Genomic DNA, 47,170 nt, shown 5'->3' with positions numbered 1-47,170 from the left:
CACGGGCGCGTCGACCAGGACGGTCGCGGCGGCCGCGGGGACCTCGTCGGGCCGGATCCGGCACCCGGCGGGCACGCGGACGCCGAACGGGCCCGTGCTGCTCGGCGGGACAGCGCAGCTCGGCGGGGCAGCGCAGCTCGGCGGGGCAGCGCAGCTCGGCGGGGCAGCGCAGCTCGGCGCGCCCGCGCCGGGGGCGGACGGCGCGCCGGACGTCGCCGGGTTCGCCCGCGGGCGCCGCCTGCTGGTGGAGGTGGTCGACCCGGACGAGGCCGCCGCCGCGATCGCCGCCGCCCGGGAGATCACCGACGACGTGGGGCTGGTCGCGCGGGGCGGCGAGGCGGGCGGGCGCGTCGGCGAGCCGACCGCGTTCGTGCTCCTGCAGCACCTCCTCGCGGGCGCCGGTTCCACGGCGGACGCGGACGTCCCCGTGTACGCGGCCGGCGGGATCGGGCCGCACTCCGCCGCGGCGGCGGTGGCCGGGGGCGCGGCCGGGGTCGTCCTGGACGTCCAGCTCGCGCTGGTCCGGGAGGCGGAGCCGTCCGCCGACATCGTCGCCAGGCTGTCGGCGATGGACGGCACCGGGACGGCGGTCGTCGACGGGCACCGCGTCCACCCGGCGCCCGGCGCGCCCGGGTCCGGGCAGCGTCCGCTGCCCGTCGGGCAGGACGCGCCGCTCGCCGCCTCGCTGGCCGGGCGGCACAGGACCGCCGGGGGAGTGGTGCGGGCCGTCCGGGAGCAGATCGACCTGCACCTGCGGGCCGCCGTGCGCTCCGAGCCCCTCGCGCCGCGCGCCGAACCGGCCGTCATGCAGGGCCCCATGACGCAGGTCAGCGACACCTCCGCGTTCGCCGGCGCCGTCGCGCAGGACGGCGGCCTGCCGTTCCTCGCGCTCGGCCTGACGGACCCCGACCGGGTGCGGGAGCTGCTGCGCGAGACCGCCGACCGGCTCGGCGGGCGTCCCTGGGGCGTCGGCGTTCTCGGGACCGCGCCGCCGGAGCTGCGGGAGGCCCACCTCACCGCGATCCGCGAGGCCGCGCCGCCCTACGCGATCATCGGGCCCGGCGGCCCGGCGGAGGCCGCGTCACTGGAGGCCGCGTCACTGGAGGCCGCGTCACTGGAGGCAGAGGGGATCCGCACCTACCTGCACGCCCGGTCGCCGGAGCAGCTGGAGCGGTTCCTGGCCGAGGGCGCGCGCAGATTCGTGTTCGAGGGCGCCGAATGCGGAGGGCACGTCGGACCGCTTGCGAGCTTCCCGCTGTGGGACGCGCAGGTCGAGCGGCTGGAGGCGTTCGGCGGCGACCCGCGCGAGCTGTCGGTCATGTTCGCGGGCGGCGTGCACGACGCGCGGTCCGCCGCGATGGTCGCCGCGCTCGCCGGGCCGCTGGCCGAGCGCGGCGCCGACGTCCGCGTGCTGATGGGCACCGCGTACCTGTTCACCGCCGAGGCGGTCGCGGCCGGCGCGATCCTGCCGGGCTTCCAGGACGTCGCGCTCGGCTGCGGCGGGACGGCCCTGCTGGAAACCGCGCCCGGCCTCGTGACCCGCTGCGCCCGCACCCCCTACGTCCGGACGTTCGAGGAGACCCGCCGCGAGCTGGAGCAGGTCGGCACGCCGCGGCGGGAGGTGTGGCGCCGCCTGGAGAAGCTGAACCTCGGCCGCCTGCGCGTCGCGAGCAAGGGCCTGCGCCGCGGCACCCCGGTGGACGACGGCGTCCAGCGCGCCGACGGCCTCTACATGATCGGGCAGGTCGCCGCGCTGCGGTCGGCCCCGACTCGGATCGCCGACCTCCACGAGCAGGTCACCTCGGGCGCGACCGCCTTCCTGGCCGCCCGCGCGGCCGAGCTGGGCGTCGCCGGACCCGCGGCGAGCGCCGGCGCGGCCCGCCCGGCCGACGTCGCGGTCATCGGCATGGGCTGCGTCTTCCCGGGGGCCCGCGACACCGGGAGCTACTGGGCGAACATCGTCGGCGGCGCCGACGCGGTCACCGAGGTCACCCGCTGGGACCCGCGGATCCACTACTCGCCGTCCGGGGAGGGCGCGACGCCGTCGAAGTGGGGCGGCTTCATCCCCGACGTCCCGTTCGACGCGCTCGCCCACGGCATCCCGCCCGGCGCGCTCGGCGGCGTCGACCCGGTCCAGCTCCTGTCGCTGGAGGTGGCGTCCCGCGCGCTGGCGGACGCCGGGTACGCCGACCGCCCGTTCGACCGGGCCCGGACGTCGGTGGTCTTCGGCGCGGCCGGGGGCGGCGATCTCGGCACCGCGTACGCGATGCGCGCGACGCTCCCGTCCTACTACGGCGGGGTGCCCCCGGGCCTGGACGAGCGGCTGCCGCGCCCGACCGCGGACTCCTTCCCCGGCGTCCTCACCGGCGTCATCGCCGGCCGGATCGCGGACCGGCTCGACCTCGGCGGCACGGCCCACACGGTGGACGCCGCGGGAGCCTCGTCGCTGGCCGCCCTCGACGCCGCCTGCAAGGAGCTCGCCGCCGGGACCAGCGACATGGTGCTGTGCGGCGGCGCCGACCTGCGCGCCGGCGTCCAGGACTACCTGCTGCCGGCCTCGGCGGGCGCGCTTTCCCCGTCCGGGCGCTGTGCCGCGTTCGACTCGTCCGCCGACGGCGTCGCGCTCGGCGAGGGCGTCGGGTGCGTGGTCCTCAAGCGCCTCGCCGACGCCGAACGCGACGGCGACCGGATCTACGCCGTGGTCAAGTCGGTCGCCGGGGCCGCAGGCGGACGCGCCCCCGACCTCGCCACACCGGGGTCCGAAGGGCAGCGCCGCGCCCTCGAACGCGCCTACGAGCGCGCGGGCGTGGAACCCGCCTCCGTGGGGCTCGTCGAGGCGCACGGAGCCGGAGCCGAGGCGGACGACAGGACGGAGCTGGCGGCCCTCGCCGCGGTGTTCGCCGGGGCCGCGCCGGGCAGCGTCACGCTCGGCTCGGTGAAGTCGCAGATCGGGCACACCGGGTGCGCCGCGGGCGTCGCCGGGCTCATCAAGACCGCGTACGCGCTGCACACGGGCGTGCTGCCGGGGACGCTGCACCTCGCCCGGCCGAATCCGGAGTGGGCGCCGGACGGCCCGCTCGCGTTCGGCGGCGCCGCCCGCCCGTGGGCCGCCGAACCGGGCGGGCGGTTCGCGGGGCTCAGCGGCTTCGGCGTCGGCGGCGCGCACTTCCACGCCGTCCTGTCCGGCTACGACGGCGCCCCCGAGCCGGTGTCCGGGCTGGACGAGTGGTCGGCGGAGCTGTTCCTGATCCGCGGCGCCGACCGCTCCGCCGCCCGCGCCGGGATCGACCGGCTCTCGGCGCTGCTGCCCGCCGGGCCCCGGCTGCGCGACCTCGCCAGGACCGCCGTCTCGCTCGAAGGCCCGGTGCAGGCGGCGCTGGTGGCCTCAAGCCTGGAGGACCTCCGGGACAAGCTCGCTCTCGCGGCCGCGTTCCGACCGGCGCCGGGCGTCTTCCTGCCCTCCGGGGAGCCGGGGCAGGTCGCGTTCCTGTTCCCCGGCCAGGGCCAGCGGCCCGGGATGCTCGCGGACCTCTTCGTCGCGTTCCCCCGCCTCCAGCGCCTGCTGCGGCACGCCGGCGGACGGTACGCGGCCGCGATGTTCCCGCCCGCGGCGTTCACCCGGTCGGAGTCCCGCCGCCGCCGGGCGGAGATCGCCGACACGCGGGTCGCGCAGCCCGCGCTCGGCATCGCCGGGCTGGCCGTCCACCGGCTGCTGACCGCGGTCGGCGTGCACCCCGACCTCGCCGCCGGGCACGGCTGCGGCGAACTCGTCGCGCTCTGCGCGGCCGGCGTGTTCGACGACGCCGACATGATCGGCCTGAGCGCCGCCCGGGCGGAGGCGGTCCTCGCGGCGGCAGGGCCCGGCGGGGGCGCGGCGGCGACCGTGGGAGCGACGCCGGAGCAGGTGCTTGACGCGTTGGGGGAGACGTTGGGGGAGAGCGGCGACGTCGCCGTGACCCACCACAACGCGCCCCGCCAGGTCGTGATCGCCGGGACCTCCGCGGGGCTGGACCGCGCGCTGCGCGTCCTGGCGGAGGCGGGCCTGCGCGCCGAGCGGATCCCGGCCGCGTGCGCGGCCCACGGCCCGCTCGCCGCCGCCGCGCCGGAGGGCCTGCGCGCGGAGCTGCTCGGCCGCGACCTGCGCTCGCCCGCTTTCCCGGTCTGGTCGAACGCGACGGCGGCGCCCTACGACACCGACCCGTCCGAGCTCGCCGCCGTCCTCGCGGGGCAGCTCGCCGCGCCGGTCCGCTTCGTCGAGCAGATCGAGGCGATGTACGCGGCGGGCGCCCGCACCTTCGTCGAGGCGGGCCCCGGACGGTTCCTCACCGGCCTGGTCGCCGCGATCCTCGGGGACCGGCCGCACACCGCCGTGAGCTGCGACGCGCCCGGCGGCGGCGCCCTGACGGGGCTGCTGCGCGCGCTCGCCGAGCTGGCCGCCGCGGGCGTCCCGGTCGACCCGCTGCCCCTGTTCGCCGGGCGCGACGCCCGCCCGCTGCCCGCCGAGCCCGCCCCGGCGCCCGGCTGGATCGTCAACGGCCATCTCGTCCGCACCGCCGACGGCGCGTACCCGGCGGGCGCGCTCCGGCCCGCCGAGCGCGTCGAGGGCCCCGGCCCGGGCGGCTCGGAGGCCGCCGTCCTGGAGTACCTGCGCGCGAGCCGCGAGGTGATCGCAGCGCAGCGCGAGGTGGTCCTTCGGCACCTCGCGGCCCCGGCGGGACGGGACGCGGCGGCGCGGTCCGTCCCCGCGCCCCGCCCCGTCCTGCCGGGCGAGACGCTGCCCGCCCCGAACGCGGCACAGGACACGGCGCGGGACGCGGTACAGGACACGGCGCGGGACACGGCACAGGACGCGGCGCGGGAAGGAGCGCAGGACGCTTCGGACGACGCGCCGGAGGAGCGGCCGCCCGCCGATGGCAGGCGGGACGTGCACGCCGCCGCCGGCGCCGTGATCCGCGCCCGCACCGGCGACGACCGGGAGAACGCGCCCGCTGAGCCGCGCCCCACCGTCCCGGAGCCCGCCGCGCCGGAACCCGCGGCGCCCGAGATGACCGTGCTGCCCGAGATGACCGTGCTGCCCGAAGTGACCGTGCCGCCCGAGATGAGCGTGCCGCCTCCGGCGCGGCCGTCCGCCCATGTGGGGGCCGCGGACCTGTCCGGTCGCCGCCCCGCGCCGCGGGTGTCGCGGCAGATCCCGCGGATCGTCGAACTGGAGGCGCTGCCGGCGCCGCCGGAGTCCGGGACGGGGTTCGCGGGCCGGCGCTTCCTGATCGTGGACGACGCCTGCGGCGTCGCGCTCGAACTGGCCGACCTGCTGGAGCGGCACGGCGCGCAGGTGCGCGTGCCCTCGGACGTGGACGGGCCCTGCGACGGGCTCGTCCATCTGGCGGCGCTCCGGCCGGGGGCCGCGCCCGTGCTGCCCCAGGCGTTCGCGGGCGTCCGGCAGGCGCTGGCGGGCGGGCTGCGGTGGCTCGTCTTCGCCAGTGGCGCCGGCGGGACGTTCGGGCACCGGTTCGGCGGCGGCGCCGTCGGGGACCCCGGGCCGGGCGCGGGCCTGGCGGGCCTGGCCCGGACCATCGCCCGGGAGTACCCGGAGATGCTCGTCCGCGCGCTGGACGTCGACACCAAGGACACCCCGCGCGCGATCGCGCAGCGGATCCTGGCCGAGCTGCTGACCGCCGACGCGCCGGTCGTGGTCGGGCACGAGGGCGGCCGCCGCAACGCCCTGGACCTGATCCCCGCCGGGCCGCCCGGCGGGGGAGCGGCGGCCGCGCCGGACCTCGGGCCGGACGGCGTCGTCCTGCTGACCGGGGGCGCGCGGGGCGCCACCGCCCGGGTCGCGCTGGAGTTCGCCCGGACGAGCGGCTGCCACGTCGAGCTGGTGGGCCGCACCCCGGAGCCCGAGGGGGAGCCGGAGTTCCCCGGCGCCGAGGACGAGGCCGGGCTGCGCCGGGCCCTCGTGGCGCACGGCGAGGAGCAGCCCGCCGAGATCGAGGCGACGGTCCGCAGGCTCCTGGCCGAGCGCGAGATACGCCGGACCCTCACCGCCCTGAGCGGCCACGCCGCCTCCGTGCGATACCACGCGGCGGACGTGCGGAAGCCGGCCGCCGTGCGGGCCGTGCTGGACGACGTCTACCGGCGCCACCGGCGGCTGGACGGCGTCGTCCACGGCGCCGGCCTCGCCGGGGACCGCCTCGTCCGCGACACCTCGCCCGAGTCGTTCGCGCGGGTGTACCGGACGAAGGTGGACGGCGCCGCCGCGCTCGTCCAGGCGGTCCGTCCCGGCCTCGGGTTCTTCGTCGTCCTCGGCGGCCTCGCCGGCGAGCACGGCGACCGCGGGCAGGCCGGCTGCGCGGCGGCCGGGGACGCGTGCGGCACGCTCGCGCACGTGTGGCGGAGGCGGCTGCGCGGGCGGGTGCTCGTGGCCGAATGGGGCCCGTGGGCCGACGGCGCGATGCCGCCCGAGCGGGCGCGCGAGCACGCGCGGCACGGCGTCGGCCCGATCGATCCGGACGCCGGGGCGGCGGCCCTGCTCAGGGAGATCGCGCACGGCGACGAGACGCGGGTCGTGCTGACGGGGACGCTCCGGTGAGCGAGGCGGGGGAGCCGATCGCGATCGTCGGCGCCGGGGCGCTGTTCCCCGGCGCGGGCTCGGCGGCCGAGCTGTGGCGCAACGTCCTCGACGGCGTCGACGCGATCGGCGACGTGCCGCCCGGCCGCTGGGACCCCGCGCTCTACTACGACCCGGGCGCGTACGGGCGGGAGCCGGAGAGCGACCGGTTCTACTGCCGGCGCGGCGGGTTCGTGGACGAGCTGGCCACCGTCGACCCGGCCAGGTTCGGGATCGTCCCGGCGGCGGTGCGGGGCATGGAGCCCGACCACCTGCTGGCGCTGCGCGCGGCCGGGGACGCGATCGCGGACGCGGGCGGCGCCGAGCGGCTGCCCGACCGGTCCCGGATCGGCGTCGTCCTCGGGCGCGGCGGCTTCATCACCCCGGGCGCGGCGCGGGTCGACCAGCGGGTCAGGACCTCCCACCAGGTCGCCGCGATCCTCGGCGAGCTGGTGCCCGAACTCGGGCCGCGGCGCCTGGCGGAGATCCGCCGGGCGTTCTGCGAGCGGCTCGGCCCCGACGATCCCGACGCCTCGGCCGGGCTGCTGCCGAACTTCGCCGCGGCCCGCGTCGCGGACCGGTTCGATCTGCGCGGCCCCGCCTACACGCTCGACGCGGCGTGCGCGTCGTCGCTGCTCGCGGTCGAGCACGCCGTCCGGGCGCTGCGCGGCGGGCAGGCCGACGCGATGCTCGCGGGCGGCGTCCACCACGCGCACCACGCCACGGTGTGGAGCGTCTTCAGCCGGCTCCGCGCGCTGAGCCCGAGCGAGACGATCCGGCCGTTCGACCGCGCCGCCGACGGGACGCTCCTCTCGGAGGGGACGGGCGTCGTCCTGCTCAAGCGGCTGTCGGACGCGCGGCGGGCCGGGGACCGCGTCCACGCGGTGATCCTGGGCGTGGGATCGTCCAGCGACGGGCGCGCCGCGAGCGTCCTGAGCCCGATGGTGGACGGGCAGGTCCTCGCGGTCGAGCGGGCGTGGCGGGACGCGGGCCTGGACCCGGCCGCACCCGGCGCGGTGGGGCTGATCGAAGCGCACGGCACCGGCGCTCCCGCGGGCGACGAGGCGGAGCTGGCGACGCTGCGCCGGGTCTTCGGCGCCGCCGGCCCGCCGATCGGCCTCGGCACGGTCAAGTCGATGATCGGGCACGCGATGCCGGCCGCCGGGATCGCCGGGCTGCTCAAGGCCGCGTTCGCGCTGCGCGACGGCGTCCTGCCGCCGACGCTGCACGTCGACGACCCGCATCCGGCGCTGGACGGCGGGCGGCTGCGGCTCGTCCGGGAGGCCGCGGAGTGGGCCCGGGAGGGCGGCCCCCGCAGGGCGGCGGTCAACGCGTTCGGGTTCGGCGGCGCCAACGCGCACGTGGTCCTGGAGGAGCCGCCCGCCGCCCGCAGGCCGCGGCGGCGCAGGCTCGACGCGCCGCCGTCGGACGAGGGCGTCCTGCGCCTGGCCGCCCGCACGCCCGAGGAACTGTCCGAGGCCCTGGCCGCCCCCGACGAGGAGCTCCTCGCCAGGGCCCGCGACGACGTCCCCGACCTTCCGTGCCGTCTCGCCATCGTCGGCCCGACGCCGCGCAGGCTCGACCTGGCGCGCGCCCTCGTCCAGCGCGGGACGGCCTGGCGGGGACGCAGCGACGTGTGGTTCGCGCCCCGCCCCCTCCTCGCGGGCGGCGGGCGGCTGGCGTTCCTGTACCCCGGGTTCGAGGCCGCCTTCGACCCGCGCGTGGACGACGTCGCCGCGCATTTCGGCATGCCGGCGCCCGCGCTGACCGGCCGCACGGATTTGGCCGGGCACGCCGCCGACGTGCTGCGCGCCGGCCGCCTGCTGACCGCGGCGCTCGGCCGGCTCGGTGTCGAGCCCGACGTCGTCGCGGGCCACAGCCTCGGCGAGTGGACGGCGATGACCGCCGCCGGCGTGTGCGACGCGGACGAGGTCGAGGCGCTCCTCGCCGCGCTCGACGGCGAGGCCCTGGACGTCCCCGACGCCGTCTACGCGGCGCTCGGCTGCGGCGCGGCCCGGGTGCGGGAGGCCGTGGGCGCGCGGTCCGGCGTCGTCGTCAGCCACGACAACTGCCCGCACCAGTCGGTGGTGTGCGGCCCGGCCCGGGAGGTCCGCGAGGTCCTGGGGCGGCTCGCCTCCGAAGGGGTGCTCGGCCGGGAGCTGCCGTTCCGGTGGGGTTTCCACACCCCGCTCGCCGAGGCGTACGAGAAGCCGCTGCGGCGCTCGTTCGAGGCGCTGGACATCCGCGAGCCCCGCGTCCCGCTGTGGTCGGCGACCGCGGTCGCGCCGTTCCCGCGCCGCCCCGCCGAGGTCCGCGAGCTGGTCGCGCGCCACCTGCTCGAACCCGTCCGGTTCGGGGACCTGGTCGAGGAGCTGTACGGCGCGGCGCACGTGCGGGCGTTCGTCCAGGTCGGGCCGGGCGGCCTCACCGAGTTCGTCGCCGACCGCCTCGGCGGCCGCGAGCACCTCGCCCTGGCCGTGAACGTGCCGAAGCGCGACGGGATGGCCCAGCTCCGCCGCGTCGTCGCCGCGCTGTGGACCGAGGGCTACGGCGCGTCCTCGCCGTCCCCGCCCTCGACGACGGGCATGCGCCTGGACCTCGGGACGCCGCTGGTCAGCCTGGACGGGGCCGTGGAGCCCGTCCGGCTCGGCCGCGGGGTCCCGCCGCTGCCCGCGGACGACCCCGTGCTGGCCGAGCTGGAGGCCCTGCTCGACGACGCCGCGAGCGGGGCGCAGTCGGTCCTGGAGGCGCTCGGGGGCGGGCCCCCGCCCCCGCCCGTCCCGGGCGAGGACGTCTCGCCGGTGGCCGCCGAACTGAACGTCTCCCGCGTCTTCTCGGTCGAGTCGATGCCGTGGCTGCGCGATCACTGCCTCGTCCCGCAGCCCCCCGACTGGCCGGACATGGCCGACCGGTTCCCGGTCGTCCCGCTGGCGGGGCTCCTGGAGGTCATGGCCGACACGGCGCGCGAGCTCCTGCCCGACCTGGTGGTCGTCGGGTACGAGAACGTCCGCGCGGTCCGCTGGCTCGTCGCGGCCCCGCCGACGGCCGCCGACATCCGCGCCTACCTCATCGAGTCGGCGGGGCGGCCCCGCAAGGTGAAGGTCGTCGTCAACGGCCACGCCGACGGGACGGTCCTGCTCGCCGAGCGCTACCCGGCGCCGCCCCTGCCGGACCGCACGCCGCTGAGCATCGAGGGGCCGCCCATCGTCACCGCCGAGCGGCTCTACGAGGAGCGCTGGATGCACCACGGCCCCCTCTTCCGCGGCGTCACCGAGATCACGGCGCTCGCGGAGGACGGTGTCCGAGCCGTCCTGACCTCGCTGCCCACGCCGGGCGCGCTCATGGACGGCGCAGGGCAGCTCTGCGCCCACTGGATCCAGGTGTACGGCGACACCAACCAGACCGTCTTCCCGGTGGGGATCGAGCGGGTCGCCCTCTACGGGCCCACCCCGTCCCCGGGGGAGAACCTGGACACGACCATCTGGAACCAGTCCCTCACCGACACCACCATGCGCTGCTCGGCGGAGATGGTCACGGAGAGCGGGAGGGTGTGGGGGCGCGTCGACGGATGGACGACCCACCGCTTCTACACCGACGAGGCGCTCTGGCGGATGAAGTTCACCCCCGAGGTGTCCGGAACGGGGGAGCCGCAACCCGGCCGCTGGTGCCTGGCCCGCAAGCGGTGGGACGGCACCGCGTCCCGCGACCTGCTGATGCGCCAGTACCTCTGCGCCTCCGAGCGCGCCGAGTACGAGGCCCTTCCTCCGTTCGCGCAGGGGCCGTGGCTGCTCGGACGGATCGCCGCCAAGGACGCCGTCCGCCACCACCTGTGGCGCGAGGGCCACGGGCCGCTGTTCCCCGCCGAGCTCACCGTCCGGGACGGCCCGGACGTGACGGGGCCGTTCGAGGAGCCGCTCACGCTCGCGATCGCCGCGGACGCCGACCTGGGCGTGGCCCTGGTCAGGCCCGGCCGCGAACCGGCCGGCATCGGGCTCGCCCCGAACGGGGAGGGCGCGCGGATCCGCGCGGCCAAGCAGGCGGTGCTCCAGGCGGTGCTGCGGGGCACGGGCACCGGAACCGACCGCCCCGAACTGGTCGTGACCGTCGCCGACGCCGAACGGCTCCTGATCGCGGCGGGCGGCACGGTCACCACGGTGGAGACCCGCGAAGTCGAAGGACACGTCGTGGCCTGGACGGCCGCGTCCGGCGCGACGGACATGGAGGAGAGCCGAGTATGAACGACGTCGACCAGCCCCGGACACCGGCGGGAGCCGCCCGGTGAGCGCCCGCCGTGTCCGGGTGCCGTCCCTGCTGGGCGATCCCGGGGTCGCGCGGGCGTGCACCTCGCCGCGCCGCTTCCTGTTCGCGGTCCCGCCGCTCGCGGGGCACGTCGCCGCGGTCGCCGCGGTCGCCGCCGAGCTCGCCCGCCGCGGCCACAAGATCGCCTGGACGGGCCACCGCCCGTCCCTCGAACCCCGGCTGCGCCCCCGCTCGCGGATCTTCAGCGCCCTCGACGACGGCGACGCGGCGCGCCTGTGCGACGACCGGATCCGGGGGCGCGGTCCCGCCGACCCGCGCTTCTGGGAGGAGTTCCTCGTCCCCCTCGGCCACGCGATGCTGCCCGGCGTCGAGACGGCGGTCGACCGGTTCCGCCCGCACGCGGTGGTCGGCGACCAGCTCGTCCTCGCCGCGCCCGTCGCGGCCCGCCGCCGCGAGATCCCCTGGGCCACGGCCGCGGCGACGCCCGCCGAGTTCACCCGCCCGCTCGCCGACCGGCCGGAGGACGAGCGGCGGGTGCGCGAGCGGATCGGCGGGTTCCAGCTCGACCACGGCATCGACGACCTGCTCGACCTGCGCTTCTCCGACCACCTCGTGCTGGTCTTCGCCACCGGCGCGCTGCTCGGCGACATCTCCTTCTTCCCCGACCACTTCGCCTTCGTGGGGCCCGTCCTCGGCCGTCCGGCGCCGAGCGCGTTCCCGTGGGACCGGCTGGACGGCCGGCCCGCCGTGCTCGTCTCGCTCGACACCGCCGACGACCTGTCACGCGAGCGGTTCTTCCAGGCCGCCGCCGAGGCCGTCCGCGAGCTGGACGTCCAGGCGGTCTTCGCGGCGCCGGCCGCCCTGGTGGGGGACGTGCCGCCGAACGTCATCGTCCGCGACCAGGTTCCCCGGCCCAAGCTCCTCGAACGGATGTCGGCGGTCGTCTGCGACGGCGGCTACGGCGCCGTGTGCGAGTCGCTGGCCCACGGCCTCCCGCTCGTGGCCGCGCCGGTCCGCGACGACCAGCCGATCATCGCGGGGCTGCTGGAGAAGGCGGGCGCGGGGACGGCGGTCCCGTTCGACGCCGTCCGTCCGGACGGGCTGCGGGCCGCCCTCGCGACCGTCCTGGCCGACGGGCCGCACCGCGCCGCCGCCGGGCGCGTCCGCGACTCCTTCGCCGCGGCGGGAGGCGCCGCCGAGGCCGCCGACCGCCTGGAGAAACTGGCCTGACCCCGCGGGCGGCCGGGATCCCGGAGCGCTCCATACTTGCGGCCATGACGGAACGACGCGCGATCCTCAGCGGTTCGACCTTCGAGGAACGGATCGGGTACGCCCGCGCAGTGGTGGACGGCGACCGGGTCCACGTCTCGGGCACGACCGGGTTCGACTACGCCACCATGACCATCTCCGACGACGTGGTCGAGCAGGCCGAGCAGTGCCTGCGCAACATCGAGGCCGCGCTCGCGGAGGCGGACTGCACGTTCGCCGACGTGGTGCGCGTCCGGTACCTGCTGCCCGAGCGCGCCGACTTCGAGCCCTGCTGGCCCGTCCTGCGGCGCCGCTTCGGCGAGGTGCGGCCGGCCGCGACCATGCAGGTGTGCGGGCTCGCCGACCCCCGCATGAAGATCGAGATCGAGGTCGACGCGCGGAGGGCGGGCAGGTAGGGCGGGGGCGGCCTAGCCGGCGGCGACGAAGGAGTCGAGGAGGCCGCCGAGGTTGCCGAGGGGGGACGCCGCCTCGCGGAGGCGGTCGGGCCAGTCGGGGTCGGTGCGCTGAGCGCCCACCGCGGTCTCCAGCCCGTGAGAGGAGCCCCACAGCGCGAGATCGCGGGCGGCGACGTCGCGCTGGTCGCGGTCCCACCAGGCGCTGACGGCGCGGAACTGCGCGGCGAGCGTGTCACCGGGGATCGCACGCCCGTAGCGGCTCTCCCACTCCCCGCTCCGCGGATGGCGCCCGCCGTCGGGAGCCGCTCGCCGCGCCTCCCCGAGCTCCTCCAGCAGGAGGCACCAGCGGTACGGGGCGGCGAAGAACTCCACCTCGTCGGCGGCGCACGCGCTTCCTCGCAGGAGCGCGGCCAGATGGCCGGCCACACCGGCGGGGGCGGCGCGGGACGCGACGGCCGCGTCCACCGCGTGCGAGACGGCGCAGTCGCGGGCACGGGGCGGCAGCCCGTCCAGGACGGAGGGGGAGGGGCGGGGGGAGCCCCAGCCGGTCAGGTGGGCGGCGGCGGCGAGCTCCGCCCACACCACCAGCTCGGGACGGTCGGACAGGACCCGCTGGGCCGTGCGCATGTCCCGCAGCGTGCAGGGGGAGTCGTGGCAGTCCGGCCCGCACGTCCCGCTGCGGGGGGTCACGAGCGCGCGGGGCGAGGCCGTGGGCGGCGCGGCCTCCTCCAGGCGCGAGCCGTCCGGCATCCGGACCAGGTGCGGGTAGTCCATGCCGTCGGTGAACACCGCGCCCTCGCCCGGCGTGAGCGTGACGAGGAACTGCGACTGCCCCTCGGTGATGTTCATCGTGGCGCCGACCGCGTCCCGGTCGTCCTTCGCGGGCAGCCGGTGAACGATCTTGACGGCGGTGTTCTTGATGACGTCCGGGACGAGCTTGGACGGGATCTGCTCCGCCACGATCAGCCCCTCCCCGTACGCGCGGATCTCCGCCAGCAGGCTCGCGAACGTCTCCACCGCGTGGGACGCGGGACCGGCCTGCTCGCTGCGGCGCAGCAGCCGGTGCGCCTCCTCGAACACGCTGAGGTGCCGCAGCCCGGGCGGCGCGCCCTGCCGCTGCCGCAGCCGCAGGTGCTCGACCAGCCGGACCAGGACGGTGCCCATCAGGAACGCCTTGTCGCGGTCGTCCCCGACGTCCTCGATCTCCAGGACGACGTTGCGGGCGAGCAGCGCGTCGAAGTCGATGGGGTGGCCGCCCTCGAAGAACCGCCCGGTGGTGCCGAGCCGCAGGCTGGACAGCCGGACCCGGATGAAGCCGCGCACGTTGTCGGTGATCTCCTGGCCGTAGCCGATCTCGTCGACGACCTGCTCGGCCGTGGCCTGGAGGTCGGCCAGCGTCGGGTAGCGCGGCGCGGTGCCCGGCACGGTCGGCTCGCCGAGCGCGAGGTCCCAGCCGAGCCGCTCGTAGCAGCGGGTCAGCGCCGCCGCGAGCACCTGCGGGAACGGCTCGTCGGCCTCGAACGCCGCGAGGAACAGGGCCCGGACGAGGTCGGCGTGGGTCTGCAGCGGGAACGGCCGCCCGTCCGGTCCGGTCGCCGGTTCGAGCGGGTTGATCCCGGCCGCGATCGCCTCGGCGTCCCCCGGGCGGACCGTGACGACCTCCGCGTCCGGGAGCCGCGCCGCCATCAGCCGGTACTCCGCCTTCGCGGGCTCCACCACCAGCCACGGCAGCCCCGCGCCCGACGCGGCCGCGAGCAGCGACCGGACGGTCTGCGACTTCCCGGCGCCGGTCGCGCCGCACACGAACGTGTGCCGGTTCAGGCTGGACAGCGGCAGCGAGATCGGGCCCACGTCGCGGCGGTTGCGGTCGAGGACCCGTCCCAGCGCGACCCCGCCGCCGGGCGATTCGGGCGTGACGTCGAACTCCGGCCGCATCACGAACCGCACCCCGGCGACCTCGCGGACGGGCGGACGGGCCAGCGCCGCGACGAGCTGCGTGCTCGCCTCGAACGGCCCCGCCGCGCCGGGGACCAGCGCGTACGGCAGGCGGCCGAGGTCCGCCGACGCGCACACGAGCGCCGCGACCCGCGCGGCGGCCCGGGGCGTCGCCGCCCCGGCCGCCAGGTGCACCCGCCAGAGACCCGACGTGGCGGCCTGGCGCAGCTCGCGGTGCCGCTTCTCCATCCGGAGGGCCGCGACCGAGTCCTCCGGCGACAGCTCCGCCATCGACCGGGCCCGCTGCTGCCGGTCGGCCAGGTCGTCGGCGAGGCGCCGCGCCTCGTCCGGGTCGACGGGCTCGGCGACGAGCATCCAGGCGAACGCCTGGGTCCACACCGCGAGCAGGCCGTCCTCCAGGGACGGCCGCGCGGGCTCCTCCGGCGGGGGATCCTCCACGAGCAGGCCGTCGGAGATGCCGCCGATGCTCACCCAGTGCGGCATCGAGTCCTCGCCGACGCCCTCGGGCAGCAGCGTCCCGCGCCCGCCCGCGGGAAGGCTCAGGGTCGCCGCGCGCCCGTCGAGGTCGGCGACGAGGCCGTCCCCGCCGACGAAGACCTCCGTGGGGCCGAACGCCTCCGCGCGCCGCCAGCCGACGAGCACCGGCTCCTTGCCCGCGTGGTACGCCGAGACCAGCGCCGCGAGCCGCTGGTCGCGCCACTCGTCCCGGCCGTCGGACTCGTCGGGGCGGGGGACCTCCGTCAGCCGGCACACCGCGAGCCCGCGCACGACGTCCCACATGGTCAGCCGCGCCGGCGGGCCGGGCCGGACATTTTCGCGATCTCGCCTCGGTCCAAGGTCATGAGCAGTCAGGCTATTGAGCAAGGACCCCGTTGGGAAGGCCGATTCCCGATCAGGGGCCTGACAAGTCACATGTCAATCTGCTTGGGTTATTTGCGGCATATCGAGCGGGGCGGGACGGGGGTTCGGATCGTGAGGGCGGTCGACCATGGGGGATTGCTGTCGCGCCGCGAACGGCTCTTCACCCCCGATCCCCGTCTCGGCTGGGTGTTCCGCGACCGCTGGTGGTTCCTGCGCCCCTTCCCGGAAGCGCCGCCCCAGCAGCAGGCGCTGCCGGACTACCTGGCGCGCCGGGTCCTCCAGACCGAGCAGCTCGCGCAGCGCAGGCTGAGCCGGACGCTCCCCGTGAGCGCGACGATCGCGATGGTCCTCGTGCTCTTCGCCGCCTGCTCGGCGGGCGGCTCCGGGTCCGTCTCGATCGGCTCGCTCCTGCTGGCCGCCGTCGTCCTCGCCCCCGGCGCGGCGCTGACCTGGTGGGCCGTGCGGCAGCGGCAGAGCGCCCGGAAGGCCCACGACCTGGCCCAGCAGCAGATCATCGGCGGCTACCAGGACCAGGCGCGGCAGTGGCACGCGCGCAAGCAGGCACACGACGCCGCGGAGCGCGCGCGGCTGCACGACCTGCCCGAATGGGGCGCGGCCCGGCGGCCCGGCCGCCGCCTGGACGTCTTCGGCGGGACGCTCTGGGCGTGGGAGGCGCTGCTCACCACCTACGGGACGTCCACCCTCGCCGTCCAGCCGCTGCTCGTGCTCGACCTGTCCCGCGAGGTCGTCAGCCGCGAACTGGTCGAGCTCGCGCAGGCCGCGTGGATGGGCGTGGACGCGCAGCTGCTGCCCAGCCGCCAGGCCTCCTCCGGCCTGCTCGCCGACATGACGCCCCGCGACCTGGTGGACGCGATCGTCGAGTCCATGCACGGCGGCACGCCCGACGCCGCGCGCGCCGACCGCAGCATGGACGACCGCATCCTGACCAAGGTCTGCGGCGCGCTCGGCGACGACGTCACGCTCGGCCGGATCGCGGCGGCCCTGCGCGCCCTGATGGGCGAGCCCGACGACGGCGACGCGCTGACCCGCGACGAGCGGCGCCACATCGCGAACGAGCTGTTCACCGTGGAGTACCGGCGGCAGGCCCACGCGAACCTGTCGCGGATCGAGTCCTACATCCATCCGCTGGAAGACCTCGGGACGGCGCCCGCCGACAGGGAGGGCGCCGGCTACCTGACCTGCGTCGCGCTCGACAGCCAGGCCCGCAACGTCCGCTCCGAGCTGCTGACCGACCTCATCGTCCAGTGGGTGACGCACCGCATCACCGCGTCGCAGGCCTCCACGCCCGCCCTCGTCGTCGCCGGCGCGGACGAGCTGGCCCGCCGCCACCTCGAACGCCTCTCGGACGCCTGCGAGCGGCGCGGCGTCCCGCTGACCCTGTTGTTCCGGCGCCTGCGGGAGACCTCCGCGGAGATGATCGGCGGCGGCGCCGTCGCGTTCATGCGGCTCGGCAACCACGAGGACGCGGCCCGCGCCGCCGACTTCATCGGTCGCGACCACCGCTTCGTCCTGTCGCAGATCACCAAGAACGTCGGCGGGAACGAGTCCCACACCACCACCGAGACCGAGGGCACGGGCGACTCCGAGACCTACAGCACCAGCCGCACCACCGGGACGTCCCGCAACTGGGGGACGTCCCGCTCGTCCGGCACCACCTACTCGGGCGGCGAGATGTTCGGGCTCTTCCCCGATCGCTCGACGTCGCACCAGCGCGGCAGCAACCGGGGCGGCTCCACCAGCACCAGCGACACCGAGGGCACCTCCACGTCCACGTCGCGGAACTGGTCGGCCGCCTACTCCTACGCGGAGGGCACCAACTGGAGCGACGCCGACACCACGCAGCGCGTGTACGAGTACGTGGTCGAACCCGTCACCCTCCAGCACCTGCCCGACCACGCGCTGCTGCTGGTCGAGTCGGCGCCCGGCGGCGGCCGTACGATCACGCCCGTCGAGTGCGACCCGGCCATCATCACGCTGGACCGCGTCACCACCGGCCCCCTCCCGGACCCGCCGCCCCCGCAGCAGGCGCTCCCCGCCCCCGGCCCGGCGCTGGCCTCGCCCGGCCCGTCGCCCCAGCCCCAGCCCCAGCCCCAGCCCCAGCAGTGGGGCGCGCCGTCCGCCCCGCAATGGGCCGCCCCGACAGCGCCGCCCCCGCCGCGGGCGCCCCTGTCGACCCGGCCGGGCCCGCCGCCCGGCCAGCAGACCGGCCCGCGGCCGCCCGACGACCCCCGCCAGGGCCCGCCGCCGCTGTTCGGCGGGCGGACCTGACCGGCTCAGCCGAGCCGGCGGCGCAGCGCCTGCGCCCGCCGGACGAGGGGCAGTGGCAGCCCGTCGGGCTGGTGCTCGATGCGATGCTCCACGGCCGCGACCAGGTCCGCGCCGAACCCCATGCCCACCGCCGCCGCGTCCGCCCGCGCCTCGCCCCCGGCGCCCAGCAGCCGCGCGCCCAGCGAGGCGGCGTAGGCGAGCGCGGCCGGCACCGCCACCAGCGCCGTCACCGCCAGGGCGACGGCGGCGAGCAGGAACACCCCGAGGAACCCGATCGGCCGGTGCCACTCGACGGCCCGCTTCCACATCGGGCCGATCGGCGACCACGCCGTCCGCAGCGCCCACTGCAGCGTCCGGTTCGGCAGCGTCACCTGCGCGTGGACGAACGCCGGCACCGCCCGCCACCCCTGGAGGTGCCCCAGCTCATGGGCGAGGACGGCGGCGAGGTGCCCGGGCGCCAGCGATCGGGCCGACTGCGACGTGACCGCCACCGTGCGCGCTGACGGCCTGCACGCGTTCAACCCGTCCGACTCCACGACCACGAGCCGGTAGCCGCTGACACCGGCGTGCTGCTGCACGTAGCGCCACGCGTGCTCCAGCCGCGCGCGCTCCTCGCCGTCCGGCTCCCGGTAGCCGTACGAGCGCGGGGCGCTGAGGGGCGCCAGCAGCAGGAGCGCCCACACGGCGAACACCGAGACGGCGCCCCAGAAGGGCCAGACGGACGCCGCCCCGAACGCGACGGCGGCGACCACGCCCCCTTCGACCAGCACGACGAGGCCGATCGCGACCCTGGCCCGCCCGGACGGCGTGCCCTGCGGTTGCCCTGGCGGAAGATAACGCGGCCCAGGCTCCTCCGCCTGCCGCGGCGCCTCCGCCGCCCGCCGACGCACCGGCCCGGCGGCCCGCGGCGCCGGAGGCCGCGGAGCATGAGGCTTCCGCAGCCCCGGCGCCGGCGGCGCCGACGACTCCATCCGAGCCTCCTGCAAGGGCGGCGGCTGCGCAGGCCGCGCCGAAGGAGCCCCTCCAAGCCGCGGGGGAGGCGCAGACGATTCGAACCGCGCCTGCGGAGGCACGGGCCACGAGCCCGCCCCCCGCCCTGACTCCGCACCCGAGGACGCCCCATGCGGCCGCGCTGCCCGAGCCCCCGCCGAGGGCGGCACCCGCGGAGAAGGCGCCGCACGGCCCTCACCGAGACCCGGCGGCGGAGTTTCCGCCGGGGGCGGCGGGACGGGTGCGTGCGGGCGTGTAAGCGTCGTGGGGCGCGGTGGTGTCGTGGGGCGCGGTGGTGTCGTGGGGCGCGGTGGTGTCGGGCCGGGCGGTGAGGTGCGCGGCGGGGGTGGAGCGGAGGGCGCGGGGGGCTCGCCGAGGCTCGGTGGCGGAGTCGTCGATGTTCTCGGCGGAGCTTCCGCCGAGGGAGGCTGCGCGTTTGCGGACGGGCGCGAAGGCGTCGTAAGGCGCGGCGGCGGGTCCTGCGGCCCGGCCGGGGCGGACGGCGTGCGAGCCTCTGTCTCCGGTGAAGCTTCCGGCGAGGGCGGCGAGGGCGGCGAGGGCGGCGGAGGCGCGGCGGGCCGGGGCGGGGGTGAAGGAGCGGCTGCGGGCCGCTGCTGGGGCGGCGAAGGGGGGCGCTGCGGTGTGGGGGACGCGCCGAGGCTCGGCGGGGGAGGCGTGAGGGGGTTGGGCCGAGCCTCTTGGAAGGGCGACTGTGAAGCAGGCGGCGTCTCGGCAACAGGGGGCGTCTCGACAACAGGGGGCGGGGCCGCGTGCTGCGGCACTCCAGGGCCTGAAAGCGGCGTGTGCGGTGCTTGTGGTGACCCGGGCGGTGGCGCGGGTGCCGGGGTGGCGTCGGACGGGGGGCGGAGTGGAGGCGCGCCCGTGGAGTGTTGCGGTTCGGACCCTGAAAGCGGCGGTGGCGCGGGGTGCGGGGACGGTGCTTCAGGCTCGGTGGCCGCAGGGGAAGGCGGCTCAGGCGCCGGCCGGGGTGCGGGGGTGGGGCGTTGCGGGCGCGGGGCGGGGGCGGGCGGGGGTTCGGCGCTCAGGTTGGCGCGGCGGCGTGCGCGGGAGTCGTAGCGGCGCGATTCGCCGGTCCAGGTCTGACCGTCCCAGTAGCGTTCGCGACCCATCAACTCCGGATCTGGGTACCACCCAGGTGGTGCGCTCACCGGAACCCCGCCTCCCGTAAGGAACAGATCAAGGCTTGCGCACGGCGCGACACAGCGTCAACACGGCGGTCACAGCTTGGGGGTGAAGGGGCGGCGATGGGCGGGATCGTCCGGCTCGGCGAGGCCGCGCAGGGCCGTCTCGACGAGCTCGATCCCCTGGAGGAGGGAGACGAGGCGGGCGCCCTCGCGGCGGTAGGCGTCCAGGACGGACTCGACGCCGTGCGGGGGGACGACGTCGCCGAGGTCGACGCGAGCGGTGCGGAAGCCCTCCCGGGCCGCCTCCACGGACGCGTGGACGTGGTGGCGGGCCATGCGGGCGAGGGCGATGGGGTAGCGGCGCAGGACGCCGTAGCGCCGGTACTCGGGCGGGACGAGTTCCAGCAGCCAGGCGAGCGCCGTGTCCACGAAGCGGTCGGTGCCCGGCGGATGCACCTGCGAGGGCCAGCCGGGCGGAACGTAGGTGCTCACGAGGGCAGGATAACCCCGATTCGAACCTATGTTCGAGAGCGGTTCAATGTGATCATGCGGGGGGCGGGGTGCGCCGGATCCGGATCTTGCCGGACTCCAGGTCGTCGCGGACGTTGCCGGATCCGGTCTGCTCGTGGTCGTCCTGGCGGAGCACCTTCTCCCGCTCCAGCTCCTCCTGCTTGACCTTCTTGGAGCCCTCGAAGGCGGAGGCGAGGTCCTCGAACATGCCCCCGCCGAAGCCGGCGCCGGTCTCGCCGTCGCCCCTGATGGCCCCCATCAGGGACGACTTGCCCGTCCCCTCGCGGGGCCATTCGATGGTCTCCGGCTCGGCCGCCTCCGGGCGGTTGCCCATCGGACGGCCCTTGACGCGCTTGCGGCGGCGAAAGGGTGGCTTCACACACTCTCCAACGCGATGAGTCTCCAGAATGATCCCAGCGGACATTCAGGTTACAAACGACCACCGGGTGGGAGAACCGGTGAAATCTCCCTGGCGGAGCCCGAACACCGACTGTGGCCGCACCGCGACGGTGGCGTTCACCTCCGGGTCCAGGAAGTCGACACGATAGCGCGTGGCGTACTTGGAGTTGACCAGGTCGATGAACCGCTGTAGATCCCGCAGTTCGGTGACGATCTCGGCGCGCCCCTCGATGACCACGGGGTTCTCGGCCTCCTCGGTGGTGACCACCACCTGGGGGTTCGCCCGCAGGTTCACCATCTTGCGGGACGGCACCGCGCTGCTGAACAGCAGCGCCTCTCCCGACCAGGCGCCCCAGACCGGCATGGAGTGCGGACGTCCGTCCGGCCGCACCGTGCATACCCAGAAGTTCCGGGCGGCCCGCAGCCGCTCCACGGCCCAGGACCACGGCAGCAGGCCGCTTCCCTCGTGCGGTCCCTGGATGCCGTAACCCGGCATGTACGGACGTTCCGCCTTCGGTTCGACGGGTCGGATGGGCTGGATGGGCTCCGGTTCCGCGGCGGCGCCGGCGGCCGACATGGCGTTCCTCCCTCGGTCGTGCACTGTCCGTCCCATATCGTTACAGACCTTGGCGTCTCGGGGTGACGCTCGGTGGCTCGTTGGGAGCGCCCGGGCGCGGTAGCCTGCGGGACGTGCGCCTATCCCATGTCATCTCCGCTTTGGAGGAGCTCTACCCACCCGCATGGGCGGAGTCCTGGGACGCCGTCGGCCTCGTCTGCGGCGACCCCGGCCAGGAGGTGGGACGGGTGCTGTTCGCCGTCGACCCCGTCGCCGCCGTGATCGACGAGGCGCTGGCATGGGGGGCCGACCTCGTGGTCACGCACCACCCGCTGCTGCTGCGCGGGGTGCACTCGGTCGCCGCCACCACGCCCAAGGGCCGGCTCCTCCACCGCATGATCACTAACGGGATCGCGCTGCACACCGCGCACACCAACGCCGACCGGGCCGTCCCGGGCGTGTCGGACGCGCTGGCGCGGGCCGTCGGACTCACCGGCGAGCTGCGCCCGATGGTCCCCGCCGACGACGACCCGCGCCGCGGCCTCGGCCGGATCGGGGAGCTGGACGAGCCGGTCGCGCTCCGGGAGTTCACCCGGCGCGCCGCGGCCGGGCTGCCGTCCACCGCCTGGGGCGTCCGGGCGGCCGGCGACCCGGACCGCCCCGTCCGCACCGTCGCCGTCTGCGGCGGCGCCGGCGACTCCCTGCTCGGCACCGCCCGGGCGGCCGGCGTCGACGTCTACCTCACCGCCGACCTGCGGCATCACCCCGCGTCGGAGTTCGCCGAGGAGGGCGGTCCGGCCCTGGTGGACGCCGCGCACTGGGCGACCGAGTGGCCCTGGCTCGCCGACGCCCAGCGGCGCCTGGCCGGGTCGTCCCCAGAAGCGGGCAAGTTGGAGACCCGGGTGTCCACGCTCATCACCGACGCGTGGACCCTTCACGACGAAGGAGCAAAGTGAAAGCCGCACCGCAAGCCCAGCTTCGCCTGATCGACCTGCAGGACCTCGACAGCTCTCTCGACCGGCTGGCGCACCGCCGCCGCACGCTGCCGGAGCTGGCGGAGATCGAGCGGCTGGAGGGCCGGCTGACCGAGCTGCGCGACGCGATCGTGGCGGCCGAGACGGAGGTCGGCGACCTGAGGCGGGAGCAGAAGAAGGCCGAGCAGGACGTCGACCAGGTCCGCACCCGCGCCGACCGCGACCAGAAGCGGCTCGACTCGGGGCAGGTGACCTCGGCCAAGGACCTCAGCAGCCTGCAGACCGAGATCGAGTCGCTGCACCGCCGCCAGTCCGACCTGGAGGAGGTCGTGCTGGAGATCATGGAGCGGACCGAGGAGGCCGAGGGCCGGGTCGCCGCGCTGAACGCCGAGCGCTCCGGCGCGCAGGAGGAGCTGGCCGGGCTCACCGAGCGCCGCGACGCCGCCCAGCGCGAGATCGACGACGAGGCCGGGGCGTCGAGCGCCGCGCGCACCGCCGTCGCCAAGGACGTCCCGGACGACCTGCTCGGCCTCTACGAGAAGCTGCGCGGCCAGTTCGGCGGCGTCGGCGCGGCCAAGCTGTACCGCGGCGCCTGCCAGGGCTGCCACCTCGCGCTGAACACGGTCGACCTGAACCGCATCCGGGCCGCCGCCGAGGACGAGGTCATCCGCTGCGAGGAGTGCCGCCGCATCCTCGTCCGGACGCCCGAGTCGGGTCTGTGAGCGCCGGCCGGAAGCTGGTCGTCGAGGCGGACGGCGGGTCGCGCGGCAACCCCGGGCCCGCCGGGTACGGGGCGCTCGTCCGCGACGCGCTGACCGGCGAGGTGCTCGCGGAGGTCGCCGAGTCGATCGGGCACGCCACCAACAACGTCGCCGAGTACCGGGGCCTGATCGCCGGGCTCGCGGCGGCCGCCGGGATCGACCCGTCCGCCCGCGTCGAGGTCCGGATGGACTCCAAGCTCGTCGTGGAGCAGATGTCGGGCCGCTGGAAGATCAAGCACCCGGACATGGTGCCGCTGGCGCTGGAGGCCCGCGAGCTCGCCGCCTCGCTGGGGGCGGTGTCCTACACCTGGATCCCGCGCAACCGCAACGCGCACGCCGACCGGCTCGCCAACGAGGCCATGGACGCCGCCGCCCGCGGCGAGCACTGGACGCGCAAGGTCGAGGAGGCGCCGGAGGACTCCGAGCCGCTTCCCCGGCCCGCCTCGTCCATCCCGACGACCACGCTGCTGCTGCGGCACGGCGAGACGCCCCTGTCGGTCGAGAAGCGCTTCGCCGGGATCGGCGACGTCCCCCTCACCCCGCACGGCCTCGCCCAGGCCCGCGCGGCCGCCCTCGCCCTCAAGGACCGGGGGATCGACGCGATCGTCACCTCGCCGCTGTCCCGCTGCCGCGACACCGCCGCGGAGGTCGCCGCCGTCACCGGCCTGGACGTCCGGGTCGAGGACGGCTTCCGGGAGACCGACTTCGGCGACTGGGACGGGCTCACGTTCGCCGAGGCGGGCAAGGGCTGGCCGGCCGAGCTGAAGGCGTGGCTGGCCGACCCCGACGCCGCTCCGCCCGGCGGAGAGAGCTTCGCCCAGGTGTCCCGCCGCGTCCGCACGGCCCTGGACAAGCTGAAGGTCCGCTACCGCGAGCAGACGGTCCTGGTGGTCTCGCACGTCACGCCGATCAAGCTCCTCGTCAAGGACGCCCTGGGCGCGCCCATGTCGTCCCTGTACCGGATGCACCTCGACGTGGCGGCGCTGACGTCCGTCGACTGGTACGCCGACGGCCCGGCGACCCTGCGCGTCTTCAACGACACCCACCACCTCCCCGCCTGACCGGCGACGGGTACGTGTGCGGCACACGGAGCCGCTAACCTTGAACCACGGCGGACGAGCCGGCCGGACGGCCGCGTCGGGGAGCGATCCCCGTCGAGGAAAGTCCGGGCTCCACAGGGCAGGGTGGTCGGTAACGCCGACCCGGGGTGACCCGCGGGACAGTGCCACAGAAAGCAGACCGCCACCGGTCCGCCGGTGGTAAGGGTGAAACGGTGAGGTAAGAGCTCACCAGCGCCCACGGTGACGTGGGCGGCTAGGTAAACCCCACCCGGAGCAAGGTCAAGAAGGGGCCCCGCAAGAGGCCCCGCGCAGGTGCCTGAGGGCGGCCCGCCCGAGCCTGCGGGTAGACCGCTGGAGACCGCCGGCAACGGCGGCCCGAGATGGATGGCCGTCACCCGCCGCCCCGCAAGGGACGGCGGACACAGAACCCGGCTTACAGGCCGACTCGTCCGCCCCCGGGTCCTCCCATCAGGGCACGACCGTGGCTCTACGCTGCGGCGGATGGGCGGGCACGAGTGCGGTAGGCGCCGGCGCCTGAGGCGACCGCGGCGAGCGTGAACACCGCCGACGCGACCAACGACTTTCCCAGGTCCTGGAACGGCTGAACGTCAGCCGGGTTCTCGGGGTCGTACGCGACCTCTACCTGGGTTCCTTGCCCGGCGCTTCCAGGCCAGTCGCGCCGGCTCTCCTCAGCCTTCACCCTCCTGCCGTCGGCCGTCGGGAACTCGACGACTAGGTGGCCGGAGGAGCGGTTACCGCCGACTTCCAGTATCTGCGCGGTCGCTCGCGCCTTGCCCGCCTGTCCTGCCCACGCGGCTATCGTGCCGCCGATCCAGACGACTGAAAGCAGACCCGTGACGGAAGCGATGATGACGCACGCGACATGGACCGGGCGATAGCGGCGCGAACGTCCCCTCGACATAAGACCATGATCGCAGGCCGTTCTGGTGCCGCACCGCACTCCGGTGCCCGGCGACGAAACCCCTGAAAAGCCGCCTGGTCCGCCTTCTGCCGCTTCGGCACCGCGCCGGACGACGGCCAGGCCGTCCGGGACCTCGGCGGGAGGTGGGGCCCGGTGGTGGCCGGGCCCCGATGATGCTGTGTTGAGGACGCCGTTCAGGCCTGTCGTGCGGCCGGTACGGCGTCAGTGGGTGACTTCGCGTACCGCCTACGGCCGGATGGTCTTCGACCCGTCGGAGTACGTGATCGTCTTCTTGTCGTCGCTGACGTGGACCCGCTCGCCCCCGGGACCCCGGTCGAAGCTGACGGCGTTCGGCTCCACGCGCTCGGGCGACGCCCCGTCTTCCGGCCGGACGTGCTTCGACCCGTCGGAGTACGTGGTCGTCTTCCCGTCGTCGCTGACGTCGACCAGTTCACCCCCGGGACCCCGGTCGAAGCTGATCTTCCTCGTCATGAGAGGACCTCCTCGGTTGTGATCGGGCCGCGGTCCGTGTCCGCGGCCATGAACCTTGCACCGCTACCGTCCGGGAACGCCGGTCACCGGCAACCGCTGAATCGTGCGCGGGGCGGCCGGGGGCCGACGGGTTGGGGACAGAGACTCTCCTGAAACAGGTCATGGGACACAGAGGCCTTCAAACGGGGCGCATACCGTCCAGGTAAGAGCTGATCGCCCTGATCGGTGACGGCGGCGGGACCGGGGTGCTGGAGTCCCGTGGAGAGGAGCGATGATGATCGTCATCGTGTTCGTGGCCCTTGTGCTCGCCGGGGTGCTGGGGAGCCTGGTGTACCTGTGGGACTTCTCGCGCGCCAGCCGGCGCGACGCGCTGTTCCTGCCGGCGACGGACAGGCGCTCGCGCCGGGCGCGCAAGGTCACGGGGATGTACGTCCGCAGCTACACGCGCGGCGAGGACGAGCTCGTCGGGCGCTGATGAGCCGGGTGCGCGGGTCGTCCTGCCGGAGGACGACCCGCGCCTGTGTCAGGTGAGGGACCGGGTCCGCGGGGCCTCGTCCGGGACGGGGACGAAGACGCCGCCGGCCTGGTCGTAGACCTCGACGTTGGCGGACCCGAGGTCGAGGTAGAGGCCGACCAGCTCGATGTCGCCGGAGTCGACCCGCTCCCGCAGCCACGGGTAGGTCCGCAGGTTGTCGAGCTGCTGCATCACGTTGATCTTGCAGAGGCGGGTGAGGGGCTGCTCGTCGGCGGGCGGTTCCTCGGCGAGGAAGCGGGCGAGGCTGTGGTTGCCGTGCTTCAGCCAGCGCGACAGGCCCTCCAGGTGCTCGACCTCGGAGCCGCCGGCGAGCAGGGCGGCCATCGCGCCGCAGTTCGAGTGGCCGCAGACCGTGATCGTCTTGATGCCCAGGACGTTGACGGCGTACTCGACGGTGGCCGCCACCGAGTCGTCGGGCGTCCCGGAGCCGCGCCGGGGCACGAGGGCGCCGACGTTGCGGTTGATGAACAGGTCGCCGGGGCCGCTCGCGGTGATGATGTTGGGTACGATGCGCGAGTCGACGCAGGTGATGAACAGATGCTGGGGCTTCTGCTCCATCGCCAGCTCGGCCATGATCGGGCGGACGAGCGGGGCCGTGCGCCCGTGGTATTCGCGGACGCCGTTCAGCAGGACGTCCGCCGGGGACATCTCGGGTGCGTCCAGCGCGGCCTCGGTTCGCCGCCGGCGGTTGGCCCAGGGGGCCCACCAGCGGGCCGGAGGCGGAGTCTTGGCAGCTTGGGAGATATCGCCAGTCACAGCTCTTTCATACCAAGCCTCGTGAACCTCGTCGATGTCGACCCTCCCCCCTTGGCGCTCGTGGGCGAGCCTCCAGCGGTGGACGGCGTCGAACGCGGCATGGTCCATGAAGTCGACGTTGAGGTCGAGGTCGACGCGGGCGTCCGCCGGGATCTGCTGCAGGGCGCGCGCGACGCGGGGAACGCCGAGGAAGGTGAACGTGCCCTCGACGACCACGTGCCAGCGGGGCGAGGCGGGCGCGTCGCCGGGGGCGGGCACGAACTGCTCCGTCCGGACCGAGAGCCGGGTGAGCCGGCGCAGGGCCAGCACCGCCATGACCCCGATGCCGAGCAGGACCCCCTCGCCGAGACCGAACAGCACGACACCCCCGAGGGTGACGAAGTAGGCGGGCGCCTCGCGGTGGTGGCGCAGGGCGCGGACCCGGGACAGGTCGGCCAGCCGGACGCCGAGCACGACCAGCAGCGCGGCGAGCGCGGCCAGCGGGACCTGCTCGATGAGCGGCCCGCAGGCCATGGCGAGGACGAGGACCCAGACGCCGTGCAGGATGGGTGACAGCCGGGTGCGGCCGCCCGCCTCGATGTTGGCGGTGCTGCGGACGATCACGCCGGTGATCGGCAGCCCGCCCAGCACGCCGGAGACGGCGTTCGCGGCGCCCTGGCCGAGCAGGTCGCGGTCGAGGTCGGCGGACGGGACGCCCGCCGGGCGGGAGCGGTCGACGGCGACGCTGCACAGCAGGGACTCGACGGCTGCCACGAGCGCCACGGAGATGACCGCTCCGGTGATACCGAACAGTGTCCCTTCCGGCATGACGGGGAGGGTCCAGCCGTCCAGCAGCGAGGACGGCAGGTCGACGCGCGGCACCCGCCAGCCGAGGGCCCAGGCGAGGGCGGTGGCCAGGGCGACGGCCGGCAGCGGGCCCGGGACGAGGCGGAGCGCCCCGCTCTTCGGCAGCCGGGACCAGCCCAGCACGACGAGCACGGTCAGCCCGGCGACCAGCGCGGACTGCGTGTGCGGCCGCGCGAGCTGGCCCGGCAGCTCGCTCAGGTTCGCGACGGCCGACTGCTGGGGGCTGCCGCCGAGGACCACGTGGACCTGGGCGAGGACGATGACGACGCCGACCCCGGCGAGCATGCCGTGCACGACGGCGGGGGAGACGGCGAGGGCGGCGCGCGCGACCCGGCTCGCGCCCAGCACGATCTGCACGAGTCCGGCGAGCAGGGTGATCGTGCAGGTGGCGCGCCAGCCGTAGGTCTGCACGAGGCCGGCGACGAGGACGGTGAGCCCGGCGGCGGGCCCGCTGACCTGGAGCGGCGAGCCGCCGATCAGGCCCGCGACGATGCCGCCGACGACGGCGGCGATCAGTCCGGCGGCGACGGGTGCGCCGGAGGCGACGGCGATGCCCAGCGAGAGCGGGATCGCGACGAGGAATACGACGAACGAGGCGAGGAGATCTCGCCGGAGCGTGGATGCGTTCGGTGGCTTAAAAGTCACACAACGTATTCAATCATGTGCTCAGCGCTTCCCTCGGACACGACGAGGGCCGCCGGACGGATCCGGCGGCCCTCGATCAGGTGTGCCCTGGTCAGCGGCGGTAGTTCTCCCAGTCGTCGGTGGGCTGCTGGGAGCCGTACGGGGGGTTGTCGTTCTGCTGGCCGCCCTGCGGGTAGCCGCCCTGCTGCTGCTGCTGCGGCGCGCCGCCGTAGTAGCCGGACCCGTACGCCTGCGTGGCGTTCGGGTCGGCGTAGCCGCCGGTGCCCGGGTCGTGCGGCGCGGCCAGCGGGTCGCCGCCGTTGTAGCTGCTGCCGCTGAAGTCGCCGTAGGCCCCGGAACCCCCGGTGCCGGTCTCGCCGCCGCCTCCGGCTCCGCCGCCGCCGAACCCGCCGAGCGGGTCGTCGTAGCGCTGCGAGTCGCCGTAGGCGGGGGCGGTCGGGTAGCCGTCGTTCGGCTGGCCCTGCCCGTATCCGGGCGGCCCGCCGATCCCGGAGTCGTAGCCCTGGCCGGAGCCGCCGCCCTGCTGGCCGCCGGACGGCCACGGGCCGGTGTTGCCGGTGCTCGGCGGGCCGGGCGGGGTCGTCCCGTAGGAGCCGGTGCCGAGCGGGTCGCTCAGCGGGTCGTTCAGGGAGCCGCCGTAGGAACCGCCCGTTTCGGACGGCGAGGGCGGGCCCGACCGCTGCCGGTCGGACTGGATGCGCTGGAGCAGTTCGTCGACGGTCGGGAGCTTGTGGCCGTCGGTGTCAGAGCCGCCGCCGTGCGCCGCCGGGGCGGCGGGGGCGGGGGGAGCCGGTGGGGCGGGCGGAGCCGGCGGCTCTTCGGGACGGCCGAGGGGCAGCCCGAGCGGGTCGCCGCCGAGGGCCCCGCCGGGGCCGGACGAGCCGAGCGGCAGGTCGTAGTCCTGGCGGCCTCCGGGCGGAGGGCCGGCGGCCGGACGGCCTCCGAGCGGGTCGGAGGCGTAGTCGCCGTAGGACGGCTCCTGGGAGCCGTACTGGGGCTGTTCGGGGATGCCGTACTGGGGCTGGTCTGCGCCGTACTGCGGCTGGTCTGCGCCGTACTGGTCCTGGCTCCCGTACTGGTCCGGGACGCCGTACTGGTCCTGGCTTCCGTACTGGTCCTGGCCGCCGTAGGACGGGTCGCCCGAGCCGTAGTCGGACGCTCCGTACGCGGGCTGCGGCTCCTGGCCGCCGTACACCGGCTGGTCGGGCGCGCCGGGGCCGCCGAAGGGGCTCTGCGGGCCGGTGCCGCCGTGGCCGCCGGGGGCGCCCGGTCCGGCCAGGTCGGTCGGGATGGGGTCGAGCGACGTCGCGCCCGGGTCGCTGCCGGGGAACGGGGAGCCGCCCTGGAACCCGCCCGGGCCCGGGGGCGTCTGCTGCGGGCCGGTGCCGAGGCCGTTGAGGACGGTGCCGTCGGGGCCGAGGGAGACGGGCTGGGTGAGGCCGGGCGGCTCGATGGCCGGCTGCTCGGGCGGGGGAGCCTGCGGGGGAGACTGCGCGTTCAGCGGGTCGGCGGCCGGGTCGCTCTCGGGGCGCGGGCCGCCCTCGTTCTGCTGCCAGGGGAACTTGGGCTTGTCGAAGGTGATCGTCGCCCAGTAGTCGTCGTCCTCCATCTCGTCCGACGCCTGGCCCGGAGGCGGGGGCGGCGGGGCGGACGGCCCCGGGGCGGAGGTGGGAGCGGCGAGCGGGCCGCCGCCGGGTCCGGCGACGCGACGGTCGGGAACGGGCTCGGGAGCGCGGTCGTAACCGCCGTCGTAGCCCTCGTCGTACCCGGGGCCGTACTCGTCCGGGGCGCCGCCCATCTGCTCCTGCGGCGGGGGGACTCCTCGGCGGCCGCGGGGCTGCTTCTGCGGCTCGTCGTCCATCCAGTCGTCGTCGTCATCGCCCCCAGCCCTGCTGGCCCGCAGGCCGAGGGCCACGAGGACGACCACGAGGACGACGACCACAATGAGGCCGAAGACCACGATGTAAGAAGTCATGCCACCACCCAATGCCTTGGCCCGGCGAGAGTCGCCAGCGCGGACCGCGGGTCCGTCCCGATTGTCGCCAGCGTCCGGATAGTCACGGGTTTCCGCCGCCTTGGCTTAACCCGATTCTCTCCGACCGCTATGACCGTTGTCACACCCTTCGCGCACATTTACCCTCACACGGCGCGTGCCGATCGGCCAACTCCGCCGACCCGCACGCCCCTGACAGCTCCGGCCCCCGCCGGGGCCGTCCCGGCCCCGTGCTCGCAGGCTCCACGGTCAACGCGCCTGCTCGCCGCCGAAGTTCCCGGTGATCCGCCCGCGCCCCACCGTGTGCTTGGCGATCGCGGGGAGCGAGTCCTTCAGAGCCGCGCCGTTCCGGAACGGCGCCGGATCGTCCAGCGCGTAGATGCTGAACCGGTACCGATGCTTCTCTCCCTTGGGCGGGCACGGAGGCGCGTAACCCGCCTTCTTGCCTGTGGTCAAGCCCTCGACGGTCCCGTCGAGCCGGGCGCCTTCGACCAGCTCGTTCACGGTTCCGTCGATGCCCGCGATCACCCAGTGGACCTTGGCGCCGCCGGAGGCGTCCGGGTCGTCCACCACGATCGCGAACGACCGGGTGCCGGCCGGCGTGCCCGACCACCGGAGCGGCGGGGTCTTGCCCTGTCCGCCAGGGTACGTCGTGCAGCCGTATCGCGGGGGCAACTCGCGCCCATCGCGGAAGACCGGGCTGGTCACGGTGAACCACTCCGACAGTTCCGCGCTCTTGTTCTGGGGCTGGCCGATCAGCCCGCAGCCGCTCAGCGCCCCGGCGAGCGCGAGCGCGCCCGCCGCGGCCGTGACCGGCCGCCGGTCTCTGCTCATCATCGATACGCTCCCGGGCGAGATCGTACGCCGCGCGCCGCCGGATCGCCGTCATCTCGGCCCCCGATTGTCGGCCGCGCGCGTCCCGCCGCCGGCGCCCCCTTCCTCGTCCGCCCCAACCTTAGGGGTTTTCCGGGGGTGGGACGGGCCGTTCGCCCCGCCTCGGGAGGCCGCCGCCCACGGCGGTGTCCTGTGACGTTCGTCATGCGTGCATTGCTGCGCTCCACCCCGCTTTTGGGCAAGTAGTGGCGGGTTTCACACCCGTATCGGCGGGATCCTTTGCCAGAACGGGAAGTTCGGCGGTTCTTTCCTGGTTCCTGATTGGTGAACGGCACGTTCCATCCGCTAGTTTGTGAATGTCTTCACAAGCCGACCGTGACATTGGAGGGCCGCAATGGCCAGGACCGCCCAGGGGACCCCCGGCGCTCCCCACATCCTCATCGTGGGTGGCGGCTATGTGGGCATGTACACCGCTCTTCGCCTGCAGAAGAAGCTGAAGCGGGAGCTGAAGAGGGGCGAGGTCAGGGTCACCGTCGTCGACCCCAACTCGTACATGACGTACCAGCCGTTCCTGCCCGAGGCCGCCGCCGGGAACATCTCCCCGCGGCACGTCGTCGTCCCGCTGCGCCGGGTGCTGCCGAAGTGCACCGTCCGCAAGGCGCGCGTGACCGAGCTGAACCACGACGAGCGATGGGCGATCGTCCAGCCGCTGGCGGGCCCGCCGGAGCGGATCACCTACGACTACCTGGTCATGGCGGCCGGCGCGGTGCCGCGGCTCCTGCCGATCCCCGGGCTGGCCGAGAACGGCATCAGCCTGAAGACCGTCGGCGAGGCCATCCACCTGCGCAACCACGTCCTGGAGCAGCTGGAGATCGCCGAGTCGACCGACGACGTGGAGCTGCGCCGCAAAGCGCTGACCTTCGTGTTCGTCGGCGGCGGGTTCGCCGGCGTCGAGGCGGTCGCCGAGCTCGAGGACATGACCCGCGACGCCACCAAGTACATGCGCAAGGTCACGCCGCAGGACCTGCGGTTCGTCCTGGTGGAGGCGGCCGACCGCATCCTTCCGGAGGTCGGCCCCGACATGGGCAAGTGGACCGCCGAGCAGCTGCGCGGCCGCGGCATCGCGGTGAAGATGAACACCTTCCTGCAGTCGGCGGTGGACGGCCAGATCGAGCTGTCGGACGGCAGCAGCTTCCCGGCCGGCACCCTCGTGTGGAACGCGGGCGTCAAGCCGTCGCCGGTCGTGCGCAACGGCGACCTGCCGGTCGACGAGCGCGGCCGCGTGAAGGGCACCGAGTACCTCACCATCGAGGGCCTCGTCCGCGCGTTCACCGCGGGCGACAACGCCGCGATCCCGGACCTCACCGAGGACGGCATGTTCTGCCCGCCGAACGCCCAGCACGCCGTCCGCCAGGCGAAGCTGCTCGGCGACAACATCGTGCGGTCGATGCGCGGCAAGACGCTCAAGCCCTACGTGCACGGCAACCTCGGCGCCGTCGCGGGCCTCGGCCTGCACAAGGGCGTGGCCAACCCCCTCGGCATCAAGCTCAAGGGCTGGCCCGCGTGGTTCTTCCACCGCAGCTACCACGGCGCGATGGTCCCGACCTTCAACCGCAAGATCCGCGTCATCGCGGACTGGACGCTCGCGCTGTTCCTCAAGCGCGAGACCGTCTCGCTCGCGACCATCGAGCAGCCGCGCGCCGACTTCGAGCTCGCGGCCCTCGACGACGGCAAGGCGAAGGCGAAGGCCGACCAGAACGCGGCCTGAGCAGTTCCACGCGAAACGCCCCGGCGGTCATCGACCGCCGGGGCGTTCCCCGTTTTCAGCAGTGCCTCAGTCGCGCTTCGGCAGTGCCTCCGTCGCGCCTCAGGCGCGCTGCTTGAAGGCGCGGAGCGACAGGGGCGCGAAGACCAGCGAGATGCCGACGCCCCACGCGAGCGCGATCCAGGCGTGCTCCAGGACGGGGCCGCCGACCAGGAGGCCGCGCATCGCCTCGACCAGCTGCGTGACGGGGCTGTTGTCCATGACGTACGCCAGCCAGCCGGGGATGCCCTTCGTGGACGGGATGAACGCCGTGCTGAGGAAGCTCAGCGGGAAGATCACCACGAAGCCGAAGATCTGCACCTTCTCCGGCTCGCTGACCTTCATCGCGATGAAGACCGACGTCCAGGAGAACAGGATCGCGAAGGTCAGCAGCAGCAGGAACGCGCCGAGCACCGCCAGCGCGTTCGTCTCCACCCGGAAGCCGATGGCGAACCCGACCAGCAGCAGGATCGTCATCGACCACGCCTGCTTGACGGTGTCGGCGATGATCCGCCCGGCCAGCGGGGCGCTGCGCGCGATCGGCAGGCTGCGGAACCGGTCGAACACGCCCTTGGTGATGTCGGTGTTGAGCCCGAACCCGGTGCTCATCCCGGCGAAGAGGGCGTTCTGGGCGATGATGCCGGGGATCACGATCGGCAGGTACGCCTCGACGCTGCCGGCCATCGGCGGGCCGAACACGTAGGCGAACAGCAGCACGAACATGATGGGCTGGATCGACAGGTCGAGCAGCTCCATCGGGTTGTGCTTGATCTGCACCAGGTTGCGCCAGGCCAGCGTGACCGTGTTGCGCAGGGCCGTGGCCGGCGCGACCCGCTTGGACAGATCCTGCGGCGCGAGCGTCGCGGTGGTCATGCGGAGGCGCCTTCCTTGTCGGTCTGCTTCTGCAGTGCGTCGGCCTCGGCGTCGATGTCGTCGGTGTGGTGGCCGGTGAGGGCGAAGAACACCTCGTCCAGGCTGGACTTGCGCAGCGACAGCTCGCCGACGGCGACGCCCGCCTCGTCGAGGCGGCGGACCACGGCCGGCATCAGCTGCGGGTCGGTGATCGGCGCGCTGACCAGGTCGTCGCGGACCTCCGGGACGGCCTCGGCCAGCTCGCCGACGATGCGCTCCACCGCCGCCACGTCCGCCGCGTCGACCGGCCTGACCTCCAGCACCTGCCCGCCGACCTGGGCCTTGAGCATGTCGGACGTGCCGTGCGCGATGGCCTGGCCGCGGTCGATGACGATGATGTCGTCGGCGAGCTGGTCGGCCTCCTCCAGGTACTGCGTGGTGAGCAGCACGGTGACGCCGTCGTCGGTCAGGCCGCGGACGATGTCCCAGAGGCCGTTCCTGCTGCGCGGGTCGAGGCCCGTGGTCGGCTCGTCCAGGAACAGGATCTGCGGGCGCCCGACGAGGCTCGCGGCCAGGTCGAGGCGGCGGCGCATCCCGCCCGAGTAGGTCTTGGCGGCGCGTTCGGCGGCGTCGGTCAGCTGGAAGCGCTCCAGCAGCTCGGCGGCGCGCGCCCTGGAGTCCCGGCGCGAGATCCCGAGCAGCCGCCCGATCAGGATGAGGTTCTCGGTGCCGGTCAGCATCTCGTCGACGCCGGCGTACTGGCCGGTGAGCCCGATCAGCTGCCGCACCTTGTGCGCGTCCTTCACCACGTCGAACCCGCCGACCCGGGCGGCGCCGCCCGTCGGCTCGATCAGTGTGGCGAGGATGCGGGTCATCGTCGTCTTGCCGGCGCCGTTCGGCCCCAGCACGCCGAGAACCGTTCCGGCCTCGGCGGTGAGGGAGACGCCGTCCAGCGCCCGGGTCTCACCGAACCGCTTCTCCAGGCCGTCCGCCTGGATCGCGTAGGTCATGGGATCTCCTAGGACTCGGTTGCCGGACGCCCACGCCCCCGGCCAGGGGGACCAGCCAAAATAGGCGGAGTCCGGTTCAAGTGCATTCGAATTTCTGCCGCCGCCCAGGCGACGCCCCGCGGCGGCGTGAACCACGTCACAACGTCGCACGCGCCACCGACAATCTCGCACGCGCCACTGACAGAAACGACGGCGCGCCCGCGATCGTGCCGCCGGTTCCTCGGCGTTTCCGGTCGCGCGGGGCGGCGGGAAGGCACGTCCGGCGCTCTAGACTCGCCGTGTGACGTCGGTGCGGCCTGGTCGCCGGAGGGACGGCGGGGGGCCGCGCCCGCCGCGTCTGAGGCCGCCCGAACACCGGGTCTCGCCCCGCGCGATCGCGCACTGGGCCATCGAGTACCTGCTGCTGTGGGGCCTGGCGTTCGGCCTCGCCCTCGGCGTGGCCGCCTGGATCGGCGACGCGGGCTGGGACGCGCTGCCCGCCTGGCTGACCGGCCGGATCGGCTGGCTCCCCTCCATCGTCGGCGCCGCCGGGCTGCTGGTGGTCACGGTCGCGCCCGTGTGGCGGTACCGCGTCCACCGCTGGGAGGTAAGCTCCGACGTCGTCTACACGCGGACGGGCTGGTTCAGCCGCGAATGGCTGCTGGTGCCCGTCGGGCGCATCCAGACCGTCGACAGCAAGCAGGGGCTGATCGAACGGATGCTCGGCCTCGCCACCATCGAGGTCAACACCGCCTCCCACACCGGCTCCTCGGAGGTCGCGGGCCTGCCCGTGGCCGTGGCGACGCGCCTCGCCGAAGACCTCGCGCACCGCGCGCACGACCTCCGCGACGACGCCACGTGACCGCACGCCTGCATCCGCTCACCTTCGTGGTCGGGGCCGTCCGCGAGCTCCTGGCGCTCCTCGCCGCCGGCGCGACGGGCCTGCTCGTGGGCGGGCTGTCCACCGCGTTCTACTTCACGCTCGTGGGGCTGGCCTTCGGGCTGGTCTTCCACGTCGCGAACTGGGCGACGTTCACCTACGTGCTGCACGAGGACCGCATCGAGTTCCGGCGCGCGCTCGTCGGCCGGTCGGTCAAGAGCATCCCGCGCGACCGGATCCGGGGCGTGGACATCACCGCGTCCCTCCCGCACCGGCTGCTCGGGCTGGCGGTCGTGAGCATCGACGCCGGCGCGGACGGCGGCGAGGGGGAGCTGAACGCGGTCTCGCTCGGCGAGGCCGAACGGCTGCGCGGCGTCCTGCTCGCCCGGGACGCCCCGGTCCCTCCGCGCCGCACCCTCGGCCGCATGCGGCGCCGCTGGTACCTGTACGCCCCGCTCAGCGGCGCCTACCTGCTGACGCCGTTCGCGCTGGCGGGCAGCCTCCTCGGCACCGTCTACAACCTCGGCGACGACCTCGGTCTGATCACGCGGGAGCGCGTGGAGACGCTCGGCCACGACGTGGTGGGGCTGCCGACCGCCGTGGTGCTGGCGCTGGTCATCCTCACGCTGATCGCCATGCCCGTCATGTCGGTGATCGTCTTCACCCTCTTCAACTGGGACTTCACCGTCCACGAGCGGGACGGGTCCGTCGTCGCCGAGCGGGGGCTCGTCACCCGCCGCAGCGTCTCCCTCGAACGCCGCCGGCTGCGGGGCGTCGAGCTCGCCGACAACCCGTTCGAGCGCGCGGCGGGCGTGACGCGCCTCGGCGCCCTCATCACCGGGCTGGGGGACGCAGCCCAGCGGGGGCGGCTGCTGCCCGCCGCGCCCCGGGCGGCCGCCGAGGCCCTCGCCGCGCGGGTCGTCGGGAACCTCCCCGGGCCGCTGACCGCGCACCCGCCGGCCGCGCGGGGCCGCCGCGTCGTCCGCGCGGTGGCGCCCTCGCTGGGCGTCGCCGTCCTGGCCGTCCTCGCGGGGCAGCCGTGGGTCGCGTACGCGTGCGCCGCGACCGCCGTCCTGGCGGTGCCGCTGGGGCTGGACCGCTACCGCCAGCTGGGCCACGCCACCGACGGGGAGCGCCTCACCGTGCGGTCGGGCTCCCTGCGCCGCCGCCAGGTCGTCGTCGAGCACTCGGCCGTGATCGGCTGGCGGGTCCGCCAGACGCTCTTCCAGCGCAGGCTGGGCCTCGCCACCCTCTTCGCGGCCGTGGGCGCGGGCGACGGGGGCTGCTCGGCGACGGACATGTCCGAGGAGGGCGCCGTGGCCCTCGCCGCCGCCATCACCCCGGCGTGGCTGACCCCGTTCCTGGACGGGCCGCCCGGTGCGGGCGCGGAGACTATTCCGGCCGGCGGGCACCGAACATGATCTCGTCCCAGGACGGGACGGAGGCGCGCTTGCCCTTGGCCTTGCGGCGCCGGGCCGGACGCTGCGTGCCCGCGGGCTCCCCGGCCGCAGCGGCGGCGGCGGGCGATCCGGTGACCGGCTTGTCCTGAGCGGCGGCGGGCATGGTGGGCCGCGCCGCCGGCTTCTTCTTGGCCGGCGGCCGCGCGGGCTGACGCGGCGGAGCCACGGGCGTGCTCTCCGCGGCGGGCTCGCGGGCCGGAGCGGGCCTGCGGACGGGTTCGGCCTCCCGCTCCTCCTCGGGAACGCGCGTCGCGTCGTCCTCCACCCGCGGCCGGGCGGCGGCCGGCGCCTCGGCGGGCTCGGCCGGTTCCTCCGGCTCGGCCGAAGGGGCGGGCTCGGGAGCCTCCACCGCCTCCGGCGCCGCGCCGGCCGCTTCCCGCACCTGCTCTGCCTCGTGCGCTTCGCCGGCCTCGGGTTCGTCGCGGCTTTCGCCCGCCTGCTCCCGGAGGGCCGGCTCGGCCGATCCGGCCGGTTCGGCGGACGCGTGCTCCTCTTCACGGACCTCTTCGAGGTCGTCGGCGTCGATCGCCTCGATCTCCTCGGGAACCCGGGCCTCGTCCTCCGGCTCCTCGGCGGCCTCGGCGGGGCGCGCTTCCTCCGCGGCGGTCTCGTCGGCGGTGCTCTCGGCCGCCGCCTCGCCCGGCTCGGCGGTCTCGGCCGCGGTCTCGTCGTCCGCACCGGGGGACTCGGCCGGTTCGGCCGACCCGAGCGCGGCGGCGACGCCGTGCGGCTCCTCGCTCTGGACGGCCGTGACGGGCTCGTCGGCGGGCGTCTCGGCGGAGGGCGCCTCCGTGGCCGCCTCCTCGGCGGGCGGGGCCGGAGAGGGCGGCTCAGGGGCGTGCGCGGCAGGACGCGGCGGGGCGGCCTCGCGCAGGGAGGGCGGCTCGGTCGCCTCACGGAAGGCGGGCCGGGGGTCGACCATGCGGCCGCGCTCGACGATGTAGGCGCGGGGCTCGGCGGCGCGCAGCGGCTCGGGCGCCGGCTGCTCGGGCTCGGCGGGCAGGCCGCGCGCGGGCAGCCCGCGGCCGGGCGGGGCGTCGCGGTCGCTGGAGACGACCTTCATCGCGGGACGGCGCGGCACGAGCGGCGTGACGGTGTCGGAGAGCGCGTCGTCGTCGTCCCACTCGACGGAGGTCAGCCGGGCGGCGACCTCGTCCAGCGGGGAGACGTGCCGGCGGCGCGGGTCGAACGTCCACTCGGCGGCGTGCGGGCGGCCGCCCTCGAAGAAGGACAGCCGGACGCGCCAGGTGTTGTCCTCGCACTTCCAGGAGTCCCACTCGACCTCTTCCAGGTCGACGCCGCCGCGGCCGAGGCGCTCCTCGACGGTCTCGCCGAGCGGCGGGCCCGGGGTCGACTCGCCGGGGCGGCGGACGGCGACGCGCTGCGCCTGCTGGGCCATGTATTCGCGTTCCTGCAGGACCGGACCCTCGAACCAGCGGACCCGTTCGACCGGGATGCCCGCCGACTCGGCGATCTCCTCCGCGGTCTCCCCGGACCGGATGCGGGTCTGGATCTCCTTGGGGCGCAAGGGACTCTCCACTTCGATCTCGAACTGGCCGAGGCGGGAGAAGTGCCCACGGACCGCGGCGCGGAGCCGGTCGTCGACGGGCAGGGTGAACCGGGTGCCTCGGCCCGCGGTGGCCAGGACGAGGTACGTACCGTCCTCGCTGACCGCGACGAGGCGCAGCTCCTGCATGCGTGTCCTTCCTGCCCTGTCCAGACGGCACGGAGGACGCCGGACCGCGCGACCGTGCTCTCACCGGTCGGCCGTCCGATGCCCACCGAGGGCGCATGCGTGCCCTTCCCCCGGGTTCCCGAGTCTCTCTTTCGGACACACCTGCTGCCAGCACCGTACCCGGCATGTCCGAACATCGCCGCTCTCGAAGCCCTCTTCACGAGGTCGAAGAGGGCACCTGACCAAGCTTGCCGGTGCCGCGACCGGCGGGGGGCCGCTCTGCTCGATTCTTGTCCATCCTTTTCCACACCGTTCCTGACGAGGCCGTGAACGCCCCGCCGGTTCGACGTTGCGAGCGTCACGTCGTGGGCAGGAACACCCGCGTCCTTCCGATCAGTTCAATCTCGGGGTGTCCGTGGCGACAGACAGGGGTGAGACAGGCGATGCCGCGCAAGCTGCCGGACGTGAGCACGACGCAGCTGATCGCGAGTGCGGTGGCGACGGCGGTCGCCGCCCTGGGCGCGTCCTTCCTGGGCGTGTACGGGACGATCATCGGCGCGGCCCTGATGAGCGTGATCTCCACGGCGGGGTCGGCGGTCGGCAAGCACTACCTCGACCAGGGCCGTGAGCAGATCAAGGAGCTGACGCACCTGCAGTCGGCGGTCCGGCGGCGGGAGATGGCCGAGGGCGCGGCCGGCGAGGCGAGGAGCGCCGACCCGACCCGGACCGCGGTGTGGTCGGGCGATCCCGGCGCCACGCGCCTGGACCCCGTGTTCGGCGGGGGAGACCCGAACGCCACGCGGCTCGACCCCGGCGGCGATCCGAACGCCACGCGCCTGGACCCCGCGCAGACGGTCGCCGCCGCGTTCGCCGAGGAGGCCGGCGAGGACGCGGTCCGGCAGGTCGTCCGCCGCTCGGCGTGGCAGAGCACGGTGGAGTGGGCCAAGGCGCACTGGGTGAAGCTGGTGGTCTCCTCGGCGGCGGTGTTCGCGGTCGTCATCGGCGGGATCACGATCTACGAGGCGGGCACCGGCCGGCCCGTGGGCGGTGCCGGCGGCAAGGGCCTGACCGTCACGAAGGTCCTCGACGGCGGGGGCAGCGCGAAGCCGGCCGACACGCCTTCGCAGGTCCCCTCCGGAGGCGCCACGGACAAGCCGACCTCCACGCCGAGCGGCACTCCGACGAGCGAGGCGCCCACCGGGGGACCGGGATCGACGGCGCCGCAGCCGTCGTCGGAGCCGACCGAGCGGCCGACGCAGGAGCCCACGACCGTGCCGCCGACGACGGCGCCGACGACGCCGGAGGCGCCCGCGACCACCGGAGGCCCGCAGGACGGCGGCCAGGGCGTCCCCGACCCGCGCTCCACGCCGGGCGGCTGAGCCCGGCGGCCGCCGGGAAGGCCGGGTGCGGCTAGTCGCCGAAGACCTGCCTCGTGTAGGGGTTCGCGAAGCGGCGGTCCGGGTCCAGCTCGTCCCGCAGGGCGCGGAAGTCGCCGAACCGGGGGTACGCCTTCTCCAGGTAGGCGGCGTCGCGGGTGTGGAGCTTGCCCCAGTGGGGACGGCCGTCGAACCCGGTCAGAAGGTCCTCGACGCCGCCGAAGTAGTCCTCGTGCGGGTCGCGGTGGTAGACGTGCACCGCGATGAACGCGCTCTGGCGGCCGTGCGCCATCGACAGCCAGGCGTCCTCGGGGGGAAGCAGCCGGACCTCGATGGGGAAGCTGATCCGCCAGTCCCGCTTGGCGAACAGGGTGCGGAGGTCGCGCAGCGCGGGGACGAGCGCCTCGCGCGGGATCGCGTACTCCTGCTCCTTGAAGCGGACCGTGCGCGGGCTGGTGAAGACCTTGTACGAGGTGTCGCTGTAGGTGCGGGCCCCCAGCGCCTTGGCGGAGATGCCGTTGACGAAGGGCGTCGCGGCGGGGGCCCGGTGGGTGACCCTGTTGACGGCGCCGAAGACCGTGTTCGACAGGAACCGGTCGTCCAGCCAGTGCCTGACCTTCGACAGCGGCTCGGCCGGACCCTCGACCCGGTTGTTGCGCTTGGTCAGGCAGCCCTCGGTGTGCGGGAACCAGTAGAACTCGAAGTGCTCGTTGGCGGCGTCGAACTCGTCCACGCGCGCGAGGACCTCGTCCCACTTCATCGGGGCCTCCTGCGCGCGAAGCAGGAACGCCGGGACGGTCCGCCAGGTGATGGCGGTGACGACGCCGAGAGCGCCGAGCCCGGCGAGGGCCGCGGCGAACAGGTCGGGGCGCTCCTCGCGCGAGCAGTTCGCCACGGTGCCGTCGGCGAGGACGAGTTCCAGGGCGGCGACCTGGGAGGCGAGGCCGGCGGCGTCGCGCCCGGTTCCGTGCGTCGCGGTCTGCAGCGCGCCCGCGACGGTCTGCTCCTGGATGTCGCCCATGTTGGCCAGCGCGAGGCCGTGCTCCTCCAGAACGCGGTTGAGCGCGTGGAGCGGCAGGCCGGCCTCGACGGTGACGAGCCCCGTGGCGGTGTCGACGGAGCGGACTGCGGTGAGCGCGGTGGGTCGGAGCAGGACCCCCTCGGCGACGGCGGCGCCGGTGAAGGAGTGCCCTGTGCCGGTCATGCGGACCGTGAGGCCGACGGCGGCGGCCGACCGGACCGCGGCGGCCACCTCGTCGGCGCTGCGCGGTGCGGCGACGCGATGCGGTGTGGCCTGCTGGTTTCCCGCCCAGTTCCGCCACGTCTGCTTGGTCGCTGGGGACATGCCGTGACTCTACTCACGAATCGATCGTGAGGAAAGTTCACATTTTTGGACGGCCCGAGCGGGGGCACAGAGTCGTCGATACCGTACGATCCGGTAACCACGGCAGGCTAACCGTCCGTAGCGAGACTCGTGGGGAAATGTTGTGGCTCCTCCTTCAGCTCCGCGCACCGGCGCGATCGGCGGTGGTGAGGCGCCCGCCGCCCGTCCGCACCGGCCCCGGCCCGAGAAGAACCGGCCCGAGAAGAACCAGCCCGAGAAGAAGAAGCGGGATCCGCGGCGCCCGGACGCGGGGCCGCGGCGGGGCGGCCGTGCGCTGCCCCTCCTCATCGGCGGTATCGCGGTCCTGGCCGTCGCCAGCACCTCCGGCGGCGTCTACGCGGCGCTGACCACCGAGAAGGCGGATCCGGCCGGGGCCGAGTCGCCGCAGGAGGCGGCGCCGCCGAGCGTGCGTCCCGGCGACCCGGTCAACGTGGCCACCGGCGGCCAGGTAGCGCCGCTGCGCCGCGTCGTGCCGCCCGACGTGCTCGCCGTCGGGACCGCCTCGATCCCCGCCGCCAAGATCAATCGGATCGCGAGGCTCGGCAGGGTCGGGGACGTGGCGGCCGTCGCGGGCGGCGCCGTCCAGCTCCAGGGCCGCCAGGTGAACGCGCTCGCCGTGGACCCGTCGGCGTTCCGCTCCTGGACGCCCCCCGCGACGGCGAAGAAGACCGACCTGTGGGCCGCCCTGGCCGGTGACCAGTTTGTGGTCTCACCGGACGCCGCCCAGCAGCTCCAGCTCAACCGCGGCTACCAGTACCCTGTGGTGGCGCGGACGATGCCGAAGCTCACCATGGGCGGTTCCGGTCCGCTCGGCCTGCCCGGCATCGACATGCTCGTCAGCAGGAAGTCCGGGCAGGAGATGGGCCTCGTCCCCAACGTGGCGGTCCTCGTCAACGCGCCCGGGGTGGACCCCGCCAAGGTCGTCAAGGCCGTCGGCAAGGTCCTCGGCCCCGGCACGAGCGTGCTGAACCTGCACGAGAGCAAGTACCAGGCACCGGCGGACGGCGGCCGTTCGGGCGGTTACCTGGACCTCTACAAGCAGGCGGCCAGGAGCTGCCGCGGCCTGTCCTGGACCGTCCTCGCCGCGATCGGCCAGGTCGAGAGCGACCACGGGCGCAACGCGGGCCGCTCCAGCGCGGGCGCGCTCGGCCCGATGCAGTTCCTGCCCTCGACGTGGAAGGCGTACGGGGTGGACGGCGACGGCGACGGCAAGGCCGACATCATGAACCCCTACGACGCCATCCCGGGGGCGGCCAAGTACCTGTGCGCGAACGGGGCGGGCCAGGGCGGGCGGCAGCTCTACCGGGCGGTCTGGCAGTACAACCACGCCGACTGGTACGTCCAGAAGGTCCTCAACCTGGCGAGGGCGTACTCGGCGCGCTACGAGTGAGCACCCCTGGCGGGGAATCGGCCCGACGGCTGATTGGATGGACGCATGACGTCGTATGACGCGTTGCTTCTGCTGTCCTTCGGAGGGCCGGAAGGGCCCGAAGAGGTGATCCCGTTTCTGGAGAACGTCACCCGGGGGCGCAACATCCCCAAGGAGCGCCTGGAGGAGGTGGGGGAGCACTACTTCCTGTTCGGCGGTGTCAGTCCGATCAACCGGCAGTGCCGGGAGCTCAAGGCCGCGATCGAGGCCGACTTCGCCGCCAACGGCGTCGACCTGCCCGTCTACTGGGGCAACCGGAACTGGACCCCCTACCTTGCCGACACCGTCCGGCAGATGGAGGAGGACGGGATCCGGCGCGCCGCCGCGTTCGTCACGTCCGCCTACAGCGGCTACTCGACGAACGACCAGTACCTCGAGGACATCGCCCGCGCCCGCGCGGAGGTGCCGGGCGCCCCCGAGATCGACAAGCTCCCCGTCTACGCGGACCGCCCCGGTTTCCTCGAACCGTTCGTGGACGCGACGAAGGACGCGCTGAGCCGCCTGCCCGAGGGCGCGCGGCTGGTGTTCACCGCCCACAGCGTGCCGCTGTCCCAGCCCAACCGGGAGCTGTACACCGCGGAGCTGCACGCCGCCGCGCAGGCGGTCGCGCGGCAGGCGGCCCCCGGGGCGCCGTGGGACCTCGTGTACCAGAGCCGGAGCGGGCCGCCGAGCCAGCCGTGGCTGGAGCCGCAGATAACCGACCACCTGGAGGAGCTGCACGGCCGGGGCGTCCGCGCCGTGGCGGTCGTGCCGATCGGGTTCGTCTCCGACCACATGGAGGTCAAGTACGACCTCGACGTCGAGGCCGCCGACCGCGCCGCGGAGCTCGGGCTCGCGTTCGAGCGCGCCGCCACGCCCGGGAGCGACCCGCGCTTCGCCGCGCTGCCCCGCCACCTCCTGGAAGGGGTCTCATGAGCCTGGCCGAGGAACTGCTGGACCTGGCCGCGGCGACCGCCCGCGAGGCCGGCCGGATGCTGGTCGACAAGCGGCCCGCGGGCGGCCCGGACGTCGTCCAGACCAAGTCGTCCCCGACCGACGTCGTCACCCAGATGGACCGCGCCGCCGAACGCCTGATCATCGAGCGGATCAGGGCGGTGCGCCCCGGCGACGGCTTCCTCGGCGAGGAGGGCGGCTCGCAGGCCGGCGGGAGCGGCGTGCGGTGGGTGGTCGACCCGATCGACGGGACCGTCAACTACCTCTACGACCTGCCGGACTGGGCGGTCAGCATCGCCGCCGAGGTGGACGGCGAGGCCGTCGCCGGCGTGGTGGAGATCCCGCGCCGGGAGGAGACCTACACGGCCGTGCGCGGCGGCGGGGCCCTCCAGCACACCGCGGCGGGCACGCGCGAGCTGCGCGTGAACGCCCACGTCCCGCTGGGCCGGGCGCTGGTGTCCACCGGGTTCGGCTACGAGGCGGGACGGCGGGCGCGGCAGGCGGAGGTCCTCACCGGCGTGCTGCCGAACATCCGCGACATCCGCCGGGGCGGGTCGTGCTGCGTGGACCTGTGCTCCCTGGCGGCCGGGCGGGCGGACGCCTACTACGAGCGCGGAGTGCAGGCGTGGGACATCGCCGCGGGCGGGCTGATCGTCCAGGAGGCGGGCGGGCGCGTCGAGGGGCTGCACGGCGCGGCCCCCGGCCCGGAGCTGACCATCGCCGCCGGCCCGGGCACGTTCGAGGCCCTGCACGACCTTCTGGCCCCGCTAGACCCGGCCAGGGACTGACGCGAGCGGGCCTCACCGGCAACGACACCGGCAACGACAACGGGGAGCTCGGGACCGGGTCCCGGGCTCCCCGTCACGGGCAGCGCCTTGCGACGGCGGGGGTCAGTCGCAGCGGGGCGGTTCGACGCCGATGTCGTTGTTCGCTGCGATCCGGCGCAGGTCTTCGATCTCCTCCCGGCGGATGTCCGCCAGGTAGGCGTCCCCAGCCTGGTGGGCGCTCCGCAGCGACGCGTACGCGTCGTCGAGCCGCTGCTGGATCATGCGTGTCAACTCGCCCATGGGCCTCCTCCCGGATCGTGCCCATGCCTACCCAGGCCTAGGCTGAAGGTAAACCTGTCTTGCGATGCAATTTTCGCGGATCCTTGCGTCCGCGAGATCACCATCTGGCGTACCGGGAGAGGAACAGCTGCTTACGGGCGTCTTACGGCCTCCATGGCATATGTGAGGCGGGCATGTGTGATGCGCCATGTTCCGGGCGCGGGGCCGGCCGCGCCCCGACGAGGAGGGGGACCCTTTGCGTGTTCTAGTCGTCGAGGACGAGCGCGTGCTCGCCGACGCGATCGCCACCGGCCTGCGCAGGGAGACGCTGGCGGTGGACGTGGCCTACGACGGCGCGGGCGCGCTGGAGCGGGCCGGCGTCAACGAGTACGACGTGATCGTGCTGGACCGGGACCTGCCCAAGGTGCACGGCGACGACGTCTGCAAGCAGCTCGTCTCGCAGCGCTACCCCGCGCGGATCATCATGCTGACGGCGGCGGGGGAGCTGGACGACCGGGTCGAGGGCCTGTCCATCGGCGCCGACGACTACCTGGCCAAGCCGTTCGCGTTCGCCGAGCTGATCGCCCGGGTGCGGGCCCTCGGCCGGCGCGCCGCCGCGCCGCTGCCGCCCGTCCTGGAGCGCGCCGGGATCACCCTCGACCCGGCCCGCCGCGAGGTCGCCCGCGACGGCCGCCCGGTGGAGCTGACCCGCAAGGAGTTCGCGGTGCTGGAGGTGCTGCTCAGCGCCGACGGCGCCGTCGTCAGCTCCGAGCACCTGCTGGAGAAGGCGTGGGACGAGCACATCGACCCGTTCACCAACGTGGTCCGGGTCACGATGATGACGCTCCGCAAGAAGCTCGGCGACCCCCCGGTGATCGAGACCGTGCCCGGAGTGGGATACCGCCTGTGACCGAGGAGACCGCACCCCAGGACCGCCCGGACGGGCCGGACGGCCAGGCCGCCGGCCCGGACCGGGAGAGCGGCGCGCAGGCCGCCCGGCCGGCCGCGCCTCCCGGCGATTCCGGCGACGCCGGAGCCCGGCGCGGCGGGCGGTGGCGCCGCCCCGGCCCGCAGCAGGTCCCCCAGCCGCACCCGGCCGCGAAGGGCATGTGGCGCGGCGAGGGCGGCGGGGCGTTCGCCCCGATGACGGTGATGCCGGGCCGGATGAGCGTGCGGCTGCGCCTCACCCTGCTGTACGGGCTGCTGTTCTTCATGGCGGGCGCGCTGCTGCTGTTCGTGATGTCGGTCCTGATGGCCAACATCCTCGGCAACGTCAAGGTGATCGGCTTCGGCATCTCCGACGCGGAGGCGGCCGAGCTGCAGCGCCAGTTCGTCGAGCAGACGATGCGCCAGCTCGTCGGGCGGTCGCTGCTCGCGCTCGGCGGGGTCGGCGTCATCACGCTGGTGCTCGGCTGGTTCGTCGCCGACCGGGCCCTCAGCCCCCTGCAGCGGGTCACCACCACCGCGCGCCGGCTCTCGGAGAGCACGCTGCACGAGCGGATCGCGCTGGAGGGCCCGGACGACGAGATCAAGGAGCTGGCCGACACGTTCGACGCGATGCTGGAGCGGCTCGGGCAGGCGTTCGACACCCAGCGGCGGTTCGTCGCGAACGCCTCGCACGAGCTGCGCACCCCGCTCGCGATCAACCGGACGCTGCTGGAGGTGGCGCTCGGCGACCCGGAGGTCTCCGACGACCTGCGCGCCGTCGGCCGGACGCTGCTGGCGACCAACGCCCGGCACGAGCGGCTCATCGAGGGGCTGCTGCTGCTCGCCCGCAGCGAGCGGGAGCTGACCGCCCGCACGCCGGTCGACCTGGCGGAGGTGGCGGCGACGGTGCTGGAGCAGTCGGCCCGCCGCGAGCACGACAACGACGTCGCCGTCCATCCCGAGCTGACGCCCGGGACGGCGCTCGGCGACCCGGTGCTGCTGGAGCACCTGGTGTCCAACCTCGTCGAGAACGCGATCAAGCACAACGTCGAGGACGGCGGCGAGCTGTGGATCCGCACCGGCATGCTGGAGGGCTACGCCACCGTCCAGGTCGAGAACACCGGGCCCGTCGTGCCCGCCTACGAGGTGGAGCGGCTGTTCGAGCCGTTCCGGCGGCTGAACGCCGACCGCGTCGAGTCCGCCAAGGGCGCGGGGCTCGGCCTGTCGATCGTCCGCTCGGTGGTGCTGGCGCACCGCGGCGCCGTCTACGCGGTGCCGCGGCCGGGCGGCGGGCTGATCGTCACCGTCCGCCTCCCCCCGGGCCAGCCGGCCGCGTGAGCCGCGGCGGCCGCCGCGACC

The 47,170-nt window shown here is 75.0% G+C and carries 33 protein-coding genes and 1 other RNA gene; 19 read left to right on the top strand and 15 right to left on the bottom strand.

Going from position 1 to position 47,170, the window contains the following annotated elements:
- The first annotated feature begins 94 nt into the window (after nt 1–94).
- From ABWI04_RS19425 to ABWI04_RS19410, 4 genes are read left to right on the top strand one after another with little or no spacing between them, the layout of a single operon-like run.
- Complete coding sequence (locus ABWI04_RS19425; protein WP_353833304.1) at nt 95–6,589, top strand: SDR family oxidoreductase; 6,495 nt, start codon at nt 95–97, stop codon at nt 6,587–6,589.
- Entirely contained in the window at nt 6,586–10,845 is a 4,260-nt protein-coding gene (locus ABWI04_RS19420) for a beta-ketoacyl synthase N-terminal-like domain-containing protein (protein ID WP_353833303.1), read from the top strand. Before ABWI04_RS19425 ends, ABWI04_RS19420 begins: the two co-directional genes overlap by 4 nt.
- Nucleotides 10,846–10,885: 40 nt before the next feature.
- Nucleotides 10,886–12,097: a glycosyltransferase gene (locus ABWI04_RS19415; RefSeq protein WP_353833302.1), complete on the top strand. Its 1,212-nt coding sequence runs from the start codon at nt 10,886–10,888 to the stop codon at nt 12,095–12,097.
- 44 nt (nt 12,098–12,141) lie between these two features.
- On the top strand, nt 12,142–12,531 hold the full coding sequence (locus ABWI04_RS19410; RefSeq protein WP_345178541.1) for a RidA family protein: 390 nt from the start codon (nt 12,142–12,144) through the stop codon (nt 12,529–12,531).
- A gap of 12 nt (nt 12,532–12,543) precedes the next feature.
- Here the strand turns inward: ABWI04_RS19410 and ABWI04_RS19405 are convergent, their stop codons facing one another.
- Nucleotides 12,544–15,255 (bottom strand): ATP-binding protein, encoded by a 2,712-nt coding sequence (locus tag ABWI04_RS19405; protein ID WP_353833301.1) that lies wholly within the window; start codon nt 15,253–15,255, stop codon nt 12,544–12,546.
- Nucleotides 15,256–15,459: 204 nt separating this feature from the next.
- Between ABWI04_RS19405 and ABWI04_RS19400 the strand changes: the two genes are divergently transcribed.
- The gene (locus ABWI04_RS19400; RefSeq protein WP_353833300.1) at nt 15,460–17,637 is read left to right on the top strand and encodes a hypothetical protein; all 2,178 of its coding nucleotides are present in this window, start codon (nt 15,460–15,462) and stop codon (nt 17,635–17,637) included.
- Nucleotides 17,638–17,642: 5 nt separating this feature from the next.
- Here the strand turns inward: ABWI04_RS19400 and ABWI04_RS42820 are convergent, their stop codons facing one another.
- From ABWI04_RS42820 to ABWI04_RS19375, 4 genes are all read right to left on the bottom strand, one after another.
- Complete coding sequence (locus tag ABWI04_RS42820) at nt 17,643–19,796, bottom strand: DUF2510 domain-containing protein (protein ID WP_502913138.1); 2,154 nt, start codon at nt 19,794–19,796, stop codon at nt 17,643–17,645.
- A 69-nt stretch (nt 19,797–19,865) separates the two neighbouring features.
- A complete protein-coding gene (locus tag ABWI04_RS19385) occupies nt 19,866–20,264 on the bottom strand; it encodes a hypothetical protein (protein ID WP_185026136.1) in 399 nt (132 codons plus the stop codon).
- Nucleotides 20,265–20,316: 52 nt separating this feature from the next.
- Complete coding sequence (locus ABWI04_RS19380) at nt 20,317–20,661, bottom strand: DUF6191 domain-containing protein (protein WP_345178533.1); 345 nt, start codon at nt 20,659–20,661, stop codon at nt 20,317–20,319.
- 45 nt (nt 20,662–20,706) lie between these two features.
- On the bottom strand, nt 20,707–21,258 hold the full coding sequence (locus ABWI04_RS19375) for a pyridoxamine 5'-phosphate oxidase family protein (RefSeq protein ID WP_345178532.1): 552 nt from the start codon (nt 21,256–21,258) through the stop codon (nt 20,707–20,709).
- A 113-nt stretch (nt 21,259–21,371) separates the two neighbouring features.
- Here ABWI04_RS19375 and ABWI04_RS19370 point away from each other — a divergent pair, with 113 nt between their 5' ends.
- The 4 genes from ABWI04_RS19370 to rnpB all read left to right on the top strand — a co-directional run bounded on the left by ABWI04_RS19370 (nt 21,372) and on the right by rnpB (nt 24,485).
- The gene (locus ABWI04_RS19370) at nt 21,372–22,193 is read left to right on the top strand and encodes a Nif3-like dinuclear metal center hexameric protein (protein ID WP_345178531.1); all 822 of its coding nucleotides are present in this window, start codon (nt 21,372–21,374) and stop codon (nt 22,191–22,193) included.
- Nucleotides 22,190–22,933 carry a zinc ribbon domain-containing protein gene (locus ABWI04_RS19365; RefSeq protein WP_345178530.1) on the top strand — a complete coding sequence of 248 codons (744 nt, stop codon included), beginning with the start codon at nt 22,190–22,192 and terminating at the stop codon, nt 22,931–22,933. Before ABWI04_RS19370 ends, ABWI04_RS19365 begins: the two co-directional genes overlap by 4 nt.
- Nucleotides 22,930–24,033, top strand: a complete 1,104-nt coding sequence (locus tag ABWI04_RS19360) for a bifunctional RNase H/acid phosphatase (protein ID WP_353833299.1) — start codon at nt 22,930–22,932, stop codon at nt 24,031–24,033. The genes ABWI04_RS19365 and ABWI04_RS19360 overlap by 4 nt, the downstream gene beginning before the upstream one ends.
- A gap of 55 nt (nt 24,034–24,088) precedes the next feature.
- Nucleotides 24,089–24,485: RNase P RNA component class A (rnpB, locus tag ABWI04_RS19355), an RNA gene on the top strand.
- Nucleotides 24,486–24,520: 35 nt separating this feature from the next.
- On the opposite strand, the gene ABWI04_RS19350 is transcribed toward rnpB, so the two are convergent.
- Nucleotides 24,521–24,955 carry a DUF3592 domain-containing protein gene (locus tag ABWI04_RS19350; protein ID WP_353833298.1) on the bottom strand — a complete coding sequence of 145 codons (435 nt, stop codon included), beginning with the start codon at nt 24,953–24,955 and terminating at the stop codon, nt 24,521–24,523.
- A gap of 246 nt (nt 24,956–25,201) precedes the next feature.
- The gene (locus ABWI04_RS19345; protein WP_353833297.1) at nt 25,202–25,447 is read right to left on the bottom strand and encodes a hypothetical protein; all 246 of its coding nucleotides are present in this window, start codon (nt 25,445–25,447) and stop codon (nt 25,202–25,204) included.
- 271 nt (nt 25,448–25,718) lie between these two features.
- Between ABWI04_RS19345 and ABWI04_RS19340 the strand changes: the two genes are divergently transcribed.
- On the top strand, nt 25,719–25,922 hold the full coding sequence (locus ABWI04_RS19340; RefSeq protein WP_353833296.1) for a hypothetical protein: 204 nt from the start codon (nt 25,719–25,721) through the stop codon (nt 25,920–25,922).
- Nucleotides 25,923–25,970: 48 nt separating this feature from the next.
- Here the strand turns inward: ABWI04_RS19340 and ABWI04_RS19335 are convergent, their stop codons facing one another.
- The 3 genes from ABWI04_RS19335 to ABWI04_RS19325 form a co-directional block, all read right to left on the bottom strand.
- The gene (locus tag ABWI04_RS19335) at nt 25,971–28,229 is read right to left on the bottom strand and encodes a SulP family inorganic anion transporter (RefSeq protein WP_345178525.1); all 2,259 of its coding nucleotides are present in this window, start codon (nt 28,227–28,229) and stop codon (nt 25,971–25,973) included.
- A 91-nt stretch (nt 28,230–28,320) separates the two neighbouring features.
- Complete coding sequence (locus tag ABWI04_RS19330) at nt 28,321–30,204, bottom strand: hypothetical protein (RefSeq protein ID WP_353833295.1); 1,884 nt, start codon at nt 30,202–30,204, stop codon at nt 28,321–28,323.
- 267 nt (nt 30,205–30,471) lie between these two features.
- Nucleotides 30,472–31,059, bottom strand: coding sequence for a YbhB/YbcL family Raf kinase inhibitor-like protein (locus ABWI04_RS19325; RefSeq protein WP_353833294.1), 588 nt, complete (start codon nt 31,057–31,059; stop codon nt 30,472–30,474).
- Nucleotides 31,060–31,450: 391 nt separating this feature from the next.
- On the opposite strand from ABWI04_RS19325, the gene ABWI04_RS19320 reads away from it, so the two are divergent.
- The gene (locus ABWI04_RS19320) at nt 31,451–32,824 is read left to right on the top strand and encodes an NAD(P)/FAD-dependent oxidoreductase (protein ID WP_345178520.1); all 1,374 of its coding nucleotides are present in this window, start codon (nt 31,451–31,453) and stop codon (nt 32,822–32,824) included.
- Between the two features lie 99 nt (nt 32,825–32,923).
- Here ABWI04_RS19320 and ABWI04_RS19315 read toward each other — a convergent pair whose 3' ends face one another.
- Both ABWI04_RS19315 and ABWI04_RS19310 read right to left on the bottom strand, forming a co-directional pair.
- The gene (locus tag ABWI04_RS19315; RefSeq protein WP_345178517.1) at nt 32,924–33,733 is read right to left on the bottom strand and encodes an ABC transporter permease; all 810 of its coding nucleotides are present in this window, start codon (nt 33,731–33,733) and stop codon (nt 32,924–32,926) included.
- Nucleotides 33,730–34,722 (bottom strand): ATP-binding cassette domain-containing protein, encoded by a 993-nt coding sequence (locus ABWI04_RS19310; RefSeq protein ID WP_345178516.1) that lies wholly within the window; start codon nt 34,720–34,722, stop codon nt 33,730–33,732. The genes ABWI04_RS19315 and ABWI04_RS19310 overlap by 4 nt, the downstream gene beginning before the upstream one ends.
- 280 nt (nt 34,723–35,002) lie before the next feature.
- Between ABWI04_RS19310 and ABWI04_RS19305 the strand changes: the two genes are divergently transcribed.
- Together ABWI04_RS19305 and ABWI04_RS19300 are read left to right on the top strand one after the other, a co-directional pair.
- Complete coding sequence (locus tag ABWI04_RS19305; protein ID WP_345178515.1) at nt 35,003–35,563, top strand: PH domain-containing protein; 561 nt, start codon at nt 35,003–35,005, stop codon at nt 35,561–35,563.
- A complete protein-coding gene (locus ABWI04_RS19300) occupies nt 35,560–37,002 on the top strand; it encodes a PH domain-containing protein (protein ID WP_345178514.1) in 1,443 nt (480 codons plus the stop codon). Before ABWI04_RS19305 ends, ABWI04_RS19300 begins: the two co-directional genes overlap by 4 nt.
- Here ABWI04_RS19300 and sepH read toward each other — a convergent pair.
- On the bottom strand, nt 36,974–38,737 hold the full coding sequence (gene sepH, locus ABWI04_RS19295) for a septation protein SepH (RefSeq protein ID WP_353833293.1): 1,764 nt from the start codon (nt 38,735–38,737) through the stop codon (nt 36,974–36,976). The genes ABWI04_RS19300 and sepH overlap by 29 nt on opposite strands.
- A gap of 443 nt (nt 38,738–39,180) precedes the next feature.
- Here sepH and ABWI04_RS19290 point away from each other — a divergent pair, with 443 nt between their 5' ends.
- On the top strand, nt 39,181–40,095 hold the full coding sequence (locus ABWI04_RS19290) for a hypothetical protein (protein WP_353833292.1): 915 nt from the start codon (nt 39,181–39,183) through the stop codon (nt 40,093–40,095).
- 31 nt (nt 40,096–40,126) lie between these two features.
- Here ABWI04_RS19290 and ABWI04_RS19285 read toward each other — a convergent pair whose 3' ends face one another.
- Entirely contained in the window at nt 40,127–41,437 is a 1,311-nt protein-coding gene (locus tag ABWI04_RS19285) for a D-arabinono-1,4-lactone oxidase (RefSeq protein WP_353833291.1), read from the bottom strand.
- A 142-nt stretch (nt 41,438–41,579) separates the two neighbouring features.
- Here ABWI04_RS19285 and ABWI04_RS19280 point away from each other — a divergent pair, with 142 nt between their 5' ends.
- From ABWI04_RS19280 to ABWI04_RS19270, 3 genes are read left to right on the top strand one after another with little or no spacing between them, the layout of a single operon-like run.
- Nucleotides 41,580–42,866 carry a lytic transglycosylase domain-containing protein gene (locus tag ABWI04_RS19280; RefSeq protein ID WP_353833290.1) on the top strand — a complete coding sequence of 429 codons (1,287 nt, stop codon included), beginning with the start codon at nt 41,580–41,582 and terminating at the stop codon, nt 42,864–42,866.
- A gap of 45 nt (nt 42,867–42,911) precedes the next feature.
- On the top strand, nt 42,912–43,820 hold the full coding sequence (locus ABWI04_RS19275; RefSeq protein ID WP_353833289.1) for a ferrochelatase: 909 nt from the start codon (nt 42,912–42,914) through the stop codon (nt 43,818–43,820).
- Nucleotides 43,817–44,626: an inositol monophosphatase family protein gene (locus ABWI04_RS19270; protein ID WP_353833288.1), complete on the top strand. Its 810-nt coding sequence runs from the start codon at nt 43,817–43,819 to the stop codon at nt 44,624–44,626. The genes ABWI04_RS19275 and ABWI04_RS19270 overlap by 4 nt, the downstream gene beginning before the upstream one ends.
- Before the next feature lie 102 nt (nt 44,627–44,728).
- On the opposite strand, the gene ABWI04_RS19265 is transcribed toward ABWI04_RS19270, so the two are convergent.
- Entirely contained in the window at nt 44,729–44,905 is a 177-nt protein-coding gene (locus ABWI04_RS19265) for a hypothetical protein (RefSeq protein WP_345178501.1), read from the bottom strand.
- Between the two features lie 235 nt (nt 44,906–45,140).
- On the opposite strand from ABWI04_RS19265, the gene ABWI04_RS19260 reads away from it, so the two are divergent.
- Nucleotides 45,141–45,794, top strand: a complete 654-nt coding sequence (locus tag ABWI04_RS19260) for a response regulator transcription factor (protein ID WP_345178499.1) — start codon at nt 45,141–45,143, stop codon at nt 45,792–45,794.
- Nucleotides 45,791–47,149 (top strand): sensor histidine kinase, encoded by a 1,359-nt coding sequence (locus ABWI04_RS19255; protein WP_345178498.1) that lies wholly within the window; start codon nt 45,791–45,793, stop codon nt 47,147–47,149. Before ABWI04_RS19260 ends, ABWI04_RS19255 begins: the two co-directional genes overlap by 4 nt.
- Nucleotides 47,150–47,170 lie beyond the last annotated feature (21 nt).

Source organism: Actinomadura sp. NPDC000929, assembly GCF_040492065.1.
In the GTDB taxonomy this organism is placed as follows: Bacteria; Actinomycetota; Actinomycetes; order Streptosporangiales; family Streptosporangiaceae; genus Spirillospora; species Spirillospora verrucosospora.
This window is presented reverse-complemented; position numbering and strand designations above follow the sequence as displayed.

Bases quoted from the DNA above. Each gene is read 5' to 3' on its own strand.
- ABWI04_RS19410 (WP_345178541.1), top strand. From the start codon at position 12,142: ATGACGGAACGACGCGCGATCCTCAGCGGTTCGACCTTCGAGGAACGG.
- ABWI04_RS19375 (WP_345178532.1), bottom strand. From the start codon at position 21,258: ATGTCGGCCGCCGGCGCCGCCGCGGAACCGGAGCCCATCCAGCCCATC.
- ABWI04_RS19350 (WP_353833298.1), bottom strand. From the start codon at position 24,955: ATGTCGAGGGGACGTTCGCGCCGCTATCGCCCGGTCCATGTCGCGTGC.
- ABWI04_RS19345 (WP_353833297.1), bottom strand. From the start codon at position 25,447: ATGACGAGGAAGATCAGCTTCGACCGGGGTCCCGGGGGTGAACTGGTC.
- ABWI04_RS19340 (WP_353833296.1), top strand. From the start codon at position 25,719: ATGATGATCGTCATCGTGTTCGTGGCCCTTGTGCTCGCCGGGGTGCTG.
- ABWI04_RS19330 (WP_353833295.1), bottom strand. From the start codon at position 30,204: ATGACTTCTTACATCGTGGTCTTCGGCCTCATTGTGGTCGTCGTCCTC.
- ABWI04_RS19325 (WP_353833294.1), bottom strand. From the start codon at position 31,059: ATGATGAGCAGAGACCGGCGGCCGGTCACGGCCGCGGCGGGCGCGCTC.
- ABWI04_RS19320 (WP_345178520.1), top strand. From the start codon at position 31,451: ATGGCCAGGACCGCCCAGGGGACCCCCGGCGCTCCCCACATCCTCATC.
- ABWI04_RS19315 (WP_345178517.1), bottom strand. From the start codon at position 33,733: ATGACCACCGCGACGCTCGCGCCGCAGGATCTGTCCAAGCGGGTCGCG.
- ABWI04_RS19310 (WP_345178516.1), bottom strand. From the start codon at position 34,722: ATGACCTACGCGATCCAGGCGGACGGCCTGGAGAAGCGGTTCGGTGAG.
- sepH (WP_353833293.1), bottom strand. From the start codon at position 38,737: ATGCAGGAGCTGCGCCTCGTCGCGGTCAGCGAGGACGGTACGTACCTC.
- ABWI04_RS19285 (WP_353833291.1), bottom strand. From the start codon at position 41,437: ATGTCCCCAGCGACCAAGCAGACGTGGCGGAACTGGGCGGGAAACCAG.
- ABWI04_RS19275 (WP_353833289.1), top strand. From the start codon at position 42,912: ATGACGTCGTATGACGCGTTGCTTCTGCTGTCCTTCGGAGGGCCGGAA.
- ABWI04_RS19270 (WP_353833288.1), top strand. From the start codon at position 43,817: ATGAGCCTGGCCGAGGAACTGCTGGACCTGGCCGCGGCGACCGCCCGC.
- ABWI04_RS19265 (WP_345178501.1), bottom strand. From the start codon at position 44,905: ATGGGCGAGTTGACACGCATGATCCAGCAGCGGCTCGACGACGCGTAC.